Source organism: Pontibacter silvestris (assembly GCF_020907275.1).
Lineage (GTDB): Bacteria > Bacteroidota > Bacteroidia > Cytophagales > Hymenobacteraceae > Pontibacter > Pontibacter silvestris.
The window spans coordinates 1-57,671 of sequence record NZ_JAJJWI010000010.1 but is presented as its reverse complement, the minus strand read 5'-3'; the positions used below and the strand labels follow the sequence as shown (position 1 = coordinate 57,671).

Below are 57,671 nucleotides of genomic sequence, written 5' to 3'. Positions count from 1 at the left end.
CACATAATGCCATAGACAAAATGGCTGCTATACATGCCGGTGTAGAAGTCAAAAGAGGAAAAGCCATACCAGACTGGGCTTATCGTGATGTGCTATTTATGTTAATCGATTATTCCATCCGGTCTTATGAACTACTGGAAAGTAAGCTTTCTGAAGCAGAAAAGGCAGAGGTATTCCAGGTATTTTACAGAGTAGGTAGCCGCATGGGCTTAAAAGACCTGCCACAAAGTTTTCAGGAATGGCTTGTTAGTCGCAAAAAGCACCTGGAACAGAACCTGCAGCAAAGCACTTACACAGTGGACCTTTATAAGCAGTATAAGAAACACCTCGGTACAGTACGATTCAGGCTGTTACTAGAGGGTCAAATACTTGTAGTGCCTCAGATAGTAAGCCAAATGCTAGACTTAAGGACATTTTCTTTGCTGACTCCTGTACTTGGCTTGTATAAATTAAGTAAAAAGCTAAAAGCGGAATGGTTATTAAAGTCCATAATTTTACCTCCTGCCTATAAAAAAGAGATAAAAGCTTTAGACAGTATACCAACCTGATCAGGTAGTTTGCTTTAAAAGACTCATCTGTTCTTTAGAACAATTTATTAACCTGCACGATATGCTCTTATAGAGCATGTTTTGTTTTAACAGCGACTTAAGTTGAGTTTGGCACCTAACTTATTTACCTAACCTCACCTGTAGTGCATCGTACTTATAGTCAAGACAGGTAACTTAAAGCCACATATCATGCACGGGAAATTAAAGAAAGAGGGGAGTTATGAGCTTTTCATGACCACTCAAGGACATGAAATTCTGACATTGGATAAAAAAGAATGGTATGCCGTGGTTAAAACCAGCCAGGGTCATATTTTAGTTAAGTCCGATTCAGATCATAAAAAAAGTAAAACTGTAGACAAAGGGCAGTATTATTTAGCAGATTTCAACGATGACCCTGAATTTCAGGACATGCCCCATCTCTTCTTAAAAGATACCAAAACAAAATACAAAGAGTTTGTCTTACCACAGGGTTTGCCAACTAGTGGCAAAGACCGTAAAAAAGTTATTGTCACTGATGATAAAGTAAAGAAAGACAAGGTAGAATATCATGTAAAAGGCTCCGGTGATAAAGGAAGCGAAAAGCAGTATCAAGACAACAAAAGCAGCGCTACAAGCAATAAGCAGGACTTGTCTGATCTCACAAAAAAAGACCTTTACGAGAAAGCTAAAAAGCAGCACGTAACTGGGCGCTCCAAAATGAGTAAGAAAGAACTCATCCAGCACCTAAACTAACTCTTATTACTTAGAAGAAATACCACCGTAAGAAGCTCATTTGAAGAAATTGTTATTTTCTAAATAATCAATTTTATTTCTTGATTAAAATGCTTTACAAAGCCCCTCTATGAAAAACAGAGCGAAAGAAATTCTAACCTATTTTGCTTTAATACTAGTTAGTTTAAGCTTCTTCTTTTGGGGGCTTGTACAAGCCAAGTCATTTCTAGCTCCTCTTTCAGTGGCAGGCTTACTGGCAATGGTTGTTCTGCCCGTGGCCCGATGGTTCGAAAGTAAAGGCATAAAACGGGGATGGGCATCTTTGCTAGCTGATGTTGTTATTCTACTGTTTTTCGTGTTGTTTGCAGGTATAATAAGCTTACAGGTCAAAAGTTTTGTGCAGGACTGGCCCAAGATAAAAGATAGAATTGAGCCCAAAATAAGTAACCTGCAACAGTTTGTAGAAGAACAGACTGGTATTACAGCCCAGGAACAGCAGCAGATGCTTTCAAATAAAATTCCAGGAGGAGCTTCCGGGTCAAATAATCAAGGACAAGCCGGTGTTCAGTCTCAGCAACAGGGTAGCTCTATGCTTTCCTCAGCAGGTGGTTATGTAGCTTCCCTGGTCAGCTTTTTAGGAACATTTCTGCTCACCTTCGTCTATATTTTCTTCTTTCTGCTCTACAGGCGCAAATTCAGAAAGTCCATTATTAAAATGGCTCCTGAAGAGAAAAGTGATAGTGTTCATGAAATCATAACTAAGTCGGCCACCATTTCACAAAACTATCTTTTTGGCCGGCTGATTCTGATTATTATTCTTGCTGTTCTATATTCTATAGGATTATTCCTTTCTGGCGTACAAAATGCAGTGCTGATATCAATTCTTGCTTCTGTACTTACGCTGATTCCTTATATCGGCAACATTATTGGTTACTCTCTTGCAGTTGGAATGGCTTTCTTTTCCGGCTCTGGCCTGGCAGGGGCTATAGGCGTAACTGCTACTTTTGCCATTACTCAATTTGTGGAAAGTTATATACTGGAGCCTTATATAGTTGGAAATAAGGTAAACTTAAATCCTGTGTTCACTATTATTGTGGTTGTCTTAGGAGGAGCCTTGTGGGGCATAATCGGGATGCTTATTGCCATTCCGGCTTTAGGAATAGTCAAGGCTGTTTTCGACAATATTCCAGTTTTGAGCGCTTTAGGATATCTTTTTGGTGATGAAGATATTGGAGATGATGATGAAAACGAGGATAGCTTCTTTAAAAAGATAAAGCATTGGGCTATGAACAAATTTAACTCCAGGCAGAAAAGCTAATGAAGACCTGAATAAACAGAAAGTGCTTACAACTTTTTGATCAGAGGGTTGAATGCTTTAGAAACGACCATCACTTTATCACCAGTAGCCATAGTAGCAGCCTCTTCGGCAGTCGCAACTACTTTTATCAGGTTTACCCCAGCCAGTACACTTATAATGTACACCACTCCGTTTTGCTGAATTTTAGTGATGGTGCCTACTAAGCGAAACTTCCCGCTAATGCTATCATCTGAGAAAATGGCATCAGGAGCCCCCACCTGTACGATCTTTCCTTCTTTCAGTACAAACATTCTTTCCGACATCCGCAGTATCTCCGAAACATCGTGGCTCACCAGTATAGTAGTCAGGTTAAAGGTTTGATGCACCTTCAAAATATAGTCCTGCAACCTAGCCCGCATACTCTCATCCAGAGCAGAAAGAGGTTCATCTAGCAACAGAAATTCCGGTTTCTGAACCAGCGCTCTTCCTAATGCCACCCGCTGTCGCTGCCCCCCGGAAAGCGTAGCCGGGTATCGATGCTGCATGTCATTCAGCTCCATCAGCTCTACAACTTCATTTACAGAATCTTTTGGTTGATGTTTTTCCAGAGCAAAAAGCAGGTTCTCCCGCACCGTCATGTTAGGGAAAAGAGCATAATCCTGAAAAACATACCCTAGCTTTCGCTGCTGCGGTTTCAGGTTAGTACCATTTGCTGTATCAAGCCACTTTTTCCCATTTACTTCAACCAGCCCACGCTCCGGTTGCAGCAAGCCTGCCAGCATACGCAGAATAGATGTTTTCCCGGCACCGGACTCACCATAAATGGTCACAAACTCTCCTTGCTTGATCTGTAAAGCCACCTGCAACTGCATTTCTCCACCAGATGAATGCAGTTGCTTCTCTAAGTTAATCCGAATCATTTCCAGAACCTGTTTACATAACCGCCATTAATTAAGTACACCGACAACAGAATACAGAACGTAACAGCAAACAGAATAAGAGAATAAGTATTGGCAAGGCTGTAGTTCATAGATTCTACTTCATCATAAATAGCAATAGAGGCGACCCGTGTTCTGCCAGGTATACTCCCCCCGATCATCAATACCACACCAAACTCACCAATGGTATGCGCAAAAGCCAGTACAACTCCTGTAAGCACAGAACCTTTGATATTGGGAAGCAATACCCTGAAAAGAGTTTCAACTTTGCTCTTGCCAAGGATATAAGAGGCCTCCCGCAGGCTATCGGGTAAGGCGCGTAAACCTGCCTGTACAGGTTGCACCATAAAAGGAAGACTGTATATGACAGATGCCACCACCAGTCCCGCAAAAGAAAAGACCAGTTTTACATGTAACCACTTTTGCAGAAAAGCCCCCAGGAAGTAAGAAGGACTAAAAGCAAGCAGCAAGTAAAAGCCCAGCACTGTAGGAGGCAGGACCAGGGGCATACTTACAATAGCTTCGATAAAAGGCTTAATCTTAAGCTTGCTGTATGCCAGCCAATATGCCAGCGGAACAGAGATCAGCAACAGAATAATGGTGGTGACCAGTGCCAGCTCAAAGGTTAATATCAGCGGGGCCCAATTCATTATTCAGCCAGCATTATTTCGTTTGTTTTCACCATGGCCATCACGACATTAGCTACTTTTAGCTGCAACTGCTCTACCGCGTTTGTGGTGATAATAGACACAACAGGGCCTATGTTGCTTTCCAGTTCCAGTTTACTAAGTAGCTTTCCCTGTTCAATTGCTTTTATAGTGCAGGCTATTTTGTTTTGCAGCGATATGCTATTGTTATTAATGTCTTTCCCGATCAATACTTCGGATTCTTTAAAAAGCACCTGTACTGTATTGCCAACTCTCAGGTATGGGGCAGTGTCAGGCGTATCGATCACAATGGTAGTAAAAGGCGTTTCTCCTACACGTAAACTAATAAGGGACAGGCTTTCTTCTTGTTCAATGGCTGTAATTTCTCCTGTAAAGCTATTCATGTAAACCTGTTCATCCTGTTTAGTTTATGCTGTACCCGTAGCTTTGCAGAATGCTTCGGGCTTTATCTGAAAACAAAAAGGTATAAAACTTTTCTGCTTCAGCCATGCTTTTTCCTTCTTTTTTTAAGATAACCACTCCCTGCTGAATAGGTGCATAGCTTTCCTGGGGTACCTCTATCCATTTCCCTTTACCTTTCAGCTCCGGAGATAAAACTACAGATTTTGCTGTAAAGCCTGCAGCTGCCGTTCCTGAAAGTATAAACTGGTTGGTCTGTGATATACTTTCGCCATACACCAGCTTATCCTTCACCTCTTCATAGAAACCAAGGTATTGTAAAGCTTCCTGAGCTGCTATGCCGTATGGTGCATTTTTAGGGTTGGCAATGGCAATATGCATCACCGCGGCATTGGTGAGCTTTTCAAAACCAGGTTCCCCCTCCTCTTGCAGCATCCAGAGAATCAGTTTTCCATTGGCATACACTTTGGGGGCGGCAGTTGCAAGTCCACTGCGATGCAACTCTTCCGGATACTTCATGTTAGCTGACACAAACACATCGAAAGGAGCTCCTTCCTTTATTTGAGCCGTCAGTTTACCGGAAGAACCTAACACAATCTCCGCAGGAATACCTGTTTCTTCTGTAAAAGTTTTTGTCAGTTCTTCCATAGCAAACTGTACATTGGCAGCAGTTGCTATCATTAATTTCTCTTCTTTTTGTGAATTACACCCTGTAGCAAAAAGCAATATCCAGAATAAGAAGGCGTATAGCACATTCCTCATAATTAATACACAGTTGACTATAGCTTATAGCTTAATCCTATCATTCTTAAACAATGAGACTGACAAAGCGATGAGCAAAAATAAGGAAAGGCTTTTGTTTTAGCTGCAGACCAACCTAACGTTTCTTATGAATACAGTTTAATATCTTACCAGAACATTACTTGCTGATAAATAGATGACGTTCTGCTTCAAGCAGAGCCTGCTTATATATAAAAAAGGAGGCTGCTTATGTTTAGCATAAGCAGTCTCCTTTTAGGTATTTTTATCAGTCTATATTACTGCTGTTCGCAGGCCTCGGCACATTTAAAACAAGCTTCAGCACATGCTTTACAATGTTCAGTTTCATGCTTGTTGCACTCCTCGCCACAGTCTCTGCATATTTTCGCACATTGCTGTAGTATATCTCCTGCGTAACGAGAGTCACGGGAAACATAGTCTAAAGCAGCTTTACAAATGGCAGCACAGTCAAGGTCTAACCTGATACAGTCTACCATCATTTTAATATTATCTTCCTGGAGGCATGAAACAGCACAGTTGTTACAGGCTGCAGCACATTCAGCCAATGTGTTAATCAAATTCTTGTTCATAGTTTTAATTTATTAGTTTGTATGCTATAGTTATACCCGAACCACACTAACTGGTTTTATATAATTTTAGAAGATAATTACATAATTTCACCTATCAGGGCATAAGCAAGCTCCTACCCTTCTGCTTCGTGTTGCCTGTGTATCATGTCCAGCACCAGACCTGACCAGGTAAAATCACGAGCACCATAGCCCTCCCCTGTAAAAGGATTATAGTATTCTCTAAAGCCGCTCCTGGTGATAAGCTTTTTTACACTATGTAACAGCTTCTGTGCCTCCTGCATCTGTCCTTTCTCCAGTAAAAACTGCTGCATAAACCAATTAAATACAACCCAGGTAGGGCCACGCCAAATATAAAGTGACTCTTCCGGGTTAAAAGCAGCATCATTGGTTGAAAGAGAAGGCAAAGGAAAGGGTACATTAAAGCCATCTTTGCTCAACAGATGATGTTCCAGTACGTCATTACACACTTCGTCAGGTATATTCCGAAGTACTATCGGAAAGAAAATGGAAGCTGTTTTTACCCGCAGCTTCTGTTTGCCTTTTCCCCACAAGTCGTAGAAAGCATGATCTTCTTCATCATACATATACTTAAGCATGCTACTGGTACACTGCTCTGCCTTCTTCCTAAATATTTCCTCATCCTTATCTCCCACCACCGCGCAGAGGTTTGCAAGTGCCTCCAGGTTTTGTACAAACAGCGTATTGAAAGCGGCATCTTTCACAATGAACCTGTCTTTCCTGTAGAGCTCCCGCAGGTCGTAGCCCTTAAAGAAGTTGTAGGCATCTATGAGCATTACCTTCAGAAAAAGCCGGGGGCCGGCCTTTCCTTTAAAATTCAATACAGGATCGTAAGAAGCTTTCCAGTCCATGCCAGACTCAAAGGGTGTGATAATAGACAACAGCCCCTCCTGCTCAAAGTCCCGGTTATGGATAAGCCAGCCATAGTAGCATTTTAACTTTGGCAACATTTCATACAGAAAGCCTGTGTCTTGTGAATATTTGTAAATGCGCTCTACAGCCTGTGCTACCAGAGGAGGCTGCACTAAGGCTGACATATGTGGTTTAAAAAGATGTAGCCATGCCTTAGGCTTAAGCTGAAACAAATCTGTAATACGGCCCGGTAACGTACGGTCCCAGTAAAGGATGTTTCCGACAAAACCATCTTCCTTCTGCAGCTTAAACAGTGACCGGATATGCTTCTTAGCCATGTCATGCTCTCCCAGTGCTGTTAGTGTGAACACATGGAAGCAGGTATCCCAGAAAAACTGAAACGGATATGTTTCCGGCGAAGGCTTAGTATAGTGAAAGTTATAGCCTCCCTTCTCCCCTTCAATCATATTGTCGTGCAGCAGCTTGCGTACACGCTGCTTTATCTCATGGTCAGACAATACCTGTTCATCGTTATAATCCGTATCATGCTTAATTTCTTCTTGTTGTGGCATTCCTTCCTGTTCCTTTCCCTTATTTTATATAGTCATCCCAGCCCGCATAACGTTGTGTTTTGGTTCCAAGTGGTAAGGACAGGGCTGCCACTGCCAGGCCTAATACTAATCCTGTAATACTTAGTGATGCTGGGCTATTATTCAGAAACCATGGAGCTACGGCCACAGCTAAGCCAGGCAGAATATTCAGGTAACGCCCTATCCGTAATGGTTCTCCCATACTAATTACTGACACCACTACAATCAGCGATCCGGAAAGGTGGAAAATATCTGCTGCTGTTTCCTGTATTTGCACACCCAAAAGACCAGGAGCAAACACTAAGGCTATCCCCAAAAGCATTGCCACTGTTAAGGTCCACGGAAAACTCATGCCCCAGATGGAGGCAAAAAAAACTTTGGCTGGCTTCTGCGGGAACTTCATCAGTTCAGGTGCTTCGTCTTTTGCATCACTCTCTATAGAGCCACCCTTCCAAAATACTTCCCAGAAGCTCTCGCCCTGCTTCACTTTCTTTTTCATGAACTGCCCCATTGCTATCACCTCGTCTACCTCCAACGGAATCATAGGCAACATTATAGCTGCAGCCAGTATACAGAACGTACACCAGGCACCTACCACCACTGGCTGACTAATTACCAAGAAGATATGCACCAGGCCCAGCGGAATCACAATAATACCGAAAAAAGCTACCATCCAGGGCATTGTACGCCACCGCGTAGGGGCTCCCATCCAACCCATCAAAAACTCAAAAGTATAAGCCATTGCTCCAAGTCCGGCGTCTGATACAGGTAATGAGTGCGACATACTGGAGTTAAGTACCTGCTCACTTTGCCCTCCAAAGAAAGGGTCCCAGACTGTATCGATATAACCTAATTGAAAAGCCGCCAGGTAACGCGATACAATCCACCCTACGAAGCCGGTAACAATCATAATCCATCGTTGCGGCCAACTGGAGGGGTTATAGCTCCAGCCGGGTGGTGTTGAAGGCCCCATTTTCATGTACATAATCATGTTAGGCATACCCGGAATAAGAATGGTAAGCGCAATAATCAACGCCCCTATTAAAGTATCGTTCAGATAAGCAGCTGCCGATGGAGACCACAGTACTAAAGGTGCAAACGTAAGCCATACACCTATAAAACAACAAACCCAGAGGCTAATGGGCCGATTAGGCGTAAGGCCGCGCCACCCGAAAAAGATAAGCAACACTCCACTGATAATGTCGCTCCACTTCATGGCTGAGATGCGCTGGTCCAGCGAGAGCCATACTTCTCTTCCACCAGAAGGCTCTACAATACCTATACCGTAGCTGAACGTCAGCGGCGACATGAGCATCCAAGCTCCCAGCAGCACAATCATCCAGTACACCCACAGCGTCTGCATGTGGTGCATGTGCAGCATCTGCTTACGCATGTCCTCTGACATCATCATGCCACTACCCTTCTCATGTTTATGATCATGCTGTTGATGCTGTTTATCCTGCTGCTCGTCTTCATGCATTTTCTTGTTATGATCCCGCATCTCCTTCTCAGCCATCGGACGGCTTACGCCCCTCATTCCCATGCCACCTTTATTATGTTCGTTCTTATGATCCATTGTGTGTTGCTTTATAAGTACATACATAGATTTTCTCTGCTTCTGCTATACGACATCCTATAACGGAAGATATGTTTCCAACCTTTAAGATTAAAAAAATTTAATGTGGCCTAACGATCAACTACAGGGTTAAGTCAATCGTAATCAATTAGAATTATGTACGCTTTGTACAGTAAATGATACGATAGCAACTTATAAAGTTTGTATTTTAAGGAGGACGAAGCGATGGCTTTAAAAGATATAATCAACAAGGTTAAGAAAGAGATAAAAGTGGTGCAGGGAGAGGACACCAAAGATAAGCTCTTCACTAACGAGAACACTTTTCCGGATGAAGCCACTGCCATTCGGGAGTTTGAAAGGGCTAAGCAAAAGTTGTTTGATGTAAACCTTTGGTCTGACCTGGAAGGTATTACGTCCACATTTCAACTCTACGACCAGCAAGGCCAGAGAACAACAGCTCAGAAGCCGGAAGAGGGATACTATTTTAAAATTATTTTACCGGCCTCCCCTATCGAAAACTGGGTTAGAATAACAGACATCAGAGAAATAGAGAATATGGCGGAATTTGTTGTGCACCCAAGTGAAGAGCCAGTCTCAAACAAAGAAGGGGAAAAAGGCGAAATCAAACATTTCTTCATCAAAGAGGCAAGCAGCACTTTTAGGGTGGAGCGAAAAGGCACAAAACTTATTGGTTCTGAAATTGGCAAAAATGAAGGCATCAATAACCAGGGCGAAGAAGCTGGTGACCGCGCAGCTTTGAACACCATGATATCTGAAGGTGGATGGGCAGGGTTTCAGGACCTGCAATGGGGTAACCTGACTCGTTACTTTGTTCACCTTACTGAGGCTGAATCAGATAGTGAACGTTCTTAGTTAAAGATCATTTTACTTATAAAATACAAAAGCCAAAGAGGTTATTATCTAAATGTATAACTTCTTTGGCTTTATTTATCAGCATGAGGTTTTAATCTCTCCTTTTAAAAAGCTTGACAAGGGGCTTAAGTGATGCAAAATTAATTGCAGCACCAGCTACGCAATAAATACACACCTTCTTCTGCACAGTAGCCATGTTTACCATATACTGCGCTCCACCAATTGCCTGGCCCAATACCACACTGCCAAGTGCCACATCTATTAACCTGGACTGTTTCCTGAACCTTGTGCCTGCCATAGCCAAAAACATAGTGGCAGCATAAGCCCCCAAGCTAATAACGCCATCAGGTAAACCTAGAATAACGGCATCTTTAGCTGAGTTTACTTTCTCTGTATCAAAAACTTTCCCAGGAAGGTCGGGCAGTTTTTTAATGTACCCCATCTGAAAAAGTGAGATTAAGCTAAAATCTACTATACCTATTGCAGCGAGCGCTGCTAACTGCCTGCGATACTGCGTAGCTTCACTTGAATCTTGCCTGATTTGATCTATAACGGAAGTCGTGTTTTTCATATTCTTTTGATTTAGTAAGAGTTTACGCTTATCTGTGTAGCTGAGTTAAGCAGCAACAGTTACAGTTTTATCAAGCACGAACACTTTGATGATAATCAAGAATAACCTTGCTCTATCGCGCTTATGAAAACTCATTATAAACAGCCGGCGTAACTACAGCTGTATACATAAACTGATAACCAATTATTTAAGATCATGGATAAAGATAACAAGCAGCATAAAGAGCGAAAGGGTATAGCTGTTGTAACCGGAGCTTCGGCTGGCCTGGGCCGTGCTATAGCCCGTGCATTTGCCAAAGACGGATACGACGTGGCACTGCTGGCAAGAGGGAAAGATGGCCTGCAAGGTGCCCAAAAAGAGATAGAGAACATGGGCCGTAAAGCAATATACTTTTCGGTAGATGTAGCAGATGGCCAGGCTGTTGACGATGCCGCCTCTCAGATTGAAGAGCAGCTCGGGGAGATAGACGTTTGGGTAAACAATGCGATGAACAGTGTTTTTAGCCCTGTTAAAGAAATGGAACCCGATGATTATAAGCGTGTAACAGAAGTTACTTATTTAGGCCAGGTTTATGGCACCTTAGCAGCTCTGAAGCGTATGCAGCCCCGTGATAAGGGTTCAATTGTTCTGGTTGGCTCTGCCCTCGCCTATAGAGGCATTCCTTTGCAGTCTGCCTACTGCGCTTCTAAACATGCTGTACAGGGCTTTTACGACTCGTTGCGTACTGAGCTTCTCCATGATAAAAGTAATGTTAAAGTGACAATGGTACAGCTACCTGCCATGAACACCACACAGTTTGGCTTTGTAAAATCACGATTGCCTAACAAGCCGCGACCTATGGGCACTATTTACCAACCTGAGGTTGCTGCCGAAGTTATTGTATATGCCGCACATCATAATAGACGGGAGTACAGAGTTGGCTTCTCAACTCTAGAGGCTATCATAGGTAATAAAATAGCTCCGTGGTTTGCAGACTTTGTTCTTTCTAAAAATGGTTATAAAGGGCAGCAAACAGACGAGCCGGAAGATCCTAGCCGCAGAAACAACCTTTATGAACCTCTTCCTGGTGACCATGGTGCTCATGGTAGATTCGACAGCCAAGCAACCTATTCCAGCCCGCAAACCTGGTTAAGCCTTCACCGCGACAAAGTACTGACAGGTGCATTAGCTGTAGGCGGAGCTTTTTTGCTTGGTAGCCTGCTAAAAAAATAGATTAGGTCTAACCAAAATTTTAAAGCCTCATTTAAGCTAGCTGATCTCCAGCTCTAAATGAGGCTTTTTTTATTACGGTGCTGGGTTATAATAATCAGGCCTTATTATTAACCACAAAACTAACCCTATTGGCCAGGCAAGAAAAGCAACCATAATGGCTACCAGTATGCCAGGTCGCCTTCTTTTTTGGGCATCATTATAAGCCCATATAATGCTCCAGATATACAAGAGCAATCCAATAAGGCCAATTATCAAACCTACAATACCTAACCCAAGAAATACTTCTCCTGCCTCTTCCATATGTTTAGTGTCTTTTAAACCAATATTTCATAAAACAATCTTTTTAACGATAGCTAAGTTAAAACGTTAATTTCAGGCAGCTTAGGGTTAATAAGCTGTACATGTAATAATCAGGAACTAGTTTTGATTGATGTATATGTTCGAAAAGAATAAGTGCCAAAACAATTATGTTCTTACTTTGTTTTACGATAATTACTGACTCATTTCCTATAGATATAAAAGAAGCCCGATAAGCATTAGCAGCTTACCAGGCTTCTTTTATATTACTCACTTATCTACTGACTAAAGCTCCTGCGCTTTAAAGCCAGCTTTTTCTACTGTGTCAATTACTTCCTGAGCAGAAAGAGAATCTGTGCTTACAGTCAGTACTTTGTTTTTGTTCGCTGTATCTACATTCCAATCAGTAATTCCTTCTTTCGAGTTAAGAACCGGAGTTACTTGTGCTACACAGCCTCCGCAATTGATATTGGTTTTAAATTCTAACTTTTTCATCTCTTTAATTTATAATATTGATATATTACTTTTGTCCTGTCCTAAATTCTCTGTGCTTTTAATCTTAAGCTGTTTGCCACCACAGATACTGAACTAAGTGCCATAGCAGCTCCGGCAATCATAGGGTCTAACAGGAACCCGTAGAACGGATACAGAACACCAGCGGCAATCGGAATACCGATCAGGTTATAAATAAATGCCCAAAATAGGTTCTGCTTAATGGTCCTAACTGTTTGCCTCGACAGGTTGAGCGCTTTTGGTATTTGCTGCAAATCAGATGAGATCAGCGTCATTTTAGCTACGTCTATCGCAATATCAGATCCTTTGCCCATGGCTATGCTCACATCGGCCTGAGCTAAGGCATGCGAGTCGTTTATACCATCGCCGATCATGGCCACCGTTCTGCCTTTCTTCTGTAGCTCTTTTACAAAATCAGCTTTATCAGACGGCAGAACCTCTGCCTGGTAATTTATTACACCAACTTGGGTAGCAACACTGGCAGCAGTTTGCTCATTATCACCAGTTAACATATATACTTCTATCCCTTGTTCCTGTAATGTTCTTATGGCGGTGGCTGAACTTGACTTTATCTGATCTGCAATAGCTACCAGAGCAACAGCTTCCTTGTTTTCAGAAAAGAAAATGACTGTTTTAGCTTCTGCACGTAAAATATCAGCCTGCTGTTTCAGCTCTGGGGCTAAAGTAATACCCTCACTTACTAATAGTTTCTGGTTACCCGCCAGGTAAGTAGCATTCTGTAAGGTAGCTTTGACACCTTTCCCTGTCAGGCTGTCGAAACTGTCAAGCTCCAACGACATTACCTGATTCTCTTTCAGGTGGCGTACTACTGCCTCTGCTAATGGGTGCTCTGACTGCAGTTCCAGCGAGAGCAATACAGTTTGCAGATTTTTCTGACGATTACCTACTTTACTAGCCCAAATGATATTTGTTACCTCTGGCTTGCCCTCTGTTATTGTACCTGTCTTATCAAGTATGATGGCATTTACTTTATGTGCCAGCTCCAGGCTCTCTGCGTCTTTTATAAGAATACCATTTTCAGCTCCTTTGCCCACTCCCACCATAATAGCTGTAGGGGTAGCTAAACCTAGCGCACATGGGCAAGCAATAACTAACACTGTTACCAGAGCCAATAACGCCTGTGTTAAGGCACTATCTCCACCAAAAATTATCCAGACAGCAAAACTCAGAATAGCGATAGAGATGACAACAGGTACAAATATGCCTGCCACTTTATCTACCAATTTCTGCACGGGTGCTTTAGACCCCTGCGCCTCCTTTACCATCCGTATGATATGTGCCAGCATAGTTTCGCTACCAACTTTCTCAGCATAGAACCTAAGGCTGCCCTTTTGATTGATAGTACCGGCAAACACCTTATCGCCTTTCTGCTTTTGCACTGGTACAGGCTCGCCTGATATCATTGATTCATCCACAAATGAAGAACCTTGCTGCACTTCACCGTCAACCGGTATTTTCTCACCTGCACGCACCAAAAGTAAATCTCCAGTTCTGACTTCTGCAATTGGTACTTCCCGCTCCTGCGCAACTTCTACCAGCCAAACAGTTTTAGGCTGAAGCCCGATTAGTTTTTTTATGGCTGAAGAGGTATTTGACTTTGCTTTCTCCTCCAGTAGCCTGCCCAGCATAATAAACACAATTACCACTGAAGCAACCTCAAAATACACGTGCGGATGAACTCCTCTTGCATGCCAGAACTCAGGGAACAGCGTATTGAACACACTAAAGGTAAAAGCGATACCTGTACTTAGCGCAACTAAGGTGTCCATATTCGCTTTGCCATGTGTAGCCTGGCGGTAGGCGTTTATAAAAAAGCTGCGGCCAAAGTAGAACAATACTGGTGCACTTAGCCCCATCATAATCCAGTTCCCATAAGGCATGTCCATAAAGAACATCCCGATCAGGAAAACAGGTATGGTTAATATGGCAGCGGCTATCGTTTTCTTTTTAAGTGCTTCATATTGATTATGCTGTACTTCTTCCTGCTTCTCCTGTGCATTTTCCTCATCAATAATAAGGTCATAACCAACCTCCTGCACCTCTTTTTTCAGATCAGCCAGTGACACAACAGCTGGGTCATAACTAACCTGAAGCGTTTGCGTTGCAAAGTTCACAGCTGCGCTTGCTACTCCGGGATGGGCACTCACTGTAGACTCCGCACTGATCGCACAAGAGGCACAGCTCATACCTGTTACAGGCACGGAAGCTTTCCTGAGCTTAGCATCAGCTGGAGTTGATATAGTAATTTTCTTTTCCATAGCTCAAGTTTTTTCTCTTTCTTAATGTTACAAAGGTAACACACAGCTAGTCTCTGACTGTTACACAATTCGGCACAAGAATTACATTTTTTTAAAGGATGACTTGAGAGCTTAGTACCGCATATGAGCAAAAGTTTTTTCCCTTTGTACAAACTCCGCCTGTTTATCCAGCAATTCTCATCCACAGCCTCATAAACCTAAAATTGTTTTGCGGTTTTAAAAAGCTCCAAGTCCGCGAGGACTTTTTTTGCCACTCGGCAATGTGTAGCTGTAGCTGCCCTCGCTCTGCTTAAGCGGCCAATAAAATGGCACCGCAACATTTATAAGGAGGCTTACAGAAAAACTGAGAAGGTTCTTTCCCCGATCATTATAAGAAGCAAAACCCTAAGTAAGAACCTGTTAACTTATGACCTCTATCTTTTAAATACGAGAAATAAGCTCAACTACCTATAACATATAAACATGACGGGATAGTTTCTAAAAAGTAAAAGGCCGGGGTGCCCGGCCTTTATTCAGTTATTTTGTCGATGGTTTTTCGCTTGTCGTCTTTAATCTCTTTAAAGTGGCTTGGTGTTAAACCGGTAACTTTTTTGAATTGATTAGAAAGATGTGCCACACTACTGTAGCCCAACTTGTAGGCAATTTCTTTTAAGCTTAGCTCATTGTATACCAGCAATTCTTTTGCTTTTTCAATGCGCTGCAGAATCAGGTACTTCTCAATGGTTATGCCTTCAAACGAAGAAAAGAGGGAACTGAGGTAGTTATAGTCTGCCCTTACTTTTTCCGAAATGTAATCCGAAGTGTTTACATGCAGATCTGTCTCTTCGCGGTTATGTACCAGTTTAATTATAGCTACTTTTACTTTTTCGATCAACTGTGTTTTACGGTCATCCAGAAGGTCAAAGCCATTGACGCTCATTACCTCCCTTATCTCCTCCATATTCACTGCTTTACCACTGTCAGCTACTTCAGCCTCTCCCAAACCAACACCCAATACCGTATATCCAAGCCGCGAAAGTTCTTCGTCCACTACTTTTTTGCAGCGGTCGCACACCATGTTCTTTATGTATAGCTTTGTGCTTCCCATAGTTGTTATGTAAGTAACAAAATTAAACAGGAGAAGTAGCAAACTTCTTACATATTACCAGAAGATAATTACACAATTTCCAGCAACACCTAATGTATAAAAGCAGAGGTAATAATATATTACTGCTCAACGGCCAGTTGCTCTTCTTCCAAAGTGATCAAATCTTTTAGCAAAGACAATGTAACTGATCCCGGTTTGCCATTACCAATAACGGTTTCATTTACCTGTACTACGGGAAGAATTCTCTTGGTGGTACTGGTCAGAAAAGCTTCTTTAGCCTGGACAATATCATCCAGTGTAATTGTGCCTGTCTTGGCCTTATAGTTCCTACCTGCCAATTTCAGCACATTCTTACGCGTAATACCTAGCAAGACATTATCTGCAGGCGTAACCACGGTATCATCCTGCTTTACGATGAAGAAATTGCAACGTGGAAACTCTGTTACTACCCCACCCAATTGATACAACACATCAGCTGCTCCTCTTTGCCTGATCTGGTTAATAAGCCGGATACCTATGGAATAATTGATAGTTTTGGCATGAGGTATTTCCCGCACATAGTTATGTGTAATAATCCGGATGCCTTTATCTATCAGCTCCTGCCCTGGCAGCACAAGCGGCTGTTGAATCATTATCAGATTCGGCTCTACCGGATCGTAACCGTTAGATGAGTAACCGCCAGTCAGAATCATTTTCATGCCAGACACCTCCAGCTTATTCACCTCTATCAGCTTAAAAATAATGTTTACCAGCTCCTCACGGGAGAAAGGCACCTGCAACTCCATCAACCTGGCTGACTCATAAAACCGATCCAGGTAATCGTTTAAAAAAAGCGGCTGCCCTTGTTGCACTTTAAAGAAGTCGAAAACACCATAGCCTCGCTGAATGGCAAGATCGCTCACATGCAAAAAGGCATGTTGCAGCGGCAGGATCTCCTTATGGATATAGGCAAATAATTGAGGTTTTGTTGCTTGCATAGCATTTCAATTAAAAGCTCCTTACATTAAAAACTATTTTAGTGATAATGTAAGGAGCTTTGATTAGGAAGGAGACTACTTAAGCTGAATTTCTTTCAGCGTTAATAATACCAAATGAGCACCGGATAACCAGTTTCTCATAAGAGGACTTATTATCTGCCTGAACGCCCTGCTCATCCATCTCTCTTATCTTGGTAAGGGCATGCTGTTGAATAGTTAAAAGCGGCAGCTCGATGCGCTGGCGCATCTGAATGGATAGTTGGTTTACAGGTTTATCTTCCATAAGCGTTGCTGCACCTGTCAGGCGCAGCAGGCAGTTCTTCGTACGCTCATACTCCTCATAAATCTGTGTCCATAATTCGCCATACTTGGGATGCTTAGCCAGGAAAGCTGTTAACGGGAAGAAACACTTGTTCATTGCCATTTCACAGTTATCCATCAGGGTTTTAAAGAACAAGGAGTTCTTATAAAGTTGCTGTACACTTTCCCATTTACCAGCTGCTTCCATTTTCTCAATGGCCGTACCTACACCGTAGTAGCCAGGCAGGTTCTGTTTTAACTGGCTCCAGGAACCCACATAAGGTACCGCCCGCAGGTCATTCAGGTTTAGCTTACCAGGCTTGCGTTTAGACGGTCTGCTGCCAATGTTCGCTTCGCCATAGTAGCGTAATGGGCTGGCATAGTTCAGGTACTCCAGAAAATCAGGATTATTTTTAAGAGCGTTGTATGAATCATAGCTTTCCTGCGCCAGGCTTAACAGCACCTCTTCTTCCTCTGGTGTAAGCGTAGCTTCACGGGCGTTGAACAAGGCATTGCTGATGCCCGCATGCATCAACTGCTCAATGTTAAACTTAGCTGCATCCGTTGTTCCAAAGTTTGAGCTAATAGTCTGCCCCTGAATAGTAAGTTGTATCTCTTTATTGGATATATTTCGCCCCATAGAAGCATAGAACTGGTGTGTTCTTCCACCTCCACGTGCTGGAGGACCGCCCCGGCCATCGAAAAAGACCACTTGTATACCGTACTCTTTCGAGATATTACTTAGTTCTTCTTTAGCTTTATAAATACTCCAGTTGGCCATCAGGTAACCACCATCCTTGGTGCCATCTGAAAACCCGAGCATGATCGTCTGAACATTATCTCTCTTCTCCAGGTGATTACGGTAATCTGTATTTTCATACAAAGTTTTCATCACCTCTCTGGCAGCACGAAGGTCATCAATCGTCTCAAACAGAGGCACTATGTCTACTGTCAGACTTTCTTTTTGCCAGCCACTAAGTAGTAGTAACCCAAATGCCTCCATCACATCTAAAGCACTTGTTGTATGACTGATGATGTAACGGTGGCAGCCATGCTCTCCATTGCTCTGCTGAATAGCTTTTATGGCAGCCATACTTTCTATCGTATCACGAAGCAAATCGCTCTCCAATACGGCAGGGTCAACAGTAGTATTTACCTGTAACAGGCTGATTATCTTATCCTGATCGGAAAGACTATTATAATCTTTTGGTAATGCTGATGTTTTTTCTGCAATGGCTTCCAGTGCTTCGGCATGTACTGAGCTGTCCTGACGGATGTCGAGTGTTGCAAAGTACAGGCCAAATAGTTCTACTCTTGTCTGGAGGTTTTCCACCATATCCAGGAACAAGGCATTATGCTCTTCAATAAGAGTTTTCCTGACCTGTGAAAGTGCCTGAAGAATTTCTGCTCTTGAAACATCCAGTTGATGCCCTGGCACAAACAGATTGTTATACAATTTCTGCTCTAAATCAGCTATTATATCCGAAACTCCTTTAAAAGTCAGACGCCGCTTCAGTCTGCGCACATCTAAATAATAAGATTTGAGAGCCGCACCGCGTAATTCATCAGCTACTCTAAGTGTTGTTTCTGCATTCACAAATGGGTTACCATCCCTGTCACCTCCCGGCCAGAAACCAAAACGAATTAAAGGATTGTTGGCACTAACCTCATTTGGAAACTGATTTTTAAGGTAGCCCAAAATTTGTCCGGCTGCCTTATAGAACACGTTTTCCAGGAACCAGATCAGGTTCACAGCCTCATCAAGCGGAGTTGGCTTAACGTTCTTGAAAAAAGGTGTTTTACCCAACTGCCGCAGATAACTATTAATCTGTGCTGTACTACCACCAATGAGCGCCTTAGACAAATCGTTGATAATGCCTAACACCTCACTGGGATAAAACTGTGTAGGGTGCGCCGTCAGTACCAGCCGCACAGAAAAATCTTTTAACTTTTCGGCCAGTTTATCCTGTGCCTGCGAGCGCAGCACTTCCGACTGCAGGTGCTTTAAAGTACCAATGCCATTCATGTCGTAGATGTCGCGGAAAGCTGCATCTTCGAGGGCATCAAATAATACCACCTGTCGTTCTGCATATTGCACAAACCTAAACAAAAGATCAATCTGCTCCTGCTCACTCTGGTAGGACGTGTACTGCTGTGTAAAAGAGTTTATAATCTCAACTGGGCTTTGCTGCTTTGCAAAGCCCTCTTCACAGTGTAGCAGGAAAATGGATAAAAGTACTCCTGTTCTTTCTACTCTATGAAACGGTAGCGCTGTAAATAAACTATTATATAGCTGAAATTTAAGACCTACTTCTTTATTATATGTTTGTATTAAGCTGTTGGTAGAACCATCCATATGTTGTAACTTTTTTATAAAGTACTTCTTAAAGCAAGTATCTGATGTAAAAATCAGCATAATTTACTGCTTTTTATTCGGTTTTCATCAATTAAATTGCTTTTAACCATTGAAACCTGCTATAAAAGTTACAATCAGGAGAGAGGTTTGCTACACTAAAGTCTTAACCTTTTAGCGTTTAACGACAAGGGTTTTCAAGCGCAGTTGTGTCGAATTAAAAAAAGCATTACCTCTCTCCTTTTGTTCTTTCAGGCAATTCATATATTTCAAGCATGATATCTCTTTGCAGGATTAAACAACAAACCTGAAAAAGCCCTTTATGTGGCAGCATCTTATCTATCTAAGGCTGTACACTCGCCACCTTATTTTGCTCGTTTTTGCTATTGTTAACACTCATATGCTGAGCCGGATATAAAAAATGCTGAATGCTATCTTTCAAAAGCTTTAAACTACCATTGGGCAAATTGCTTAGAACAATAAGAGCACTGTGGTCCTTTGGGTTTCGTAACAGGTAAGATGTATAACCATGCCATAAGCCTGCATGATATACCACTGTATCTCCGCTCTCCACTTGGCTAATGCGCCAGCCGAACCCGTAGTCTTCGTCTTTCTTCTTTTTCAGACGGGAACCGGTAAAAGCTTCTTCCAATGTTTCTTTACTAACCAGCTTTTGTGTGTACAGTGCTTGATCCCATTTATATAAATCATCTACGGTAGAATAAACTCCTTTGTCGCCTAACACAGTATCCAGGTAGTCCGGCATTCTTTTTCGTCTGCCACCAGTGTAGCCTGTAGCTACTTTATCTCCCTGGGCAGTGGAATCATTGCTGAAAGTGAACGTGTGCGTCATCTGCAGGGGTTCAAATATGTGCTTTTGCATAAAGGTGGCGAAGGGCACACCAGAAGCATGTGCTACAATAGAGGCCAGCAAGGCATACCCCGTATTGCTATAATCGAAGTGCGTGTTGGGCTGGTAATAAACCTGAGGCTGATACTCCGCCATCAGGTTCAGAACATCCTCGTTTGTAATAGGTATTCTGCGGTCAGGCCAAAGCTCGTCGCTAAAGTATGTGTAGTTCGACAAGCCGGACCGATGAGTGAGCAAAGCTCGTATGGTAATGCCTTTATAGGGGAACGTCGGAATATATTGCTGAACACTATCATCGTAATGGAGTTTACCCTGTTCTTTCAGCATCATAATGGCCATAGCCGTAAATTGTTTTGATACTGAAGCTAGCTGAAAAGCTGTTTGGATGCTTAGGGTATCTTTGCTAGTAAAGTCGGCGTAGCCAAAAGCTCCTTTGTAGATTACCTGATCGTACTTTGTAACCAGTACTGTTCCGTTAAATCCCCTTCTCTTGTGTAAAGATGTAAAAACAGAATCGAGTTGATTACCCAATTGCCTAACACTAGCTGCGGTAAACGAAGCAGGAACAGTCACTTGCTGTCGATCTACTTCCTCATCTAAGAGGTTACGCTCCTCCAGCAATGGATTATAAGTTGAATTGTCTTTTTTTATTTCCTGGCAAGAAAACAGGAGTAAGATTGAAAGCGATACTAAAAAATATATACGCAATAAAGATTGTACTCTAAGAAAAGTCATACCTGAAATTACCAACACCAAAGTCAGCCGCAAAAGTAAATCATAACCTTTAATATAATAGAGTTTAGCTAAGAAAATCTTACTTCAGCGAGAAAGATATTAAGTAAATTAAAAGATATAGGCAAAGTTTATGATCAACCAATATCATAAAGAAACATCATCGCATTTTGTTAACAAACGCTCCGATAAGTTTTATCATTTTTGCTCAAACAGCTTGATAGTATAGTCAAGTAGTTCAGTTCCACCTAAGTTTCCGTGTCCTGGTATAATTATATTTAAATTTGGATATTCTTCTTTCAGTTTTGCGATTGTCATTGGCCAATCAATGGTATTGGCGTCTTGTAAGTTTCCTTTTCCCGCACCTTTTTCTTTGATCAAGCAACCACCAAACAAAACATTTTCATCCGGGAAATAGCCTATCACATTGTCTCTGGTATGTCCTTCTCCCAAAAAAACAGCAAGAACTTTTTTATTACCAATTTTCAGCTCCAGTTTTTTATCAAACTTGTTTTGAGGAACTGTTGAGTTGTTCAACTTAGCGAGTTCTACTGTTAATCTGTTAGCGTAAGAAGGAATTCCATTTTTATGAAACTCCTCCAAACCTCCTAAACAATCTTCATGAAAATGAGTTGGAATGATGGCTTTGATTTTACAATTGAGGTTGTTTTTAACCCAATTAATTAGTTCACGGGAAGTACTATCATCTGGTGGTGTGTCAAAAACAACAGCTTCGTTATTATCAAAAACTATCATACCATTACATGGGACTTTACCAAAATTCTCAGTATCAAGAAATGAAATATGTTGGTAAACATGATCGGCTATTTTCCTAGTTTCAAGAGCTTCGGATTTATAGCTTTTGATTGTTAGCTTTTTGTTGTTCGGATGCAATCCGAACAACAAAAAGCTAACAATCAAAAGCACTGAATATTTCATCATAATATTATTTTGGTTCTCAATTCTGATAGCGATAAGCTAATGTAATTACCTTAATTTTGCTACCATAGCTCTCTATCAGCTTTTATACTGTCCCATTAGCCAATAGCTTAAATATTCTAGGTGGAGCAAAGACTAACCACATGCCTTTTTACAATTACTCTACCCTTGCAGCAAATCCATTTCATCTTTAAGAGCGACTCCCGTTAGCTGCTTTCTTGATGCTTCCTGAATAAGGTAAAATATTTTATCGGCTGCCAAATCGTAAGGCAAACCATGCGGACGAATATTGGAGATGCAGTTCCGGGATTCGTCGGTAAGCCCTGGTTTAGGGGCATAAGTAAAATAAGCTCCCAAACTGTTTGGCGAACTGAGGCCAGGCCGCTCTCCAATTAAAATCAGGGAAAGCTTGGCTTTCAACAGTTGTCCTGTTTCATCACTAACTGCAACTCTGGCCCGCTCTACTATCGTAACGGGTGCTAAAGTAAAGCCTGCTTGTTGTAACTTAGGCAATAGAAAATGTAGCAAAGGAATAGCATGCTCGTTAATGGCAGTGGCAGATAATCCATCAGCTATAATAATAGCAATATCGCACTCATCTGCAGAAAGCGTAGCTAGTTGTTCCCGTGATGAGAAGTTTAGTTTTCTTCCTAAATCCGGTCGCTGGAGGTAGTCCTGCCGATTGTTTGCCTGGCTCTGCACTAAAATGAAAGGCAGATTTAGCAGTTGAAGCTCTTTTGCAATTTTTTCCAGCTGTAGTACTGAGTAAACGGCATCACGGGCATGGGCATGTGCCAGTTTAAAAGCTAACGATTCCTTCAGCGGCACACTTGTTCCGGTTCTGCCTAAGGCAATGCGGGCACTAGTAAATGCTTTCAAAGAACTCCACGGGTCGGCACTGCTATTTTCTAAGTCTGCGAGTTTTGGTAAATGTTCCATAAATGTTGGCACTTATGCTTTATAAGTATTAACTGCTTTCAAAAGCATGTGATTCTTGCGGGAAGGCAAAAGTTGTCCTGCCTTGTCTGTAATCTCCTGCTGCTGCAGCCACATTTCAAATTCAGGGGCAGGTCGTAAGCCTAATACACTTCGCACATATAAAGCATCATGAAAAGACGTAGACTGGTAGTTCAGCATGATGTCGTCAGCCCCGGGAACTCCCATGATATAGTTACAGCCAGCCACGCCCAACAGCGTCAACAGGTTGTCCATATCATCCTGATCAGCTTCGGCATGATTGGTATAGCAGACATCCATGCCCATAGGCAAGCCTAATAGTTTACCACAGAAATGGTCTTCGAGCGCAGCCCGTATAATCTGTTTTCCATCGTATAGATACTCAGGCCCTATAAACCCCACAACCGAGTTTACCAGCAGTGGCTTAAATTTACGTGCTACAGCATAAGCACGGGCTTCGCAGGTCTGCTGATCCACACCATGGTGGGCACCTGCTGAAAGCGAACTTCCCTGCCCTGTTTCAAAGTACATTACATTATTACCAACTGTACCACGTTTCAGGGCTACAGTAGCTTCCCAAGCCTCCTCCAGTAAAGGCAGATTTATACCGAAACTAGCATTGGTGGCTTCCGTTCCTCCTATAGATTGAAAGGTCAGGTCAACAGGAGCATTCTGGCTAACTAATTGTAAAGCAGTTGTCACATGGCAGAGCACACAGGACTGCGTCGGGATATCATACTGCTGCCGGAGCACATCTAACATTTCGAGTGAACTCCGAACAACAGCAGGGTTATCAGTAGCCGGATTAATGCCTATCACAGCATCACCGCTACCATACAGCAGGCCGTCTACAATACTGGCTGCTATGCCACGGGCATCGTCAGCGGGGTGGTTAGGTTGTAAACGGGTAGAAAGATGTCCTTTTAAGCCAATAGTATTTCTAAAACGCGTAACAACCTCACATTTACGGGCAACAGCAATCAGTTCCTGGTTTCGCATCAGTTTTGAGGCAGCAGCTGCCATTTCCGGTGTTATGCCTGCTGCCAAGTTTTGTAAAATCAGAGTATCTGCACTTTCTGATAAGAGCCAATCCCGAAGCTGACCTACGGTAAAGTGGCTGATAGGATCAAAAGAAGCCGCATGATGTGTATCTAAAATAAGGCGTGTTACCTCATCTGATTCATAAGGAATAACAGCTTCGTTCAGAAAGTTTTTCAGGGGAATATCCGCTAGTGTTATTTGCGCCGCTATGCGTTCTTCATAAGTATCAGCAGCTAAGCCAGCCAGCACATCACCAGAACGCAAAGGAGAAGCTTTGGCCAGTACAGTTTTAAGGTCATCAAAACAGTAAGTGTGACTTCGGATAATTTGCCTGTAGCTCATTTCATTAGAATGAATCAGGATGATGAATAAAAGACTCTTTGTTTAAGAACGCAAGAGAAAGCTCCTCATTGGTATAAATTCTTATCATACCTTCTCTAATAACACGTCGTTTGATATCTTTTTCCGATGTTTTCCCAATGCAAGGTAAATACTCAATGTAAATACCAGACCTGAAAAGAAGATTACGCTCAGGAAGGCATTATAGTACATAATAGCCACCAGGCTTACCAGAGATAGAGCTAAAGCGACGGCAGGAAACCAAGGGTAAAACGGTGCTTTGAAAGGCCTTTCCAGGTGAGGCTCTTTTTTTCGCAGAACAAAAAGGCTCAGCAGGCTCATTATATACATCACTACTGCTCCTAATACCGATAGTATAATTACCTGGTCGGTAGTACCCGTGACTAAAGCAAAGCATCCAACCGCTCCGCCAGCAACTAAAGCCCAATGTGGTGTTCTGAACCTTTCATTTACTTTAGACAGAAAGGCGGGCAAATACCCGCTGCGTGCCAGTGCATACACTTGCCGGGAGTACCCTATGATGCACCCATGAAAAGAAGCGATCAAGCCGAATAAACCGATGCTGGCAAAAAACTTTGTCCAGTTGTTTTGCTTCCCTAACGCAATACCCAGTGCTTCCGGTAAAGGATAATCGATGCTACTGAGCCCTTTCCAGTTGGTGATGCCTCCAGTTAAAACCATCACACCTAAAGCCAGAAACACCAAAGTGAGCAGCCCGTAAATATAGCCCTTCGGAATATTACGCTTTGGATCTTTTACCTCTTCTGCTACCATAGCCACTCCCTCAATAGCCAGGTAAAACCAAATGGCAAATGGTAAAGCTGCAAAAACACCCGGCAGTCCAAATGGAATAGGATCAGCTAGAAAGTTATCAGCTTTGAAATGAGGAGCCACTAAACCCATGAAAAGTAAAAGCTCTGCCACCGCCAGTAGAGTTACCACCAGAGAAAACGTGGCTGACTCTTTGATACCTAATGAGTTTATCCCGATAAAGAGAACATAGCATGCTAAGGCTGTATATAAAACAGGAACAGCAGGATAAAGAAAATGCACATAGCTTCCTAAGCCAAAGGCAATGGCAGGTGGTGCAAACAGAAACTCCACTAACGTAGCATAGCCAGAGATAAAGCCTGCCAAAGGACCAAAAGCGCGGTAAGAGTAAGCAAAAGGGCCACCAGCATGCGGAATGGCAGATGTAAGTTCCGTGAAGCTAAAGATGAACGTTACATACATTACAGTGATAAGCAACGTTGCCACCAGAAATCCAACTGTACCTGAAACTGCCCACCCATAATTCCAACCGAAATACTCCCCCGAAATAACCAGGCCTACGGCAATTGCCCACAGGTGAATGGGTTTCAGCACTTTTTTTAATCCGGGTGAATCGGTGACTTTTGTCATGACAATGGAATTTATGTTCTTTTAATTTAGAAATAATTTCCAATACTATAAAAACTTACCCGCTAATAATGCTGATTTTACACCTAAACAGCTTTAACATTAACGTCCAGGCAATGTTAAAGCTCATCATTTAATAAAATTTATTAACTTTCCTGTTCTAACCCAAACAGGATAAAACTATGTACGCACCAGAAGAAACGATGGAAACTATTACTTGGCATCAGTTTGAGCAGACAGACATACGTGTAGGCACCATTGTAGAAGCCAATGATTTTCCGGAAGCTCGTCGCCCAGCTTATAAGCTGCTGGTTGACCTGGGGCCTTTAGGCCTGAAGAAAACAAGTGCCCAAGTTACAAAGCTATACTCCAAAGAAGAACTGGTAGGCAGGCAGGTGCTTTGTGTCACGAATCTTGGCAAGAAGCAGATTGGCAATTTTATGTCAGAGATACTAGTGACGGGTTTTGAAGATGAGAATAAGAATATTGTACTGGCTCAACCTGCTGCTAAAGTCCCCAATGGCAGTAAATTGATTTAAACTTACTTTTTTCTAAGCTGCCGTTCCTCAAACCCTATTTACCTATTATTTTGCAAATTACCTATTTCACCAGGGTAAAGGACCTTTTATTCTGCAGTGCGCTGTGTTCTGTTCCCTTTACTTATTATTCTCAGCAGGGAGAAAAGTTAGGCTCTTCCGCCAAGGCAAAAGGCTTTCGGTTAATTAGCAGGAAAAATGTTTTCACTCTATGTTTTTACATGCTAGCTTAGATAGAAGCTTAGTAAACGAAGCGTTACTGCCTCCTTTTCCAAGCTCCTTACTGCGCAGGAACTACTTCAGGATTTTCCTCCGGGTCAGTATTGCCATTAGCTGCCTTTATCTTTGTCTCTCTCACGCCAAGTGTATCGACTATTGTTTCGTAAAGTTTATCCATAGCCTCGGCATGGTCTAGGTAATAGCTATAACTTTCTTTAAACTGCTGCTCTGAGACATCATACTTAGCCAGAATCTGTTTCTCCTCACGGTTAAATATCATTAGGGCAGTGTCAGGGTAAACAACGGCACGCTCAATCTGAGCTTCGCGGGTATGCACATCAGCTAAAATTTGCACCATTTTCTCCCTTGGCACCATATTTTCAGGCATTTCATCGCTCTGGTTTTTGCAGCCCCAGCATAAAAGGCAAAAAAGTATATAGAAAAGTCTTTTCACGGATGTAAAATACAGGAATAAGTAATAATTTTAAAATCTGACGCTACGGCACAAAGGTATGAAAGAGCTTGTTCAAAAGCTGCGAAAGTACGAGATAAGAATTAGAAAAGCTGTTACCTCGCAAATGCAGGGCGACTTCCACTCTGTGTTTAAAGGTACAGGGCTGGAGTTTGATGATGTACGTGCATACCAGTATGGCGATGATGTGCGTTCTATAGACTGGAACGTATCGGCCAAAGGACATGGTACATTTGTTAAAACCTATCGAGAGGAAAAAGAGCAGTCGGTATTTCTGATGCTAGATGTAAGCGGTTCCCAGACTATCGGCACAGGTAAGCAGCAAAAATTAGATGTAGGCAAAGAGATTTGTGGCGTGCTGGCATTATCAGCAGCTAGGCAGCAAAGCCAAATTGGCATTGTCTGTTTCTCCGATCAAAAGGAAAAATACATAAAGCCTTCTAAAGGCATTGAACAGGCTTATACAATTATAAAAGCGCTGAACGAATTAGAGCCTAAGTCCAGTAAAACAAATCTCGCTTCTGGTATAAAGCTGACCCTGGATATTATCAAAAGGCGAAGCATTATACTGTTGATCTCAGACTTTATTGATGTGAATTATGAAAAGGAACTGTCTACACTTGCCAAGCGGCATGACCTTATTGTAATTCAACTGCTTGATATGCGGGAGCGAAAGCTGCCTGGCTTAGGCATCGTGCCGGTATTGGACAAAGAAACCGGCAAAACGATCTGGCTCAACACCTCTGGCGAGGAGTTTCAGAAAAAGTATTTTGCGCAGTATTCAGAGAACCAGGAAAAGGTCGTTCGCATCTGCCAGAAATACCAAGCTAACTACTTGGCTATACAAACAAATGAAGACTATGTACTGCAACTGGTAAACCTGTTCAGGCTTCGCAACAAGACAACTAAAAAGAGTGCGTAATTATATCCTGTTCATCGTTTTGTGCTTCCTGCCGTGGATGGCATCGGGGCAACAGGTACTTAAACCTTTAGGAAACTTTGGCAAAGACTCCGTTAAACTGGGGGAACTGATAGAGTATAGATTGGTGCATCATCACCCGGCTGCACAGGAGGTTATTTTACCAGACTCCAACTACAGCTTTGCTCCTTTCGAACTGGTAAGCAAATACTTCTATCCTACTGTTACCAAGGCAGGCATTAGTACCGATAGCGCTGTTTATATTTTAAGAACATTTGAAACGCAGGCAGTGCAGTTTTTATCTGTTCCTGTGTATGTGCTGCAGCAGCAAGATACATTAACGGTTTCCTCAGACACAAACCGAATAATACTACATCAGTTGGTAAGCAATGTGCAGGAGCCGCTTTTAGTAAAAGCTCAAACAGGTTTAGTACAGGTAGAAGAGCGCTTTAACTGGCCTTACCTCTTACTATGGATAGTGGCTGGTCTGGCTTTCCTGGCCCTGATATGGTTTATTTTCGGGCAGGCCATCCGGATCAAATACAATTTATACCGGCTGCGTAAGGACCACCTGTACTTTGTCTCCCGCTATGCTTCTCATGTAGACCGTTTTGTAAAATCAGGTTCAGCACAGAGTATGGAGAAAGCCGTAGCGCTCTGGAAAAACTATCTGACAAGGCTGGAGCGAAGCGCCATTAACTCCTTCACCACTAAAGAAATTGTAGAATACTATAACGACGACGAAGAGGTAAATACCTCTCTTAGGCTTTGTGACAGGGCCATATATGGCAACCTGCTCTCAGAAACAGACCCTGAAACAAGAAAAGCCCTGAGCATGTTGCGCCGCTTTGCCAAACGCCGTTATAAAACGCATCGTGAGTTAACAAAAAATGCTAAAAATAAGTGATGGCATGTGGGACTGGCTGAACCTGGAGTGGTTTAGCTATAGCACCCTGATGTCCTTTGACTGGGTCTACCCCTTGGTGCTGTATGCCTTACCGGTCGCACCACTGCTATTTCTGCTTAAGTTTCTGTTTACCCTTAACTCCCGTAACAAGCTAAATGTGGCCATGTTTGAGGGTAGCATAAGGTTTCAGTGGAGCAGCCTGTTTCGTCATATACCCAACGTAATTTTCATTCTCTTTATAATGCTGATTCTTGTAGCACTGGCAAGGCCACAGCGGGTAAACGAACAGGTGGAACAAACAGCAGAAGGAATAGATATTATGCTGGTGTTGGACGTTTCGAGTTCCATGGAGCTGCAGGATTTTAAGCCAAACCGCCTGCATGTTGCTAAAGAAGTTGCTAAAGACTTTATCAAAGGCCGTGTACAGGATAGAATTGGCTTAGTTATTTTTGCAGGGGATGCTTACTCTCTGGCTCCCCTCACTACTGATTACAAGCTATTGCGCGAAAGCATAAACTCTATAGAGTTTGGAATGATACCTAACGACGGAACAGCCATAGGCAGTGCATTGGCCGTAGGCATAAACCGCATGCGAGACTCTAAGGCAAAAAGCAAAGTTATCATACTTATCAGCGACGGAGAAAACACAGCCGGTAATCTGGATCCTGTAATGGCTGCCCGTTTAGCCTATGGCTATAACATAAAACTTTATACCATTGGTATCGGTAAAGACGGGCAGGTACCTTACACTGATGAAACAGGTAAAACAATACTAGTCGAGACTAACCTTGATGAGAGTAGCCTGCGTGAAATAGCTAATATTGGCACAGGAAACTTTTACCGGGCCGATACCAGAGATGCCTTACAGGCTGTTTTCCAGAACATTAATAAATTAGAGAGAACCGAAATCACAGAAAAGCGCTTCCGCGACACCCGCGACTATTACCAGGTATACTTGAAATGGGCTATTTTTCTGCTCTTAATCTGGATGTTCCTGAAAAATACTTTTATAACCAATGTGCTGGAAGACTAATGGAATACTTCTATATGTTTGTAAGGAAAACCAGTTCAGCAGTAAGAAATGGTTCTAAAATATTTTAAATTAAGCTGATAATCAAAAGAAGAATAATTCATAATGTCTATATCGAACAACATCCGCTACTTCGACGAAAAGCTCAAAGCCACTGACTGCCGCCTGGTGGCTGTTTCCAAAACGCATCCTGTAGAGAACATAAAAGAAGCTTATGAAGCTGGTCAGCGCCTGTTCGGAGAGAATAAAGTACAGGAACTCATGGAGAAGTATGAACACCTCCCTCATGATATAAACTGGCACTTAATCGGTCACCTGCAAACAAATAAAGTAAAGTATATAGCCCCTTTTGTAGACACCATTCAGTCAGTAGACAGCCTGAAACTTCTGAAAGAGATAAATAAGCGTTCAGAGCAACTGAACCGTACCTCTCCTATCAACTGCATGCTACAGATTTCTATTGCTGATGAGGATACCAAATTCGGTATGTCATACGACGAGGCTGTAGCGTTGCTTCAGTCTGAAGAGTACCGTAATATGAACTACATCCGAATTACTGGCGTAATGGGAATTGCGACAAACACAGAAGACATCAATAAACTTCGCAAGGAGTTTCGCTACCTACGGGAGTGTTTTGAACAACTAAAAGAGACATTCTTTTTTGCCAATCCTGATTTTCAGGAAATATCCATGGGCATGACATCAGATTGGGAACTAGCCATTGAGGAAGGAAGCACCATGATTAGAGTTGGCAGCGGCATTTTCGGAGCCCGTGACTACAGCAAATAAAGCAGAAAGATGATTTTGCAATCGTCATTTTATGGAATTCGTACCATATTTATAACCTATAAAAACTATTGAAACAATGCAGCAGAAAACAACAGCAAACGAGGACAAGTATCAGACATTTATAGAGCGAGTTGTTGATTCTGGCATTGTGTGGGGTCTATCCCAAGACGATGCCTGGGCAACTTCTAACTCTAATGAGTATGAAGAAACAGAAGTTATTTTATTCTGGTCTGAGGAGGCTGGCGCTGCGGCATGTGCTGAAGATGACTGGGCTGACTACGAAACAGAATCTATTAGCTTGGTAGAGTTTCTGGAAAACTGGTGCGTAGGCATGTATGCCGATAGTCTTCTTCTTGGCCCGGACTGGAATGCAGACCTATTGGGCAGAGAAGTGGAGCCACTAGAAGTAGCCTTGGCTATAGCAGAACAGTTAGAAGCAAAAGGCAAACCCATAGACCTGACCCGGTACGACAACCTGAAAGACTTTAAACAACAGATTTTTGATGCTCTGAATGGAGAAGAAGAATAAGACTTTATTTTCTCCACTTATTTTTAGCTCAGGCCATTGTTAGCAATAGCCTGAGCTTGTAGTTTCCATCGGGTAAAGCATATTATGATGTGCGGTAAAGAAATTGTTAAGATTCTTGATTTGAAAGTCTGCTTAACCTCAAATAACTAATTTTAAGCAATCATGAACAGTTTTAACTATGCACCCTTTTTTGAAGTACTCATTTGCAGCTTTGTTTCTGACAACAGCTTATACTTTTCCTAAAGAAACACCTCTCCCAAAACCTGTGGATTTACCAGCCTTTGATACAGAAGGACACCGTGGTGCCCGGGGCTTGATGCCTGAAAACACAGTTCCTGCTATGCGTAAGGCACTGGAACTAGGTGTTACCACCTTAGAGATGGATGCCCATGTTACAAAAGATGGCCAGGTAATTCTATCGCACGATCCGTACATAAACAGGGCATATTCCCTTACCCCAACAGGCGATGAAATACCTAAGGCTGATAAGGAGAAGTATGTGCTGTACCAGATGAACTACAGTGACATCCAGAAGTTCGATGTTGGTTCTAAACCCTACAATAACTTTCCTCAACAGCAAAAGCTAAAGGCTTATAAGCCCCTTCTGTCGGAGGTAATAGATTCTGCCCAGGCTTATATAAAAGAACATAACCTACCACAGCCTTTTTACAATATCGAAACAAAATCAAAGCCCACCGGCGATGGCAAGTTTCATCCGGCACCAAATGCATATGTGAAACAGGTAATGGATGTAGTAGAACAAAAGAATGTCACTCCCTATGTTATCATTCAGTCGTTCGACCCACGTACACTACAGGAATTACACAAACGCTATCCGGGTATAAAGTCTTCTTTATTGGTTGAGAACACAAACAGTCTGGAAGCTAATCTGCAAAAGCTTGGCTTCACCCCTACAGTTTACAGCCCATACTATAAACTGGTAAATGCAGATCTCCTAAAAAAGTGCCACGACAAAGGGATAAAAGTCGTTCCTTGGACAGTAAACGATCTGGAAGAAATGAAGAGGCTAAAGCAGTTAGGAGTGGATGGAATTATATCTGATTACCCAAACTTGTTTAAAAAGTTATAGGCTTCAAGGCAACGGATGTTGAATTATTAGTTGTGATTGTAATGCCGTTTTAATCTTGGCTGTTGTACCTTTGCTTGTACTTAGGAACATATCATTAATTCATAATAATACTGCCGTGTCTCAAAAAATCATACTTCTTACTGCAAGTTTACTTGGTGCCTTAAGTGTAGTATTCGGAGCATTCGGAGCCCACGCACTCGGACCTTTGTTGCAGGCAAGTGGCCGCATGGAAACCTACGAAACTGCCGTAAAATACCAGATGTACCACACTTTGGCACTGCTGGCTGTAGGGTTGCTTCTTTTTAAAGTGGAACAGCCTGCTTTACAGGTAGCTGCCTGGTGCTTCTTTTTGGGTATTCTTGTTTTTTCAGGCTCACTTTACACCTTATGCATGACTGGTATAACCTGGTTGGGCGCTATAACGCCAATAGGCGGCACTTTGCTGATTGTTGGTTGGGGAGCCTTGTTTTACGCTGTTTCTAAAGCACTATAACTAATAAAAGAGAAGAGCATCTTTATGAAGGATGCTCTTCTCTTTTAAAACCGTGTATTTATTCCTCCATTAACTAAGCCATTAAAACCAAAGCCCATCTCCAAAAAGCCTCCGACTTTTTTGCCTACACGAATACCCACACAATTTACCTGTATTGCCGCTCCTATGCTTTGTGCGTTTGTTCTGCCTTCGTTATAATGTGTATGCAACAAGCTGGCACCAAAACCTAATCCCGAGTACACATCTACATTATCCCGCTTAGCCCAATGATAATCTACTCTGGGAATTAATGTAAAGTACCTGTTACTAAAATCTAAATCTCCACTTTCCTTGAATCGTGCCGAAAAGGTAGTATAAGATCCTGTAACACCTACTGAGATTCTTTTGCCCGCCCCATAATTGTAGCCTAGCATAACAGGACCTGCAGAACTCATATCCTGCCCGGTTCCTAAAAAACTCGATAAAGAAGTTGCCAAAATAGTTACCTATTACCTGTAAAGAAAGCACACCATACCCGGCACAGATCTCATGTTTATGTTCCTCCCCCAGCTTCTGTGAAAAAGCAGTTTGAAAGAAAAAACAAACGATCCCAAGAAATAAGAGTATCTGCTTCTTCATTTTTGTATCTTACTATAGGCTAACCTATTAACCACCTATACTTATATTTAAAATACACAGAAATTAACAAACACCAAATCACTGTATTGCTATAAACATTTTCATAAAACTGGTCGAGTAAACAGGTTGCCATACCTAATAAAGAACAGAAAGCCCTCCGGTCTCTACCGGAGGGCTTTCTGTTCTTTATTAGGTATCTACTTACTAAGCAGCTTATTTATTTGCGCTTGCAGTTGATTTAGCGTTGATGTTTGTTACAATGTACACGTAAGCAGCCCCATCAGCAGCATTAGAGTGAACAGTGATAGCTTTTTTCTGCTGTCCCATTTTACCTGCGCTATTAAATTTAGCAGTCACAAAACCGGTCTTTCCTGGCATTACAGGCTCTTTAGTCCAGTTTGGAGTAGTACAGCCACATGTTACAGACACACGCTCAATTACTAATGGCTGCGTACCAGTATTAGTAAATTTGAAAGTGTGCTCCACAACATCACCCTGGGTGATATCTCCAAAGTTGTGCTCCGATTCTTCAAAAGAAATAGCCGGACCCTCTTTTTTCTGAGTCTGCTCAGTAGCTTGTTTAGGCTGAGTTTGTGCCATAGCACCACCTGCAGCAACGGCAGCAATAGCCATGGATAAGATAAACTTCTTCATAAGGTTATGGTTTTTCAGTTGCTTACGCTAATATACACTTTTTTGATTTAAACGATGCAATATACTAGTTTCGTCTGTCAGCTAACCAATAATTGTGGATTAAAGTTCAGTAAGAACAACTCTTCTGATGAACGTGTTAAAGCTGTGTAGAGCCAACGGGCAAATTCTTCATTTACCATATCATCTTTTAAAAATCCCTGGTCAACAAACACGGCCTGCCACTGCCCGCCCTGTGCTTTATGGCAGGTTAATGCATAGGCAAACTTTACCTGCAGTGCATTCAGGTACGGGTTCTTTTTCAGTTCTTTACTGCGCTCGCGCTTTGTTTTTATATCCTGATAATCCTGCAGCACCTCTTCGTAGAGCTTTTTATTTTGCTCTGTAGGTAAAGCAGGGGCATCTGTATACAAGGTATCCAACATAATCTTCACTTCCTGCTCCTCTGCATCCGGATAATCTACAAATCGTATGCGCACATCAGCAAATCGAAAACCATACATGTCTTCGTAACGGATAATCTTCGTTATTTCTACAAAGTCACCATTTGCCATAAAGCCAATATCAGAATCTTTGGGAAGCCAGAAATAGTTATTACGCACAATCATCAGGTAGTCCCCTACTCCAATCTCATCTTCGGCAAAAAAAATGCTTCTGCGGATGTGCTGGTTATACATATTTGCCACTTTATTAGACCGGCAAATAACAATGCTGTTTTCTACGCCGAACTTGTCATAAGCATAGCGTAAGCCATCTTCCAGCTTCTCACCTGTCATTTTGAAAATATCGCGCCAGCCTTTAGTAAATAATTTTATATCCAGTTGCTGGCTGCCCAGCTGGTTTCGCAGGTTTGTCGCATTCATCAGGATACCTGACTCCTCTGCCTGCCGCATGACCTGCTTCATTTCAATTTCCTGCACATAGCATCGGAAGTTATGCTTCAGGTATCCGGCATCTAGAGAAGGGCTTACTGCCTGGCTCACCGGGGGGAGCTGCGCCGTATCACCTATAAGCAAAAGCTTGTTGTTCTTTTTCTCAAACACATAGCCTAATAAATCCTGCAGCAAGCCGTTTTGCCCAAAGCCACTATCATCTGATATCATAGACGACTCGTCTACTATGTAAATCGTATTATCGAGCTTATTCGGCTGGCGTGTAAAAGAGAGTCCCTCGGAATACGGATTAGCTGTTTGCCGGTATATTTTCTTATGTATAGTTAGTGCAGGCTTGCCACTATAAGACGACATTACTTTAGCTGCCCTGCCCGTAGGTGCCAGCAACACATATTTGTAGCCAAAGCTGTTTAGTATCTTTACTAAAGATGTTACTACCGTTGTTTTACCCGTACCGGCATAGCCTTTCAGCAAAAAGACTTGGCGTTCTTCCTGTTTCTGTGCAATAAAATCATCTAGTTTACTAAAGAGCCTGGCCTGATCTTCGGTAGGTTCAAATGGAAAATTGTTTCTTAAAGCTTCTACAGGACGCACTATTTTGGATTTATAATTAAGGGTTGTGAATTATGTTGTTGAGCTTAACAGATTTTTGCTGAATTCAAGCCAAACAACATTGTATCAACAAAAAAGTAACCATCTTAGCTCCTTCCTGCCATTCATAATTGTGGTGATTATGAATAATATTGTTTCGGTTACAGCTAATCAACCCAACCTTTAACCAAGGAGTTTAGTCAGCTCCTTAAATACAGTAAGCCAGGTTATACTCGAAGGCGTTCAAACTTTCTTCTTCGAAGAAACCTGGCTTACTGTAACAGAAACATCCTCCTTCTCTTTGGAGGCCCCACAGTAATTCAATCAAAAGCTCATAACCTGACAAAGGGTTACTTAGGAGTTATAGTAGCCATTGTAGCAGAAGCTTTTGCTATAAGCTTTGGGTCCTCATCTCCTTTAACAGCATAAATCTCAGCCTCACAGAAGTTAAGCTTCCTACCTCTCTTTATTACATAACCTTTAGCCACAAGTTTATCACCTATGCCAGGTGAAAAATAAGACACTTTTATCTCGGCAGTAACCACATAATGATCTTCCGGCACCACGCTTATGGCGGCAAAACCAGCCACAGTATCAGCCATAGAAGCAATTAAACCGCCATGTGCAGAACCATGGTGCTGCATGTGGCTCTTGTTCAAGTGTAGTTCTATTTCTACTTCGCCATCGCTTATGCTTGTTACGTTAAAGCCTAAAAGCTTTGTGTAGCCCTGGCTTTCGAATTTCTTGCGAACGCTAGTTGCAAAATCAGTAGTTTTATTTTCCATTGTAATCATGGTGCAAAAGTACCACCTATACCCATAGTTCCCAAACATGAACAACTTAAACCCTAACGCTGCCGGTTATGCTCACAAACTTAGAGTGCGCGTGTGCGGCATTTGTATTAAAAATAACAAACTCCTACTGGTACAACATCAGCAAACTGTAAACAACACCGCTTTCTGGGCACCGCCTGGAGGAGGGCTTAACTACGGCGAAAGCATTAAAGATTGCCTGAAGCGGGAGTTTCTTGAAGAAACAAGGCTTGAGATTGATGTTAGCAGGTTTCTGTTCTTAAATGAGTTTATGGAAGAGCCTCTACATGCCGTGGAGATGTTTTTTGAAGTAAGAACAAAAGGAGAAAGAGTGGCAACAGGTTTTGACCCAGAACTACCTCCTGACAATCAACTCATTGAACATGTTCAGTACCTGACACTAGATGAAATAAGGAAAATTGAAAGGCAAAATAAGCATCATATACTACACCACCTCTTCTCGCTGGACGACCTGCTGGGCCTCGACAACAACTTTTTACCCTAGCTGCTATAGTGCTGCCTTTTGCTATAAATTTTATATACTTGCAGAAGTACAGACCAAACTGAAAAAGGAACTGCTATTTAGCTAATTTATACATTGAACACCACCAGCACACACTTCCGGCTTTCACACAAGATTAAAGATGAAGCGTTTAAAATAACGCAGTCTTCTTATTGTAATTTATACCTCACTATTAGCCCCAGGTCTATCCGGATAGCAGTAGTGAATACTGATCGCAATAAATTCGTTGTGCTGGAAGACTATGAACTGCTGTCTGTTTTTACACCACAGCAGATAGCAGAGCAGTTGCAGTTAATAACTGCTGAAAACCCACTATTGCAGGAACAGGGCTGGAATGCTATCCGTGTGTCTTACAGCAATCAGCACTTTACACTGATACCTGAAACGCTTTACGACCCTACCCACAAAACAGACTACCTGCGCCTGCACAGCGACCTTAATATGCAGGAAAACCTGGTGTTTTCGTACAGGCACAACAACCTGGAAGCAGTAAATATTTTTGCTATTGACATGATACTACAGCAAACAGTAGACAACATTTTTCCCGAACGCCCTGTACAATTGGTACACCTTACCAGTGCACTCATTCAAAGCGTGCTACACCAGGCAGGGCGAAAAAATGAGCGTTGCCTTTACGCTTATGTACAACGTAATTATGTTACAATGCTGGTAGTCAGCCAAAGCGGTCTGGAGTTCTGTAATATCTTCCATTATTTAAGCCCGGAGGACTTTATCTACTTCGTGGTGTTTGTTATGCAGGAACAAAAACTAAACCCTGAAACAGAAACAATAACTGTCTGGGGCGATATTACCCATGATTCTTCGCTGTTTAACATTCTGCAAAAATATATCCGGCAGGTGCGTTTCGGCAGGAAACCTGCTGATGTAGCTTACAGCTATAAGTTCGACGACCTGTTCGAGTACCGTTATTTTGAATTATATAGCCTTCATTTTTGCGAATAAACCACATGAAAAGAATTGCCTTGTTCCCAGGCTCCTTCGACCCTTTCACCAACGGCCATCATGATGTGGTTATGCGAGGTGCCAAGCTTTTTGATGAGCTGATCATAGCTGTAGGAAACAACAGCAGTAAACAGCGCTACATTCCTGTAGAGCGCATGGTAGAGATAATCTCTAATTTATTTAAAGATCATCCCACTATAACAGTGCAGTCTTACAAGGGGCTCACAGCTGAGTTTGCACGTGAGACAAACGCTAATTTTTTATTGCGCGGCCTGCGAAACACAACTGACTTTGAGTACGAAAACACTATTGCGCAAGCTAACCGCCATGTGTTTAATAATCTGGAAACAGTTTTCCTGATCACTTCGCCAAGACTCGCAGCTATCAACTCCTCCATCATCAGAGAGATACATAAGTTTGGCGGCAATGTGGATGAGTTTATACCTTTCCCGATTTCAGAGATTGGAGATAGTGTCTTACAATGAAGGCGATGGAAGTGTAAGCCTTCGGCAGCACTTCCATTACCTCCTCAGGTGTCATCCAGCGCACCTCCTCTATAAACTCCTCCGCCTGTGGTTTCATTAAGCTATCGTCGGTGCAGTTCATTACAAACCAGGACGTTCTTTTTAGTATCTTTTTCCCTTTGTAGGCATAAGAGTGCCATGTCTTAGGCAGCTTATCAATAATTTCTACCTGTATATTACACTCCTCCTCTACCTCACGCAAGGCACCACTCTCCACATCTTCTTTCTTTTCAAGCTTTCCTTTTGGCAGGTCCCAGGTGCCAAGGCGGTAAATCATCAATATCTTTCCATCTTTTATCACTAAACCACCGGCTGCCTTTATTATCTTAAACTGATCTTTCAAGTATTCTGTCAGCTTCTGCTTCTTCTCAGTAATGAGCGTAAGTGACTTCAGCTTTTTTAGTTTCTTCACCTCCATCAGCCGCACAAGCCTATCGATAAGTGCATTATCTGCATCTTTGATCAGTACATCCCCTATCAGATCCTTTGAGGTGAACTGCTCGGAAGCCTTCAGAATAAGGTCATACTCATGTTTATAGACCTTCTGACCGGCTTTTTTCAGTATAAGGGGGATATCGTTAATAAAAACGTTCATGTGATTTGGAGCTTTTGATGGAATCAAAATTTTACAAAGCAATAAAGAAATCTGTTTAAAGAAAACAAGGCGACATAAAAACGATGAATATTTATGTAAATTCGCTCATGGATTCTACGAACACAGCACATAAAGTTGCCTCTTATTTGTTAGAAACAGAGGCCGTAAAGTTAAGCCCTGCACAACCGTATAAGTGGAGCTCCGGTTGGAACTCCCCTATTTACTGCGATAACCGCGTAACATTATCTTTCCCGCACATCCGCAGTTACATAAAACAGCAACTGGCAGAGCTTGTTAAGCAGCATTATGCCGAGGCGGATGCCATTGCAGGCGTAGCCACCGCAGGTATTGCACAAGGTGCCCTTGTGGCTGATTTATTAGACATGCCTTTTTTATATGTACGTCCTGAACCTAAGAAGCACGGAATGGGCAATCAGATAGAAGGCCGCATGCAGAAAGGTCAGAAAGTGGTCATGGTGGAAGATCTTATCTCCACTGGTGGCAGTTCTCTGAAAGCCGCTGAAGCAGTAAAAGCTGCCGGAGGCGAGGTAGTGGGCATGGTAGCAATCTTTGCTTATGGCTTTGCCATAGCTGAAGAAAACTTTCGTAATGCAGGAATCCCCCTTTATTGCCTGAGTAATTATAATTCACTGACAGAAGCAGCCGCTGCACAAGGCTACATTCCTGAATCCGCTATGGAAACACTGGCTCAGTGGAGACAATCACCAGACAAATGGGGTCTTTAAAATATAAATTGTGAATTATAAATAGGAGGGGAATAAACATTTTCTAATGTTTATTCCCCTCCTATTTATTCTTTCTTAAAAGATAGAAACTCTTCCAGTTCTTCCGGGTTCTGCCTTGCAGATGTTCTGGTGGTAACCTTATTTAACAGCTGGCAAGGTAGATACAACTAAGGAGCATCACGTAAAAAAAAATACATGCAGCCTTGGAGCGAACAGCATATTGCTTGTTTCTCTGGAATAGTAAAACAGAAGCCATTAGGTAAACTGTAACCATGTTAGCAATGCCAGAACTATCTCTGAAAACTTTACTATTCACGCAATGCTACACTTTTGCAACTCCCTATCTAAAACCAAGTATAGCTTTACACACTTAACCTTTAAACTTAAAATGAAGATTGGCCTCCTTTCCGATACACATAGTTATATAGATGATCAGATACTGCGACTTTTGGAAGACAGCGATGAAATATGGCATATCGGCGACTTTGGCTCTGTGGAAGTATCAGAAAAACTTAGTGAGATAGCGCCATTGCGAGGCGTTTACGGAAACATAGACGGGCAGGATATCCGGCAGCTGTACCCGAAGGTACTCCGCTTTGAGGCAAATGGACTGGACGTTCTGATGACGCACATTGGAGGGTATCCAGGGAAATACCATCCTGATGTAAGAGAGATGATAAAAGAAAACCCACCTCAGCTGTTCTTAACAGGCCACTCTCATATTCTTAAAGTTATAACAGATAAAAGCCTGAACAACCTGTTGCACATAAACCCAGGTGCTGCAGGTAAGCATGGCTTTCATAAGATCAGAACCATGGTAAGATTTGTTATTGATGCGGGGCAGGTGAAGGACCTACAGGTGATAGAGTTAGGCAAAAGAGCATAAAAAAGTGCGCCAAACCCGTAGTCAGGCGCACTCTTGATATCTTTCCAGTAAGCCGCCGCCATTGCTGGAATAGCAGCGGCAGGCAGATGGTCTTACTTATCCGTAATAAGAAATTACTCAGCTGAAGTTTCTTCGCTTTGCCCAGCTGGAGCCTCAGTAGCTCCTACTTTGTTTTTTGGAGCTTCGCCGAATTGTGCTCTCAGCTCATCCATGTCAACATTCTTGATAACTGGTGTAGACAACAGTTGCTTAATTCTAGCTTGCTTGTTGTTAGCTCTTGCTTTATTCCTACGGTCTTTTCTTTTTAATCTAGTAACTCCCATCGTTGCAATAATTAATTTGAACGGCAAAAGTAAGTTATTATTTTTACAAAGTAAAGTGTTTACTGAATCAATTTATATATGCTGATAACAGACCTGCGTAGCGACACCGTTACAAAACCTACTCCAGAAATGAAAGAATACATGTTTGCAGCTATAGTTGGCGACGATGTGTATCAGGAAGACCCAACTGTAAATGCTCTGGAAGCAAAAGCTGCAGCCATGTTTGGGTTAGAGGCTGGCCTCTTCTGCCCTTCCGGCACTATGACGAACCAAATAGCCATTAAAGCCCATACGGAACCTTTAACAGAGGTCATCTGTGACCAGACAGCTCACATTTACCAATATGAAGGAGGTGGCATTGCTTTCAATTCATCTGCCTCAGTAGCTCTTGTACAGGGTGAGCGTGGCAAAATGAAACCTGCTCAGGTTGAGTATTATATTCGCCCACTCAACAACATACATTTTCCTGAGACAAAGCTCGTGGCTTTGGAAAATACATGTAACAAAGGAGGAGGCTCTTTTTATACATTAAATGAAATAGCCGCTATTGCCGAAGTATGTCAGCGTCATAACCTGGCTTTACACCTGGATGGTGCCCGTGTGTTCAATGCATTGGTAGCTGCAAACGAAAATCCTGTGGACTATGGAAAGTACTTCGACAGCATCTCCATCTGCATCTCCAAAGGCTTAGGGGCACCAGTTGGTTCGGTGTTGTTGGGTAGCAGAGAGTTTATATCTAGATCGCGTAGAATACGAAAGGTATTAGGTGGCGGCATGCGCCAGGCAGGGTATCTTGCTGCAGCTTGCAATTATGCTCTAGATAACCATGTGGAGCGTTTACAGGAAGATCATCGTAAAGCGAAGGCCTTTGAAGAAATACTGTTGCAGTCGAATTATGTGGAAAGTGTGTTGCCTGTTGAAACTAACATTGTCATTTTTAAGCTTAACAGCATGTACACAGATGCTGCTTTTGTGCAGGCATTGGCCAATGAAAACATCAGGGCTAGCAGTTTCGGTCCTCAAATGATCCGTTTCGTGACACACCTGGATATAACAGATGAAATGATGAACCATGTTATACAGGTTTTAAAGTCCCTGAACAAGCAAGCTGTTACAGTTTAGCTCTAGTTTAGTAGCATCTTATAGCGCGGATTATAAGTCCGCGCTATTTTTTTGTCCGTTAAGCAACAGTTACATGCATATGTAGCGGAATAAAAGCTAATGGCTTTTACGGATTTTGCTACTATACAACAAGCCACTACTTTTCTAAAGTCATAACTGCTTCAGGTTTGAACTGAGAGCACAAATCATTACTCATCTCTCCTCTTATTTATATAAAAGTACAGAGGCTACACCTCTACCAAAAAGAGCGGAGTAGGTTTAAAAAACCTGCATGCTGTATTATACAACTACACAGCTGAAACAGATTAGTTTCATAAATAGTCACTAAAGCTGAAGCAAGATATGTAAAGCCTGAAACTCTAAAAGTACAGTGGCAAATAACCTAAAGACAAAACATTCCCTTAAGCTATAACGCAAAAATACCAACCACGAGTTTTAAATACCCTCCTGAAAAAAAACACCCTTATCTTATATTTATAACAAAAAATTAAACACACCCTATTGTTTAAATAGGTCAAAACAGTAATTTAGTATAATAATTTCAAAACACCCTTGCAAAAACGGCATGTAATGTTAATTCTACCTTATGAAAAAGATTGAAGCGATCATCAGAACATCCAAATTTGAAGATGTTTATGAAGCATTAACTGAGATTGGTATCCCTTTCATGTCAACTTATGAAGTTAAAGGCTTTGGCCTTGAGCACAGTTCTTCCCAAACTTATCGGGGTGCAACTTATAATGTAGGCTTCATTCCCAGAACCAAGATAGAGTTAGTAGTAACAGAAGATCATGCGAAAGATGTTGTTTCTACCATATTACGGGTTGCCAACACCGGCAAAGTGGGCGATGGTAAAATTTTTATCATGGATGTAGAGTCTGTTATCCGCATCCGCAATGGAGAAGTTGGTGAACTAGCCCTTTAACACCACCAGCATCACCTTAAAACGACTTAATCTAACATCAATCTTTTAACTAAACTTTTAAATCCATGTCACAAGAAATGTTCGTTGTAAACAATGTCTGGATGATGGTTTCCATCTTCCTGGTATTTGTCATGCACTTGGGCTTTGCCACACTGGAAACAGGCCTTACCAGATCAAAGAACACGGTGAACATCCTTTTCAAAAACAGCATGGTTCCTCCTATCGGGCTGATCACCTATACACTATGGGGATTCTCTATGATGTACCCAGGTGAAAGTTTTGCCGGTAGCTTCTTTGGCTTCTCTGGTTTCGGTGTTTCGCTTCCGGAAGGTGGCGAAACCTCAGCCTACAACGAAGGCTATACTTTCTGGACTGACTTTTTATTCCAGGGCATGTTTGCCGCAACAGCAGCAACAATCGTTTCTGGCGCAGTGGCAGAGCGCATGAAGTTGGAAAGCTTCATGATCTTCTCTGTTTTATTTGTTGGCCTTTGTTATCCCATTGTGGGGATGTGGAAATGGGGAGGCGGCTTCCTAAATACGTTAGCAGTTCCTTTCTATGATTTTGCCGGTTCCACCATTGTTCACTCTGTGGGGGGCTGGGGTGCATTGGCAGGCATTTTGTTGCTAGGACCGAGAATTGGTAAATACGTGGACGGCAAAATCAAGCCTATTCCTGGCCACAGCATCCCGCTTGCTACTATAGGTGTTTTCATACTTTGGTTAGGCTGGTTTGGCTTTAACGGTGGATCTGTACTTTCTGCTGATCCAGGCGCTGTATCCAGAGTATTGGTTATGACCAGCCTTGCCGCAGCAGCAGGTGCCATAGGTGGTTGTATTGTATCTCTTTTTATGTTCAGATCAAGCGACATTACGATGGTATTGAACGGTATTCTTGCTGGTCTGGTAGGCATTACTGCAGGTGCTGACCAGATGGGGGTAACAGACTCTGTTGTAATTGGGTTGATAGCTGGTGCACTAGTTGTTTTTGGCGTTGTTATATTTGATCGACTAAAAATTGATGATCCTGTTGGGGCTCTTTCTGTACACTTGTTATGTGGAATCTGGGGCACCCTTGCTGTAGGCCTTTTCGGTACTTTAGCTGGTGTAGATCAGCTTATCAGCCAGCTTATAGGCGTTGGGACAGTAGGTGCTTTCAGCTTTATATTTGCCTTTGTAGTGTGGTATGCCTTAAAAATGACCATGGGTATCCGGGTATCCAGAAAAGAGGAAGTCGAAGGGCTTGACATACATGAGCACAGCATGCATGCCTATCCTGACATTAATGGCTCTGGCTTTGACCTTAGTCAGGAACAAGAAGCAATAATTGCTGAAGAGAGTAAAGTAAAGACTACAGTTTCAAGTTAATTCTCCATAGGTCCACATCTTTGGGATGTATTTATAAAAAACAAGTGGTACTGTATTGCTCCAGTACCACTTGTTTTTTATAAAGATATTGAAACCATAACTGCTCCCTTTCCTTCTGTATAAACAAGGTCTCCTTGTCTATAAACCTGCTTATATTTACCTGATGACATGAATAAAGCCTGTCATCTGCATCAACAATCGCTTTTTCTATCACCAAGGCATTGGCATAAGAATATTGCTATGTTTGCAAGTTTGACTCAGCTAAGGCGGCTCAAGCGCTTAACAAATAGTTTAATGCTCTCATCATACAAAGCAACATCAGCACTTTTTAAATAGGAATGATAACTGACTAATTGGTAATGAAGAGTAGCAGTAGAGGGATATAAGTTACAATACTTGCACATGCCAGCATGCGGCTTTACCTTTGTGGCATGTTCTGGAAACATATCATCGGAATCAGTCCTTCTTTCATCTACCAGATGAGTATTCACCTTTTCCAGAAGCCTGCCTTCATAACATCAGTAATTGGAGTTTTTCCCGCGTTGCAACCTTGTTTATGCACAAAATCAACAGGTCGCAATATTTACAAATACCTTTATGATAGATTCTCTTCTTCCTAAAGCTTAAGCATTGCGTTGCTGTGTATACGATAGTTCGATGAAAGAAACAGTAACTCTTCACTTACATTCTAAAAACCTTACTGAACTTTAATTCCTCAACCTTATGAAATACTTGCTATACTTTTTTTTGTCCTTTGCGCTACTGATACGCTGTAATTCTGGTCCGTCGGAGCAAGAGCAAAAGCAGGAGTTTGAAAACGAGGTAATGCGTGTGCACAATGAATCAATGGCAAAAATGGGTACTATTTACCGCTTGCGACTCAATCTGCGTAAACTTCGTGACACACTGGAAACACAAACAACCGATACAAGTGTTACAAATTTGCTCTCGCAACAGATTAAAGGCTTAAATCAGGCTGACGAAGCTATGATGGGTTGGATGCACCAGTATAAAGCACCTGATACATTACAGCACCAATTAGCTATGCAGTACCTGCAGGAACAACTAAACCTTATTAACCAAGTGAAACTTAAAATGGACAGCACCATTGATGTTGCCCAGACAACGTACCGACAGTATGAACAAAATTAATAAATACAGTTACTTAACACGAATGGCAACAGGAGCCGCAGTTTTTGCAAGCACTGTTCTTATCGGTTGCGGAAACAATAACACAGGAGAGCAGAAACTGCCAATATTAGGAGAGCGTGAGGTAGTAGAACGTGAGGTAAACGGACAGACTGTTGCCGATACTTTATACCCAGAAATACCAGAGTTTGCCTTTGTGGATCAGGATAGCCAGCAAGTCACTAATGAGACATTTGCCGGCAAAATATATGTTACTGACTTCTTTTTCACCACCTGCCCCACTATCTGTCCTAAAATGAAGAGCCAGCTGCTTCGCGTGTATGAACAGTTTGAAGACACACCGCAGGTTATGCTACTCTCACACACCATAGACCCTCAGCACGACTCTGTGGCTGTGCTGAACGAATATGCAGCTCGCTTAGGCGTAAACAGCGATAAATGGCGTTTTGTAACCGGGGAGAAAGACAGCATTTACAGTGTTGCCCAAAAGTACCTGGTATCTGCTATGGAGGACGAAAGTGAAGCCGGAGGCTTTGTACATAGCGGAGCCTTTGTACTGGTAGATGAGAACCGTCATATACGTGGCATTTATGATGGAACAGATGCTGCACAAGTGGATAGACTGATTAATGATATACCCGTGCTACTGCAAGAAGAGAATAATGAGAAGAAATAGATCTATAGCGGTAGTGGCGGGCTTCTTTGCCCTCGCTACCCTTACCCAGTGCTTTACAGAAAAGCAGAACCAAGGCCAAAGACTGTACACGGCTAATTGTGCCAGCTGCCATATGGAAGACGGCACTGGCCTTCGTGGTGTTATTCCTCCCCTGGCCCAATCAGACTATATACAGAAACACCGCACTCAACTGCCTTGCCTAGTCAGACATGGCATTAACCGCCCTATTGTAGTAAATGGCCAGGAGTATAACCAGGAAATGCCTGGTGTTGAAGCACTAAGAGCAGATGAAATGACAAACCTGCTAAACTATATCCAGACGAACTTCGGAAACAGCAATGAGCGTTATACAATGCAACAAGTGGCAGAACTCCTTGATCGTTGCCCCTCGCATTAGTCTACAGCTTTACAACTGAATAATATGTTCTGTATTTATCAAAACTAAATTCTAGTTGATAAAGCTACTATTAAATATATCTGTACCTGCTCCTCTGCTTTAGCAGAAAGAACCTGTTACCTAGTTAAACCTATCCGTAGTGTACATTTGTCATTACAATGTAATGTTAATATTTTGAGTTATGGCAAACCTTGTCGGTAGTTATAGAAGCTATTCATTAACCATCAAACAACACCTATTAACTAAATATTTTCCAAATATTTTACACTATAATTATATACAATTAATATTTATTGTATTTTTAAAACTATACTTTTAATTAATCATGTAAAAAAATCAGAGACATGACAGAGTATCATGGAAGTTATCTTCATATATGGGTTGACGACTCGATAAACTTAATGTACTCTGAATGGTTACGGCGGCCAACCAAAGAAGAATTTAAGGAAGGGGTTAAACTTCTAATTAAATATCTTTACGAATATTCTGTTGAGTTTTGGGTAATGGAGTCTAACAAGCTGGTTGGTATGCCTCTAAACGAACTAAGGCGCGTTATCCGTAAAGTAGCCTCGGTAATTGTACTTTGCGCTTCCTTAAAAAAAATTGCCCGTATTCTTATTAATGACATCAGCAACATTCTTAAGTTCGAGGAAACCATCAATGAATTTAAGGTTATATACCATTCCTCTGTTGAATTCGAATGGTTTAGCTCTTTCAAGGATGCCGTAGATTGGATTGGAAGGGTTAGATGCTAATTATTACATTACCCTGCCTGTTTCACGCTCTTTTCTTTAAAGTACCTGTTGCTTGGTTTTACACGCAGCTTTTCCTATGAAAGTTTTAAACACTTATTAGTAAGAAGATCAGTCTCAGCTTTCGGTAGCAACACTTCACCTTCTGCAGTCGCTTTCTGTTACCATTCCTGGTAAGGGGAGGCAAAACAAACTACTCTTTATAAACTTTATTTTGCCAGCTTCAATTATAACTAAATAAGTAGAAACTGTTTGTTGCCTCTTATATTACAAAAGAAGCTATAGGTTCAGTATAAAGACAAGAAAATGGATTACGGCAATTGTATTATATTTGTCAGAAATAAAATAATACATAATGAATACGGAAAGTAATAACCACTATAAATATAAAGCACTCACTGATCTTGCCAAAGGAGATTTTAAAGCCCTATTATACGACTGCGATGGTACACTCGCTGATAACATGCAAGCTCATAAAGACACTTATGTTAAAGTAGCTTTAGATCGTGGCGTAGAGATTGATCCTGCCATTATAGATGAATTTGCAGGTTTGCCCATTCCAGCTGTGGTGGAAGAAATCAATAAAAGATACAACAGCAACTTTGATCCCATTGAGTTTGAAGCATTAAAATCAGATTTGTTTTACGAAGAGTTTATTGAGAAAACGAAGCCCATTCAGTTCGTAGTAGATCATCTGAAAGCGAATGCAGGAAAGCTAAAAATTGGAGTAGTATCGGGAGGTTCCAGAAAAATGATAAAAAAAACATTAGAGGTGTTAGGTATTGACTCCCTTGTAGAAGCGTTAGTTTGTGCCGGTGAAACACCACAAGGTAAGCCTTATCCTGATCCTTTTTTACGTGCAGCAGAACTACTTGGTGTTGAACCGCCCTCCTGCCTCGTTTTTGAAGATGGTGAGCCAGGTGTAAAAGCTGCTGAGGCAGCCGGTATGAAATGGATACGAATAGATAAGATAACTGCAGCAAACAGTGCTACCAATTAATATTTAATTACTGCTACTCCAGTAAGTAAAACCAATCCGTCCTAAAAAAGTAAAGCCACCTTGTTAGCTAGGTGGCTTTACTTTTTTAGGACGGGTATCGCAAAGGACAAAAGTATTTTCTTCGTCAAAAAGCTATCACTCCATTTCTTCGTCTTTAGTGAGCAGCCCAGCTAATACATTGCTTACGCCCATAGCTAGAAATGTGCAACATGCTTTTTTATTATTTGCAAACCCAAACAGCCATGGGGCACTCAGAGTAAACAAACCAACAGCAACATCACTCATAAGGTGCGCTTTAAAAGGTATTACCTTAACCAACCCCCATTCAGCACGAGTCATAAGGCCGGTAGCTAAAAGGCCGCCACTAAGGGCTCGGCATAAATTAACTGCTGATTTCTCTTGTTTGAAGCCAACTGCTTCCGGTAGTATAGAAATCGCAGGAATATAAGCAAAATCAGCTACACCGTGCATAAGCCGTGAAATAGGTTTTTCCATAATTATGTATGCTCTCTGAGGTGGTACAATCAGCAAGGCATTGTAGAATAATATATTACAAGCCTTTAAAACTGTCTACGCTACATTGAACATTAAGTTATTGGTGTTCAATACTATAAAAATTAAATTAATTTAGGGTTAACACAAAAAAAGCCCCGCATTGCGGAGCTTCTTTCAGATAGATAGTTGTACAAAAATATTTATTCCTTATTTAGACGAAGCATCTCCGCCTTTTTCATCCATTTTAACAACACCAGACTGGCCTTGTGCATTAGTCATATTTACTTCATAAACAACTTTACCTTCTGTGTCACCTTCAGCTGGTGAAACTTTATAAATATCACCTACAGTCCAGTCTTTGTAAACGTCACTTTTAAGAGCAGTTTTAACAGGCTCTGGAAGCTCATCCTGGGCAACTTTTACTTTGTTAGCACCTTCCGCTTTTTGTTCAGTCGGTTGTGTTTGTTGCGTTTGCTCTTGCTGTGTAGTTTGTGCGTTAGCGTCTACTGATGCTACACCTAGTAATGCAATTGCTGCTGCTAAGAATGTTACCTTTTTCATAATTCCTGTTTTATTCATGTTAGTTTGTTTTGATAAGGACTAAGTCATAACTGTGCCAGAAATCTCACAACACTTAATATACTAGCTATCAATAAATTACTAACATCAATCAATTTTACCAAGTGTAGAAATACGTAAAACAATGTGTACGCAGTTCCACACTTCGTAGAACTGTTCTACATAATGCTTAACTGCTTCTGTTGCAAAAAGGCGTCCTCATCATAAGCTATCACAATTAGTACTCAAGAAAGTGGCTGTAGTCTTGAACAGCAAACCAAGTTTAGAAAATCAATCTGTAATTCATCTTACATAATACATCTCCTCATAAAGAAGAATTTATGCTAATGCTTGAAACTGACTGTGCCTGTATTAAACATTTCTTCATATAAAAAAACGCCTTGCAACCAACACGCTGTTTGTGGGGTCTCCTTTATAACAAAGCAATTTTCTAACTCTTAATTCTTATGAAAAAATCTCTAAAAAAGCTTAGTTTAAGTAAATTCACCTTTCTTGTATGCTGCATGCTTTCGTTTTCCCTAACAGGATGCTTGGACAATGACAATGACGTGGATAATGAAGTAACTCCTAGTAGTATAGCTTTTTTCTATCATGGATCTCCTGATGCTCCTGATCTAGATGTGCTATTAGACAGCAAACAGCTCTTCAGCCAAAGCTTTAAGTACACATACCATTCTAACTATGTAAGCATAACGCCCGGAAGCCATCGAATAAAGTTTACTCCTGTGAATGCATCGAATGCTTATATTGATACGGCAATAACTTTTAAAGAGAATGTAGCATACTCTTTCTTTGCAGTAGACAGCCTTGAAAGCATTAGTTTTATGGCAGTAGAAGATAGCCTTGCCTTACCAAGCTCAGGTAAGGCTAACGTACGTCTCATTAACATATCTCCTGACGCACCTGCCGTAGACATTGTTACTACCGAAACAAATAGCTCTCCCTTATTTACCGATCTTGACTTTAAGAACAGTACCCCATTTAAAGAAATAACTTCTGGGAAATATACTTTTAAAGTAAAAGACACAGAAAGTGGTAGTGAGCTTTTATCAGTCTCAGACATTACGTTACAATCCGGAAGAATTTATACATTAATTCTGCGAGGCTTTTCTTCACCTCCTTCCGGAAACACAAACAAACTAAGCTTACAAATTATTACTAATTATTAATTTTGATTTTTTGTTTGTGTAATATCACAAGCCGTCAGAAAAGTATCTCTCAAGATCAAACTTACTAAAGTTACGTGTAACACTTCTACTAAAGAATAGAAGGTTTATAGTTTGATACTTACCACTATTGACGGTCAAAAAACTAACTGCTGAAAACAAAGCCAGCAGTTAGTTTTTTGACCGTCAATAGTGTACATCTCTTCCTAAAGTAAAGTTTAACATCAAAACTAGCTAAAGAGCTCGTTGCAGTTCATTAGAGTTTGTGAAGCTGCTGCCACGTTGCAGGTATTAAAACGTTTGACTTGATTATAATATTTAGACCCTCTACTAAGCATGGCATAATATTCATTTTGAGTAATCTCTGTGATTGAGTTGTCGCAAACTCCAAATGGCGAGCCTAAACTTCTAGTGTCTGCTATTACAAATGCTTCTCCTATGCAAGGAGCTTTAACAGCTATCCAAAGTTCTGCTGTACTACTAAGCTTTATAAGCCTTACTTTAAAAAACAACGGCTGCCTCTTTGTTAGATACTTTAACTCATTTGCCTCCTCCGAACCCGCGGCAGCTAGTAACTTTGTTATGCGGGAGTTGCAGTTCTCCTGTATTGCCGCAGGCTTATCTCTCATGGTTTTTAGTACAAGTATGACATCAGAAGCAAAGCTATTAAAATTAAAAAACATTGATTATCATAAGTAGAATAGCCGATAAAATACGTACTTAACCTCCTTCTAATCGGTTTATGTACTTACTCATATAGAAACCAGTAGCTTTATGAATAGATACCAGAAACGCGTTTACAAAAAAGTTAATCTATGAACAAATCTGAGTTTTGAGGAAGAAAGAATACAGGTTTTATTAAGAAGGAAAAAAGGATTCTGGTTAAGAAAGCAGGGGAACTTTGTCCTCTCTAATGTAACACAAAACGATAGCTTCAGGTATTATGCAGTACGACTTTACTAAGCATTCTATTATACTCTAATAAAGAAATTTCTATAACTGAATTGTCACAAATTTCAAATGGAGTGCCCATGGTTCTGTTATCTGCTATTACAACTGCCTCTCCCATACTACTGGCTTTGATAGCTATCCACAACTCAGCCTGACTATAAACCAATCTTAATTTTATTTTAAAAAAGCGCTTCATTTGGTTTTATATAAGTGCTTTATCTAAAAGATTAATAAGGGAAGTGATTGACACCAATTATATATTATCCATATAGGCAGTTACGCAATTTAATAAGAAGGGTAACAGTTATACAGCAAAATGATATTTATCCTATAATTTGTTAGTGAATTAAGCGCCACTTTTAAGCCTTCCTTCCTGGCGGCTTGAGATATGTATTATAAAGGCAGCAAATCTGATGATAAACTTATGACAGATCGAATTAAGCAAAATCGCAATTTAAACCCGGTACCTGCTAACAACTAACAAAGCCAGGTAGGAAAGAAGCTACCTGGCTTTGTTGCAATCTCTTCTAAAGCGGTTCAGTTAATAATTCTGCTACTTGGAACATTATCCTGTAGACTTAACCAATATAGTGATGCCTAAAGAACCTCTTTAATAAGTACCTAACTGTATATCAGGGACTCTTAAAAACTCAAACAGCGATTAAAAAAGAAGCTTTTTCCTCAATTTTAGATAGTAATGTATGTAGTTCACTCTCTGTTGTAAGAGGGTTCATCAGGGAGACACGCAGGTAAGTTTGCCCACTCAGTACTGTCTGTACAATATAGAACCTTCCCTCCTCCAAAAGAAGCTTCCTGATATTCTGATTCAGCTTATCCTGATTGGCTTCCGCCTTATAGCGAAAACACACAATATTACATTGCGGCTCGTAAGCCAGCTCAAAATTCGGATTTGAACTGAGCAGCCCGGCAAATGTTGTGGTTATGCCGTACAGCTGCTCTATGTTTTCCTTAAAAACGTCTTCACCATAAGTCCTGAAGATAGTGTATACATTTAAAGCTGACATAGCTTTTGTGCATTCAAAGCTGCGCTTCCCCCCGTTGTACCACTCCTCCGACTCCTGTTCCGTCCAGAGATACTGTGCCCGCTGTGAGAATGTCTTGTACGCATCGCCACCATGTTTAAAGATCAGAGCTGTCGACAAAGAAGGTGTCATCATCATTTTGTGGTAATCTACCACCACAGAATCGGCCTTTTCAACTCCTTTAACTAAATGTTTATATTTTGGAGAGAAAGCGGCAGGCGCTCCATGAGCACCATCAATATGAAACCAGATGTTGTGCTGCTGACTAAAGGATGCAATAGCCTCCAGATCATCATAGGAGCCGGTAGAGGTAGTACCAGCACATCCCACAACACAAATCACATGCTTCCCTTCAGAAACTGCCTGCTGGTAACACTGCTCCAACAGGTCTGTACGCATCTGGAATTTCATGTTTACAGGCACCTTGATGATGCCCTCTGATCCCAACCCCATAATTCGAGCGGCCCGATCGATGCAATAATGTGCTTCCTCAGACACAAGAACGGCCAAGCGCTTTCCATCTTCATAACCACTGTTCCACACGTTACTGCCTGCGGCCCTTGCGGCTAGCAAGGCGGTTAAGTTACCCAACGAGCCACCCGATGTTATGAACCCTGATGCTTCCCTGCCAAACCCAAGCTTCATTGCCAGGTACTCTGTCATCACTTTCTCTAACGTATTGCCTACCATGCCCATTTCATAAACTCCCATTCCCTGATTAAGGGCTGCTGTAACGGCAGAGGATAGTATTGTAACAGGCAAAGTAGGTGTGGTCTGATGCCCCATATATCGCTTGCGATGCACTTGTATAGACTTAGCTATTACGTCCTGAAAAAGGTCCAGCGGTTTTGCTAAAGGCTTTTGGAAATCCTCTTGCCAATATGCAAGCTGTTTGTCCGGGTCCAGCCAAGGAATGGCTCTTACGTCCTCTCTATCTGCTGTGGCATCTGCCAAGTAATCTGCTAGCATATCAATCAGCTCATGCCCCTGCCGACGAAAACTTTCTGCTGAATATGCCTGTTCTAGTATATTATCCATGATTTTTTAGTTCTTCACGTGCTATTTACTGCAAAGTAACAAAGACAAATGCTCAATAAACAACAGATTACACTTAATTTCCTATTGTTGATTGTATACAAAGAATGTGCATGCACTACGAAAAGACATTAAATGGAACAGTAACAAGCTGCAGCTGTAGAGTTTAAAAAAAGTTTACTTAATGGCCATGGCCCCTAATGACCCATAGGGCTATTTGTAGTGGTGCTGTGGCAGAGCATCTGCTGAGTTCGACGCCACTGGGTGTTTTACCTAATAACGGGTAACAGGAACCTTAGCAGCCTAACTCCAGGCACTATACCAGTTTCACCTCTTCAGTCACATGAACTTTTGCTTTTGGCAACGCTACCGAAAAAACGCTTCCTTTCCCCTCCTCACTTTCCACTCTTATACTGCCATTGCAGCTTTCAACAAGCTCTTTACAAAGCATTAAACCTAAACCAGTTCCTTTCTCTTCGGAGGTGCCAAGGGTTGTGAAACGTCTGTCTGTAAACAACTTCGATAAATTACCAGAAGATATTCCCCTGCCATCATCACTTACCGTAATGGTTGCTTTTCCATTCTGCTCTTTTAGCTCAACTCTTATTTCTCCTCCTTGATAGGAAAACTTTACTGCATTCATCAGCAGGTTACGCAGTACAAAGTTCAGCCTCTCCTTGTCTGTAAGGGCAGTAGTACCTTCAGTAACTTTATTTACAACCTTTATGCTCTTCTTTTCTGCATAGGACCTGACCTGTTTTATGTTTTCTTCTGTCAGCAGATGAAGACTCACAGGTTCAAATTCCACATATGATTCTTCTAACTGTGCTTTAGCCCATATCAGAACGTTATCGAGCAAACTCATAGCAACATCCATTTCCTTGCCCAACAGCTCAAATATCTGTTTAACCTTACTCTCAGACAAAGCCTTGCTTTGAGCTATGCTCAGAATACCCTTAAAAGAAAAGAAGGGGCCTCTTAGATCGTGAGAGATAATAGAAAACACTTTATTTTTAAAACAGCTATTCTGCTCCAACTGCTCATTCTGTTCCCGCAGCACCACAGCCTGTGAAGAAATCTCATTCTTCTGCTTAATAATTTCATTTTGCTGTACCTGCATCAGGTGGTGAGCCCGCTGCAAATCTGTAAAAGCTGTTTTCTGTCGTTGTCTGCTAACATAAAGTACCACCAGCACCACCAGCATCAGTAGTATGACAGTACCTTCAAGAATTAAAGTATTTTGCTGATGGCTTATCTCAGCTGCTTGTTTTTCTCTTTGAGCCTTCAGGTTTTGATTCTCAAGTTCCTTCTGCTCAGTTTCATATTGGGCTGTTATTTCGGACTCTATTTTCTTACGGCTTTCAGAATTCAATATTTCCTGATGCTGGTTAAAAAGAGTCAGATACTCATAAGCCTGTTCATAATTTTTCATAGAAGCATAAATAGTATGCATCAGTTCAGAGGCTTCTGCAATCTTTTTACTCGATTCTGTTTTCAAAGCCATATTCAAGCTTTGCTTTGCATATTTAAGCGCTTTCTCCTGGTTACCTATAGCTCGATAAATCGTTGCTATTTTACCTAAAGCTGCCATTTTGATCATGTCGTTCTGTACCTCTTCATTCAAACGAACAGACTTAAACAAATACGGCAGTCCATCTTCAGGTTGTCCAAAATACAAAAGCACATTTCCTATATTAAGTAAGCTAACTGCCCTGTTCTTTTTGTCTCCAACCTCCTCTTGCAAACCGACGGCTAATCTGTAGTAATTCAAAGCCTGTCTATAGTCTGTTTTATCTTCATACACGTTCCCCAGATTGTTGTACACATTACTCAGCCTTAGTTTATCATTTACCTTTAATGCTAGCTCAGATGCTATAGTATAGTTCTTTACAGCCCTTGCTGTATCCCGTAGTTTATAATATATGTTTCCCACATTAATATATGCGGAGATCAATGTAGTGGTATCGTTTATCTGCTCACCAATTTTCAGAGCCGTATAATAGCAACCTAAAGCCCGGTCATATTCGCCCATAACTAAGTGTGCCCCGCCCAATATGTTCAAAGCTTTGGCTCTACCATGTGCCAAGCCCGAAGCTTTTGCCAGAGCTTCAGCAGCTTGTCCATACTCTTTGGCTTTTATTGCATCAGAAAGAACATATAGCTTGCTCAGGTTACAATATATCATAACTCTTGCCGAGTCCGTTTTTGCCTTAGGCAACTCTGCCAGCAAGCTATCCACCAGCTTATTTTGCGCCTGAAGCCTGCCAGAAAGAAACAGCAGCAGAAGTAAGATTATTCTCATATAAAAGGATGGAGAAAATGCAGTATTTATAGCAGAACCAAGTACCGAAGTACGGATTTAAATAACCCAAAAGATAAAAATAGGCCCATTTACTTAGTGGAAAAGCACAAATTTAATAAAACAGTAATAGAATCCTATCCTAACATAAATTTTGTTTTATTATTCTGTAATTCAATCAGTAACGTTTAACAAACTGATTTAGCTCAGCTCCTTTATTGCTTTCAAAAATTGCTTTATTATATATATAATTCTATAAATCAGAAGCATCAGCTTAAAAGAGAAGCTTTTAAGGCAGCATGTTATGATAAGAAGAAACTGTGCTCATGATAACCATTGCTTTTACCATATACAACATTGAATATGTGAAATACAGTCTCAAATGCTATTGGATTTGATAACACACCTTTTTTATCAGTATCTACATCAGAATATTGAATATACTAGTTTAGAGGTTTATGAAGCATAGAATTACTTACTTGTATCACTCTTTAGTAGTACGACAGACTCAGTTTAGTAAAGTAGCTACTTATAGCCCTATTCATTGTCCTGCCTAAATGCCTATCATTGTAATACCTGTATATGACTTTCAAGTATAATTTTGTTTATTGAACAGCAAGCGTAAACCTAAAAATATAAGAGAAGTAAGAATACCCTGTGAATAGAATAGCAGAAATATTAGGCAGGTTTGGCCTGACTTTACAAATAGCAAAAACAGCCTTTGCAGCCGCTTTGTCTTGGTCTATAGCAACTAGCCTGTTACACTCAGAATATCCATATTTTGCAGCTGTTGCAGCCATTATAACAGTGCAAGTTACTGTAGCAGATTCCGTAGATAAAGCTACGCAACGCATTATCGGTATTATTGGAGGAGTATTGCTCAGTATGTTGCTGGGGCATTGGTTCAAGATTGGAGCAATCTCAATTTTTTTTATAATACTGATAGGAATGGGGATCTCTAAAGCTCTCCGCATGAACCCCCAAATCATATCCCAGGTTGCTATCAGTTCGCTTTTAGTACTTGCTTTTGGTCAGACCAGAGAAGGTTATGCCTTAGAAAGAATTATTGAAACAATCATAGGTTCTGCCATAGCAGTGTTCATTAACGCTCTAATTATTCCGCAAAATGCCGTACCGGATGTAGAAAAAAACATTCTCACGTTCAGTAACCTTTCTGCTGCTACACTTATAAGTTTAACCACATTGCTGGACTATATGGGAATAGACCGAAAAACGGGCCGATCTGAAGTAGACGCGCTAATCAAAGAAGCTGAAAAGTGCCGTAAGACACTTGATCTGGCTGGGCAAAGTTTAAAGTACAACCCCTTATTAACACACAAACGCGTAAGGCTTAGCCAACTTACCCAAACTATTAAACAACTGGAAAGTATTACGATCCAGATAAGAGGCATTCGCAGAAGTTTGGCTGACCTACAAATTAATCAGTATCTTCAACTAGAGCAAAGGTATGTTCAGCAACTGAAATTAGCTATGGCTGCTACAGCAAAATGTATCGCTGCATATGGCCAAACATCTACTAACGCTTCTGAAGAAAATCAAAATAATCTAAATGAAGCTATCAATCAGGCCCTAATTGAACAAGAGTACTGTTTGAATAATCTGGGCAGTATAACTTCCCTATCAATACTACGGGACATAGGAAGCATTCTCTCCGACCTAGGCCGAATTGTATCAGAGGTTGATAGTCTAAATCCGATTTCAAAAAATACTAAGGCAGATAGTATCTAAATCAATATAGTTGATGAATAATTTTATTACAAGACTGAGACTTTGTTTTAGTAATGCTTCCTATTATTAAAGTTTACTTGCTAACCCTCTTCTTGCTTAGCTGCTTGGGGGGCAGGCTTTGGCCGGTGGGTGGTTGGGGTGGTACAAAAAG

General features: G+C 41.5%; 59 protein-coding genes (1 of these 59 running past the window's edge). 28 read left to right on the top strand and 31 right to left on the bottom strand.

Features of this window, described 5'->3' with window-relative positions:
- The 3 genes from LN995_RS10880 to LN995_RS10870 form a co-directional block, all read left to right on the top strand.
- Positions 1-548 carry the 3' portion of an oxygenase MpaB family protein gene (locus tag LN995_RS10880; RefSeq protein ID WP_229961093.1) on the top strand. It extends 217 nt beyond the left edge of the window, so only the last 548 of its 765 coding nucleotides appear in the window; the start codon falls outside the window, past its left edge; its stop codon occupies positions 546-548.
- 189 nt (positions 549-737) lie between these two features.
- On the top strand, positions 738-1,280 hold the full coding sequence (locus tag LN995_RS10875) for a hypothetical protein (protein WP_229961092.1): 543 nt from the start codon (positions 738-740) through the stop codon (positions 1,278-1,280).
- A gap of 109 nt (positions 1,281-1,389) precedes the next feature.
- Positions 1,390-2,577 (top strand): AI-2E family transporter, encoded by a 1,188-nt coding sequence (locus LN995_RS10870; RefSeq protein WP_229961091.1) that lies wholly within the window; start codon positions 1,390-1,392, stop codon positions 2,575-2,577.
- A 26-nt stretch (positions 2,578-2,603) separates the two neighbouring features.
- Here LN995_RS10870 and LN995_RS10865 read toward each other — a convergent pair whose 3' ends face one another.
- From LN995_RS10865 to LN995_RS10835, 7 genes are all read right to left on the bottom strand, one after another.
- A complete protein-coding gene (locus LN995_RS10865) occupies positions 2,604-3,476 on the bottom strand; it encodes an ABC transporter ATP-binding protein (protein WP_229961090.1) in 873 nt (290 codons plus the stop codon).
- On the bottom strand, positions 3,473-4,144 hold the full coding sequence (gene modB / locus LN995_RS10860) for a molybdate ABC transporter permease subunit (RefSeq protein WP_229961089.1): 672 nt from the start codon (positions 4,142-4,144) through the stop codon (positions 3,473-3,475). The genes LN995_RS10865 and modB overlap by 4 nt, the downstream gene beginning before the upstream one ends.
- Positions 4,144-4,545, bottom strand: a complete 402-nt coding sequence (locus LN995_RS10855; RefSeq protein WP_229961088.1) for a TOBE domain-containing protein — start codon at positions 4,543-4,545, stop codon at positions 4,144-4,146. Before LN995_RS10855 ends, modB begins: the two co-directional genes overlap by 1 nt.
- Before the next feature lie 19 nt (positions 4,546-4,564).
- The gene (gene modA, locus LN995_RS10850; protein WP_229961087.1) at positions 4,565-5,323 is read right to left on the bottom strand and encodes a molybdate ABC transporter substrate-binding protein; all 759 of its coding nucleotides are present in this window, start codon (positions 5,321-5,323) and stop codon (positions 4,565-4,567) included.
- Between the two features lie 275 nt (positions 5,324-5,598).
- On the bottom strand, positions 5,599-5,910 hold the full coding sequence (locus LN995_RS10845) for a four-helix bundle copper-binding protein (RefSeq protein ID WP_229961086.1): 312 nt from the start codon (positions 5,908-5,910) through the stop codon (positions 5,599-5,601).
- 113 nt (positions 5,911-6,023) lie between these two features.
- Positions 6,024-7,352 carry an amylo-alpha-1,6-glucosidase gene (locus LN995_RS10840; RefSeq protein WP_229961085.1) on the bottom strand — a complete coding sequence of 443 codons (1,329 nt, stop codon included), beginning with the start codon at positions 7,350-7,352 and terminating at the stop codon, positions 6,024-6,026.
- 19 nt (positions 7,353-7,371) lie between these two features.
- On the bottom strand, positions 7,372-8,946 hold the full coding sequence (locus LN995_RS10835; RefSeq protein WP_229961084.1) for a vitamin K epoxide reductase family protein: 1,575 nt from the start codon (positions 8,944-8,946) through the stop codon (positions 7,372-7,374).
- Between the two features lie 225 nt (positions 8,947-9,171).
- Here LN995_RS10835 and LN995_RS10830 point away from each other — a divergent pair, with 225 nt between their 5' ends.
- Entirely contained in the window at positions 9,172-9,819 is a 648-nt protein-coding gene (locus tag LN995_RS10830; protein ID WP_229961083.1) for a hypothetical protein, read from the top strand.
- Positions 9,820-9,910: 91 nt separating this feature from the next.
- On the opposite strand, the gene LN995_RS10825 is transcribed toward LN995_RS10830, so the two are convergent.
- On the bottom strand, positions 9,911-10,390 hold the full coding sequence (locus tag LN995_RS10825) for a vitamin K epoxide reductase family protein (protein ID WP_229961082.1): 480 nt from the start codon (positions 10,388-10,390) through the stop codon (positions 9,911-9,913).
- A 195-nt stretch (positions 10,391-10,585) separates the two neighbouring features.
- On the opposite strand from LN995_RS10825, the gene LN995_RS10820 reads away from it, so the two are divergent.
- Entirely contained in the window at positions 10,586-11,602 is a 1,017-nt protein-coding gene (locus tag LN995_RS10820; RefSeq protein WP_229961081.1) for an SDR family oxidoreductase, read from the top strand.
- A 72-nt stretch (positions 11,603-11,674) separates the two neighbouring features.
- Here LN995_RS10820 and LN995_RS10815 read toward each other — a convergent pair whose 3' ends face one another.
- The 11 genes from LN995_RS10815 to eat all read right to left on the bottom strand — a co-directional run bounded on the left by LN995_RS10815 (position 11,675) and on the right by eat (position 25,709).
- Positions 11,675-11,902 (bottom strand): hypothetical protein, encoded by a 228-nt coding sequence (locus LN995_RS10815; RefSeq protein WP_229961080.1) that lies wholly within the window; start codon positions 11,900-11,902, stop codon positions 11,675-11,677.
- Between the two features lie 282 nt (positions 11,903-12,184).
- Complete coding sequence (locus LN995_RS10810) at positions 12,185-12,394, bottom strand: heavy-metal-associated domain-containing protein (protein WP_229961079.1); 210 nt, start codon at positions 12,392-12,394, stop codon at positions 12,185-12,187.
- A gap of 41 nt (positions 12,395-12,435) precedes the next feature.
- On the bottom strand, positions 12,436-14,691 hold the full coding sequence (locus LN995_RS10805; RefSeq protein WP_229961078.1) for a heavy metal translocating P-type ATPase: 2,256 nt from the start codon (positions 14,689-14,691) through the stop codon (positions 12,436-12,438).
- A gap of 508 nt (positions 14,692-15,199) precedes the next feature.
- Entirely contained in the window at positions 15,200-15,778 is a 579-nt protein-coding gene (locus LN995_RS10800) for a helix-turn-helix domain-containing protein (protein ID WP_229961077.1), read from the bottom strand.
- A gap of 119 nt (positions 15,779-15,897) precedes the next feature.
- Positions 15,898-16,755: an aminotransferase class IV gene (locus LN995_RS10795; protein WP_229961076.1), complete on the bottom strand. Its 858-nt coding sequence runs from the start codon at positions 16,753-16,755 to the stop codon at positions 15,898-15,900.
- 79 nt (positions 16,756-16,834) lie between these two features.
- Complete coding sequence (locus tag LN995_RS10790) at positions 16,835-19,411, bottom strand: phosphoenolpyruvate carboxylase (RefSeq protein WP_229961075.1); 2,577 nt, start codon at positions 19,409-19,411, stop codon at positions 16,835-16,837.
- A gap of 340 nt (positions 19,412-19,751) precedes the next feature.
- Entirely contained in the window at positions 19,752-21,014 is a 1,263-nt protein-coding gene (locus LN995_RS10785) for a serine hydrolase domain-containing protein (protein WP_229961074.1), read from the bottom strand.
- 195 nt (positions 21,015-21,209) lie between these two features.
- A complete protein-coding gene (gene bla / locus LN995_RS10780; protein ID WP_229961182.1) occupies positions 21,210-21,950 on the bottom strand; it encodes a subclass B1 metallo-beta-lactamase in 741 nt (246 codons plus the stop codon).
- A 162-nt stretch (positions 21,951-22,112) separates the two neighbouring features.
- Complete coding sequence (gene eutC, locus LN995_RS10775) at positions 22,113-22,889, bottom strand: ethanolamine ammonia-lyase subunit EutC (RefSeq protein ID WP_229961073.1); 777 nt, start codon at positions 22,887-22,889, stop codon at positions 22,113-22,115.
- Between the two features lie 12 nt (positions 22,890-22,901).
- Entirely contained in the window at positions 22,902-24,290 is a 1,389-nt protein-coding gene (locus tag LN995_RS10770; protein WP_229961072.1) for an ethanolamine ammonia-lyase subunit EutB, read from the bottom strand.
- Between the two features lie 84 nt (positions 24,291-24,374).
- A complete protein-coding gene (eat, locus tag LN995_RS10765; protein WP_229961071.1) occupies positions 24,375-25,709 on the bottom strand; it encodes an ethanolamine permease in 1,335 nt (444 codons plus the stop codon).
- Between the two features lie 179 nt (positions 25,710-25,888).
- Between eat and LN995_RS10760 the strand changes: the two genes are divergently transcribed.
- Positions 25,889-26,245, top strand: a complete 357-nt coding sequence (locus tag LN995_RS10760) for a tRNA-binding protein (protein WP_229961070.1) — start codon at positions 25,889-25,891, stop codon at positions 26,243-26,245.
- A 277-nt stretch (positions 26,246-26,522) separates the two neighbouring features.
- On the opposite strand, the gene LN995_RS10755 is transcribed toward LN995_RS10760, so the two are convergent.
- Positions 26,523-26,849, bottom strand: a complete 327-nt coding sequence (locus LN995_RS10755; protein ID WP_229961069.1) for a DUF4296 domain-containing protein — start codon at positions 26,847-26,849, stop codon at positions 26,523-26,525.
- Between the two features lie 124 nt (positions 26,850-26,973).
- On the opposite strand from LN995_RS10755, the gene LN995_RS10750 reads away from it, so the two are divergent.
- The 7 genes from LN995_RS10750 (at position 26,974) to LN995_RS10720 (ending at position 32,690) form a co-directional block, all read left to right on the top strand.
- The gene (locus LN995_RS10750) at positions 26,974-27,855 is read left to right on the top strand and encodes a DUF58 domain-containing protein (protein ID WP_229961068.1); all 882 of its coding nucleotides are present in this window, start codon (positions 26,974-26,976) and stop codon (positions 27,853-27,855) included.
- Positions 27,848-28,759 (top strand): hypothetical protein, encoded by a 912-nt coding sequence (locus tag LN995_RS10745; protein WP_229961067.1) that lies wholly within the window; start codon positions 27,848-27,850, stop codon positions 28,757-28,759. The genes LN995_RS10750 and LN995_RS10745 overlap by 8 nt, the downstream gene beginning before the upstream one ends.
- Complete coding sequence (locus tag LN995_RS10740) at positions 28,743-29,792, top strand: vWA domain-containing protein (protein ID WP_229961066.1); 1,050 nt, start codon at positions 28,743-28,745, stop codon at positions 29,790-29,792. The genes LN995_RS10745 and LN995_RS10740 overlap by 17 nt, the downstream gene beginning before the upstream one ends.
- Before the next feature lie 102 nt (positions 29,793-29,894).
- Complete coding sequence (locus LN995_RS10735) at positions 29,895-30,578, top strand: YggS family pyridoxal phosphate-dependent enzyme (protein ID WP_229961065.1); 684 nt, start codon at positions 29,895-29,897, stop codon at positions 30,576-30,578.
- A gap of 76 nt (positions 30,579-30,654) precedes the next feature.
- Complete coding sequence (locus tag LN995_RS10730) at positions 30,655-31,107, top strand: DUF2750 domain-containing protein (protein ID WP_229961064.1); 453 nt, start codon at positions 30,655-30,657, stop codon at positions 31,105-31,107.
- 178 nt (positions 31,108-31,285) lie between these two features.
- Complete coding sequence (locus tag LN995_RS10725) at positions 31,286-32,197, top strand: glycerophosphodiester phosphodiesterase family protein (RefSeq protein ID WP_229961063.1); 912 nt, start codon at positions 31,286-31,288, stop codon at positions 32,195-32,197.
- A gap of 115 nt (positions 32,198-32,312) precedes the next feature.
- Entirely contained in the window at positions 32,313-32,690 is a 378-nt protein-coding gene (locus tag LN995_RS10720) for a DUF423 domain-containing protein (RefSeq protein WP_229961062.1), read from the top strand.
- A gap of 44 nt (positions 32,691-32,734) precedes the next feature.
- Here the strand turns inward: LN995_RS10720 and LN995_RS10715 are convergent, their stop codons facing one another.
- From LN995_RS10715 to LN995_RS10700, 4 genes are all read right to left on the bottom strand, one after another.
- Positions 32,735-33,124, bottom strand: a complete 390-nt coding sequence (locus tag LN995_RS10715; protein ID WP_229961061.1) for a hypothetical protein — start codon at positions 33,122-33,124, stop codon at positions 32,735-32,737.
- Between the two features lie 397 nt (positions 33,125-33,521).
- Complete coding sequence (locus LN995_RS10710) at positions 33,522-33,962, bottom strand: DUF1573 domain-containing protein (protein ID WP_229961060.1); 441 nt, start codon at positions 33,960-33,962, stop codon at positions 33,522-33,524.
- A 77-nt stretch (positions 33,963-34,039) separates the two neighbouring features.
- A complete protein-coding gene (locus LN995_RS10705) occupies positions 34,040-35,446 on the bottom strand; it encodes an ATP-dependent DNA helicase (protein ID WP_229961059.1) in 1,407 nt (468 codons plus the stop codon).
- A gap of 347 nt (positions 35,447-35,793) precedes the next feature.
- The gene (locus tag LN995_RS10700; protein ID WP_229961058.1) at positions 35,794-36,228 is read right to left on the bottom strand and encodes a PaaI family thioesterase; all 435 of its coding nucleotides are present in this window, start codon (positions 36,226-36,228) and stop codon (positions 35,794-35,796) included.
- 46 nt (positions 36,229-36,274) lie between these two features.
- Between LN995_RS10700 and LN995_RS10695 the strand changes: the two genes are divergently transcribed.
- The 3 genes from LN995_RS10695 to coaD all read left to right on the top strand — a co-directional run bounded on the left by LN995_RS10695 (position 36,275) and on the right by coaD (position 38,226).
- Complete coding sequence (locus LN995_RS10695; RefSeq protein ID WP_229961057.1) at positions 36,275-36,760, top strand: NUDIX domain-containing protein; 486 nt, start codon at positions 36,275-36,277, stop codon at positions 36,758-36,760.
- Between the two features lie 93 nt (positions 36,761-36,853).
- Positions 36,854-37,741: a DUF3822 family protein gene (locus tag LN995_RS10690; RefSeq protein ID WP_229961056.1), complete on the top strand. Its 888-nt coding sequence runs from the start codon at positions 36,854-36,856 to the stop codon at positions 37,739-37,741.
- A gap of 5 nt (positions 37,742-37,746) precedes the next feature.
- Positions 37,747-38,226, top strand: a complete 480-nt coding sequence (gene coaD, locus LN995_RS10685; RefSeq protein WP_229961055.1) for a pantetheine-phosphate adenylyltransferase — start codon at positions 37,747-37,749, stop codon at positions 38,224-38,226.
- Here coaD and LN995_RS10680 read toward each other — a convergent pair.
- Positions 38,180-38,860: an NUDIX hydrolase gene (locus LN995_RS10680; RefSeq protein ID WP_229961054.1), complete on the bottom strand. Its 681-nt coding sequence runs from the start codon at positions 38,858-38,860 to the stop codon at positions 38,180-38,182. The genes coaD and LN995_RS10680 overlap by 47 nt on opposite strands.
- 107 nt (positions 38,861-38,967) lie before the next feature.
- On the opposite strand from LN995_RS10680, the gene pyrE reads away from it, so the two are divergent.
- On the top strand, positions 38,968-39,606 hold the full coding sequence (gene pyrE / locus LN995_RS10675) for an orotate phosphoribosyltransferase (protein ID WP_229961181.1): 639 nt from the start codon (positions 38,968-38,970) through the stop codon (positions 39,604-39,606).
- A gap of 388 nt (positions 39,607-39,994) precedes the next feature.
- A complete protein-coding gene (locus LN995_RS10670; protein WP_229961053.1) occupies positions 39,995-40,492 on the top strand; it encodes a metallophosphoesterase family protein in 498 nt (165 codons plus the stop codon).
- A gap of 113 nt (positions 40,493-40,605) precedes the next feature.
- Here the strand turns inward: LN995_RS10670 and LN995_RS10665 are convergent, their stop codons facing one another.
- Entirely contained in the window at positions 40,606-40,815 is a 210-nt protein-coding gene (locus LN995_RS10665) for a hypothetical protein (protein WP_229961188.1), read from the bottom strand.
- Positions 40,816-40,893: 78 nt separating this feature from the next.
- Here LN995_RS10665 and LN995_RS10660 point away from each other — a divergent pair, with 78 nt between their 5' ends.
- The 8 genes from LN995_RS10660 (at position 40,894) to LN995_RS10625 (ending at position 48,203) form a co-directional block, all read left to right on the top strand.
- Entirely contained in the window at positions 40,894-41,937 is a 1,044-nt protein-coding gene (locus LN995_RS10660; RefSeq protein ID WP_229961052.1) for a threonine aldolase family protein, read from the top strand.
- A 586-nt stretch (positions 41,938-42,523) separates the two neighbouring features.
- Entirely contained in the window at positions 42,524-42,862 is a 339-nt protein-coding gene (locus tag LN995_RS10655) for a P-II family nitrogen regulator (RefSeq protein ID WP_229961051.1), read from the top strand.
- 65 nt (positions 42,863-42,927) lie between these two features.
- A complete protein-coding gene (locus LN995_RS10650; RefSeq protein WP_229961050.1) occupies positions 42,928-44,229 on the top strand; it encodes an ammonium transporter in 1,302 nt (433 codons plus the stop codon).
- Between the two features lie 723 nt (positions 44,230-44,952).
- Positions 44,953-45,381 (top strand): hypothetical protein, encoded by a 429-nt coding sequence (locus LN995_RS10645; RefSeq protein ID WP_229961049.1) that lies wholly within the window; start codon positions 44,953-44,955, stop codon positions 45,379-45,381.
- Positions 45,368-46,054 (top strand): SCO family protein, encoded by a 687-nt coding sequence (locus tag LN995_RS10640; protein ID WP_229961048.1) that lies wholly within the window; start codon positions 45,368-45,370, stop codon positions 46,052-46,054. Before LN995_RS10645 ends, LN995_RS10640 begins: the two co-directional genes overlap by 14 nt.
- Entirely contained in the window at positions 46,041-46,451 is a 411-nt protein-coding gene (locus LN995_RS10635; RefSeq protein ID WP_229961047.1) for a c-type cytochrome, read from the top strand. The genes LN995_RS10640 and LN995_RS10635 overlap by 14 nt, the downstream gene beginning before the upstream one ends.
- Positions 46,452-46,795: 344 nt before the next feature.
- On the top strand, positions 46,796-47,206 hold the full coding sequence (locus LN995_RS10630) for a hypothetical protein (RefSeq protein WP_229961046.1): 411 nt from the start codon (positions 46,796-46,798) through the stop codon (positions 47,204-47,206).
- Positions 47,207-47,558: 352 nt separating this feature from the next.
- Positions 47,559-48,203 (top strand): HAD family hydrolase, encoded by a 645-nt coding sequence (locus LN995_RS10625; protein ID WP_229961045.1) that lies wholly within the window; start codon positions 47,559-47,561, stop codon positions 48,201-48,203.
- A 135-nt stretch (positions 48,204-48,338) separates the two neighbouring features.
- Here the strand turns inward: LN995_RS10625 and LN995_RS10620 are convergent, their stop codons facing one another.
- A complete protein-coding gene (locus LN995_RS10620) occupies positions 48,339-48,698 on the bottom strand; it encodes a hypothetical protein (protein ID WP_229961044.1) in 360 nt (119 codons plus the stop codon).
- Between the two features lie 207 nt (positions 48,699-48,905).
- Positions 48,906-49,259, bottom strand: a complete 354-nt coding sequence (locus tag LN995_RS10615) for a hypothetical protein (RefSeq protein ID WP_229961043.1) — start codon at positions 49,257-49,259, stop codon at positions 48,906-48,908.
- Between the two features lie 521 nt (positions 49,260-49,780).
- Here LN995_RS10615 and LN995_RS10610 point away from each other — a divergent pair.
- Positions 49,781-50,446 (top strand): DUF4397 domain-containing protein, encoded by a 666-nt coding sequence (locus LN995_RS10610; RefSeq protein ID WP_229961042.1) that lies wholly within the window; start codon positions 49,781-49,783, stop codon positions 50,444-50,446.
- 931 nt (positions 50,447-51,377) lie between these two features.
- Here LN995_RS10610 and LN995_RS10605 read toward each other — a convergent pair.
- The 3 genes from LN995_RS10605 to LN995_RS10595 all read right to left on the bottom strand — a co-directional run bounded on the left by LN995_RS10605 (position 51,378) and on the right by LN995_RS10595 (position 55,774).
- Positions 51,378-51,590, bottom strand: a complete 213-nt coding sequence (locus LN995_RS10605) for a hypothetical protein (RefSeq protein WP_229961041.1) — start codon at positions 51,588-51,590, stop codon at positions 51,378-51,380.
- A gap of 454 nt (positions 51,591-52,044) precedes the next feature.
- A complete protein-coding gene (locus LN995_RS10600) occupies positions 52,045-53,475 on the bottom strand; it encodes a pyridoxal phosphate-dependent decarboxylase family protein (protein ID WP_229961040.1) in 1,431 nt (476 codons plus the stop codon).
- Positions 53,476-53,788: 313 nt separating this feature from the next.
- A complete protein-coding gene (locus LN995_RS10595) occupies positions 53,789-55,774 on the bottom strand; it encodes a tetratricopeptide repeat-containing sensor histidine kinase (RefSeq protein ID WP_229961039.1) in 1,986 nt (661 codons plus the stop codon).
- 654 nt (positions 55,775-56,428) lie between these two features.
- Between LN995_RS10595 and LN995_RS10590 the strand changes: the two genes are divergently transcribed.
- The gene (locus LN995_RS10590) at positions 56,429-57,520 is read left to right on the top strand and encodes an FUSC family protein (protein ID WP_229961038.1); all 1,092 of its coding nucleotides are present in this window, start codon (positions 56,429-56,431) and stop codon (positions 57,518-57,520) included.
- Positions 57,521-57,671: the final 151 nt, after the last annotated feature.

Excerpts from the sequence above, each read along its gene's own strand:
- LN995_RS10875 (WP_229961092.1), top strand. The coding sequence starts at position 738 with ATGCACGGGAAATTAAAGAAAGAGGGGAGTTATGAGCTTTTCATGACC.
- LN995_RS10870 (WP_229961091.1), top strand. The coding sequence starts at position 1,390 with ATGAAAAACAGAGCGAAAGAAATTCTAACCTATTTTGCTTTAATACTA.
- LN995_RS10865 (WP_229961090.1), bottom strand. The coding sequence starts at position 3,476 with ATGATTCGGATTAACTTAGAGAAGCAACTGCATTCATCTGGTGGAGAA.
- modB (WP_229961089.1), bottom strand. The coding sequence starts at position 4,144 with ATGAATTGGGCCCCGCTGATATTAACCTTTGAGCTGGCACTGGTCACC.
- LN995_RS10855 (WP_229961088.1), bottom strand. The coding sequence starts at position 4,545 with ATGAATAGCTTTACAGGAGAAATTACAGCCATTGAACAAGAAGAAAGC.
- modA (WP_229961087.1), bottom strand. The coding sequence starts at position 5,323 with ATGAGGAATGTGCTATACGCCTTCTTATTCTGGATATTGCTTTTTGCT.
- LN995_RS10845 (WP_229961086.1), bottom strand. The coding sequence starts at position 5,910 with ATGAACAAGAATTTGATTAACACATTGGCTGAATGTGCTGCAGCCTGT.
- LN995_RS10840 (WP_229961085.1), bottom strand. The coding sequence starts at position 7,352 with ATGCCACAACAAGAAGAAATTAAGCATGATACGGATTATAACGATGAA.
- LN995_RS10835 (WP_229961084.1), bottom strand. The coding sequence starts at position 8,946 with ATGGATCATAAGAACGAACATAATAAAGGTGGCATGGGAATGAGGGGC.
- LN995_RS10830 (WP_229961083.1), top strand. The coding sequence starts at position 9,172 with ATGGCTTTAAAAGATATAATCAACAAGGTTAAGAAAGAGATAAAAGTG.
- LN995_RS10825 (WP_229961082.1), bottom strand. The coding sequence starts at position 10,390 with ATGAAAAACACGACTTCCGTTATAGATCAAATCAGGCAAGATTCAAGT.
- LN995_RS10820 (WP_229961081.1), top strand. The coding sequence starts at position 10,586 with ATGGATAAAGATAACAAGCAGCATAAAGAGCGAAAGGGTATAGCTGTT.
- LN995_RS10815 (WP_229961080.1), bottom strand. The coding sequence starts at position 11,902 with ATGGAAGAGGCAGGAGAAGTATTTCTTGGGTTAGGTATTGTAGGTTTG.
- LN995_RS10810 (WP_229961079.1), bottom strand. The coding sequence starts at position 12,394 with ATGAAAAAGTTAGAATTTAAAACCAATATCAATTGCGGAGGCTGTGTA.
- LN995_RS10805 (WP_229961078.1), bottom strand. The coding sequence starts at position 14,691 with ATGGAAAAGAAAATTACTATATCAACTCCAGCTGATGCTAAGCTCAGG.
- LN995_RS10800 (WP_229961077.1), bottom strand. The coding sequence starts at position 15,778 with ATGGGAAGCACAAAGCTATACATAAAGAACATGGTGTGCGACCGCTGC.
- LN995_RS10795 (WP_229961076.1), bottom strand. The coding sequence starts at position 16,755 with ATGCAAGCAACAAAACCTCAATTATTTGCCTATATCCATAAGGAGATC.
- LN995_RS10790 (WP_229961075.1), bottom strand. The coding sequence starts at position 19,411 with ATGGATGGTTCTACCAACAGCTTAATACAAACATATAATAAAGAAGTA.
- LN995_RS10785 (WP_229961074.1), bottom strand. The coding sequence starts at position 21,014 with ATGACTTTTCTTAGAGTACAATCTTTATTGCGTATATATTTTTTAGTA.
- bla (WP_229961182.1), bottom strand. The coding sequence starts at position 21,950 with ATGAAATATTCAGTGCTTTTGATTGTTAGCTTTTTGTTGTTCGGATTG.
- eutC (WP_229961073.1), bottom strand. The coding sequence starts at position 22,889 with ATGGAACATTTACCAAAACTCGCAGACTTAGAAAATAGCAGTGCCGAC.
- LN995_RS10770 (WP_229961072.1), bottom strand. The coding sequence starts at position 24,290 with ATGAGCTACAGGCAAATTATCCGAAGTCACACTTACTGTTTTGATGAC.
- eat (WP_229961071.1), bottom strand. The coding sequence starts at position 25,709 with ATGACAAAAGTCACCGATTCACCCGGATTAAAAAAAGTGCTGAAACCC.
- LN995_RS10760 (WP_229961070.1), top strand. The coding sequence starts at position 25,889 with ATGTACGCACCAGAAGAAACGATGGAAACTATTACTTGGCATCAGTTT.
- LN995_RS10755 (WP_229961069.1), bottom strand. The coding sequence starts at position 26,849 with ATGCCTGAAAATATGGTGCCAAGGGAGAAAATGGTGCAAATTTTAGCT.
- LN995_RS10750 (WP_229961068.1), top strand. The coding sequence starts at position 26,974 with ATGAAAGAGCTTGTTCAAAAGCTGCGAAAGTACGAGATAAGAATTAGA.
- LN995_RS10740 (WP_229961066.1), top strand. The coding sequence starts at position 28,743 with ATGCTAAAAATAAGTGATGGCATGTGGGACTGGCTGAACCTGGAGTGG.
- LN995_RS10735 (WP_229961065.1), top strand. The coding sequence starts at position 29,895 with ATGTCTATATCGAACAACATCCGCTACTTCGACGAAAAGCTCAAAGCC.
- LN995_RS10730 (WP_229961064.1), top strand. The coding sequence starts at position 30,655 with ATGCAGCAGAAAACAACAGCAAACGAGGACAAGTATCAGACATTTATA.
- LN995_RS10725 (WP_229961063.1), top strand. The coding sequence starts at position 31,286 with ATGCACCCTTTTTTGAAGTACTCATTTGCAGCTTTGTTTCTGACAACA.
- LN995_RS10715 (WP_229961061.1), bottom strand. The coding sequence starts at position 33,124 with ATGAGTTCTGCAGGTCCTGTTATGCTAGGCTACAATTATGGGGCGGGC.
- LN995_RS10710 (WP_229961060.1), bottom strand. The coding sequence starts at position 33,962 with ATGAAGAAGTTTATCTTATCCATGGCTATTGCTGCCGTTGCTGCAGGT.
- LN995_RS10700 (WP_229961058.1), bottom strand. The coding sequence starts at position 36,228 with ATGGAAAATAAAACTACTGATTTTGCAACTAGCGTTCGCAAGAAATTC.
- LN995_RS10695 (WP_229961057.1), top strand. The coding sequence starts at position 36,275 with ATGAACAACTTAAACCCTAACGCTGCCGGTTATGCTCACAAACTTAGA.
- coaD (WP_229961055.1), top strand. The coding sequence starts at position 37,747 with ATGAAAAGAATTGCCTTGTTCCCAGGCTCCTTCGACCCTTTCACCAAC.
- LN995_RS10680 (WP_229961054.1), bottom strand. The coding sequence starts at position 38,860 with ATGAACGTTTTTATTAACGATATCCCCCTTATACTGAAAAAAGCCGGT.
- pyrE (WP_229961181.1), top strand. The coding sequence starts at position 38,968 with ATGGATTCTACGAACACAGCACATAAAGTTGCCTCTTATTTGTTAGAA.
- LN995_RS10670 (WP_229961053.1), top strand. The coding sequence starts at position 39,995 with ATGAAGATTGGCCTCCTTTCCGATACACATAGTTATATAGATGATCAG.
- LN995_RS10665 (WP_229961188.1), bottom strand. The coding sequence starts at position 40,815 with ATGGGAGTTACTAGATTAAAAAGAAAAGACCGTAGGAATAAAGCAAGA.
- LN995_RS10660 (WP_229961052.1), top strand. The coding sequence starts at position 40,894 with ATGCTGATAACAGACCTGCGTAGCGACACCGTTACAAAACCTACTCCA.
- LN995_RS10655 (WP_229961051.1), top strand. The coding sequence starts at position 42,524 with ATGAAAAAGATTGAAGCGATCATCAGAACATCCAAATTTGAAGATGTT.
- LN995_RS10650 (WP_229961050.1), top strand. The coding sequence starts at position 42,928 with ATGTCACAAGAAATGTTCGTTGTAAACAATGTCTGGATGATGGTTTCC.
- LN995_RS10645 (WP_229961049.1), top strand. The coding sequence starts at position 44,953 with ATGAAATACTTGCTATACTTTTTTTTGTCCTTTGCGCTACTGATACGC.
- LN995_RS10640 (WP_229961048.1), top strand. The coding sequence starts at position 45,368 with ATGAACAAAATTAATAAATACAGTTACTTAACACGAATGGCAACAGGA.
- LN995_RS10635 (WP_229961047.1), top strand. The coding sequence starts at position 46,041 with ATGAGAAGAAATAGATCTATAGCGGTAGTGGCGGGCTTCTTTGCCCTC.
- LN995_RS10630 (WP_229961046.1), top strand. The coding sequence starts at position 46,796 with ATGACAGAGTATCATGGAAGTTATCTTCATATATGGGTTGACGACTCG.
- LN995_RS10625 (WP_229961045.1), top strand. The coding sequence starts at position 47,559 with ATGAATACGGAAAGTAATAACCACTATAAATATAAAGCACTCACTGAT.
- LN995_RS10620 (WP_229961044.1), bottom strand. The coding sequence starts at position 48,698 with ATGGAAAAACCTATTTCACGGCTTATGCACGGTGTAGCTGATTTTGCT.
- LN995_RS10615 (WP_229961043.1), bottom strand. The coding sequence starts at position 49,259 with ATGAAAAAGGTAACATTCTTAGCAGCAGCAATTGCATTACTAGGTGTA.
- LN995_RS10610 (WP_229961042.1), top strand. The coding sequence starts at position 49,781 with ATGCTTTCGTTTTCCCTAACAGGATGCTTGGACAATGACAATGACGTG.
- LN995_RS10605 (WP_229961041.1), bottom strand. The coding sequence starts at position 51,590 with ATGAAGCGCTTTTTTAAAATAAAATTAAGATTGGTTTATAGTCAGGCT.
- LN995_RS10600 (WP_229961040.1), bottom strand. The coding sequence starts at position 53,475 with ATGGATAATATACTAGAACAGGCATATTCAGCAGAAAGTTTTCGTCGG.
- LN995_RS10595 (WP_229961039.1), bottom strand. The coding sequence starts at position 55,774 with ATGAGAATAATCTTACTTCTGCTGCTGTTTCTTTCTGGCAGGCTTCAG.